Below are 57,671 nucleotides of genomic sequence, written 5' to 3'. Positions count from 1 at the left end.
TGGCGCGCGGCCGGCGGCAATGCGTCGACGATGGGCACCTTCTCCGATGTAGGCCAGCCGCGCCAGGGCTATAAATATCTGTCTACCACGCCCAGCGGCGGCGGCACCCCACCGCCTAGCACCGACGCCACGGCGCCCACCACCAGCATTGCCGCCGCCAATGGCAGCAGCACGCAGTCGGCGGACTTTGCCGTGAATTTCACGGACGCCGACAATGTGGGCGTGGCGGAGCGGTTCTACCAGGCGTTGGAATACAACGCCACGCCCGGCGAGTGGCGCGGCAACCGCGGCAATGGCTTCTACAACGACAATTTCGGCGTTGGCGCCCTGCATTCGGATTACACCACCGGCACCGGCGACTGGCAGGGCGCGTGGTCGGTGACGACCGACGGACGCCTCAAACAGAGCGACCTGACGCCCAGCAACACGGCCCTCACCACCTTCCTGTCGCAGACGGCGGGCAATGCCTACCTCTACAACTTCGCGGCCCGTATTGTGGGCGATGACCTGACGCGCACCGGCCGCTTCGGCCTGCACATCATGGCCAGCGACGCGACGACGCGGGAACGAGGCAACTCCTACCTGATCTGGTTTTCCAACGACGACCAGAAAGTACGCATTATCGAAACCATCGACAACGTACTGACGGAGCGCGCCAGCGGTGACGCGGTGGTATCGGCGGGAGATTTTGCCGACTATAAAATCAGCTACAGCACCAACAGCGGCCTCATTCGGGTGTACCAAAACGGGCGGCTGGTAGTAAGCTGGACCGACAGCACACCCTTGACCGGCGGCACGTACATGTCGTTGCGCACCAACCAGGCGCAAGTGGAAATCGATGATTTAAAGGTGTACAAGTCGCGCGGCGCTACGCAAACCGTAACGGTGGGCACGGCTAACAGCAAAGACCTGCGCCGGGCTTCGCCGAACAGCACCACGCCCGCCGGTAAAATCAAGAGCCTGGTGCGCGACGCGGCCAATAACTGGTCGACGCCCGGCAACCTGGACTTGATTATCAACCTGCCCGCCGCCCGCCTGGTGGCTACCGACGCTGCTTCGAGCGCCGTGTATCCCAACCCAATCAGCCAGAAAAGCGAATTGGCGTACGAACTGCCCAAGGCTAGCCAGGTCACGGTGACGGTACTCGACGGCCAGGGCCAAAAATTGCTAACACTGCTTAACTCCGCGCAGAAAGCTGGCGCACAGGTGGTGTCACTGGCCCCACTCGATAAGCTCCGCCCCGGCACCTACTTCGTGCGGGTGCAAACGGAGAAAACCTCCACCCTCAACCGGGTGGTGAAGAACTAGGCTACATGAATTGTGGCGTGGACTGTAGTCCGCCGCCCCGGCGTATGAGCAAGAGCACTGCCGGGGCAGCGGACTACAGTCCACGCCACAACATAGCCTGCTGTAGTGCTGAAAACCAGCATAAGCCCCAACCATTTACTATCTCCTTTCCGCGCGGCCGCTGGGCGCGTCGATGGTCCCGCATTGCCTTTCCACTTTCCTTTCCTTCATCCACCAACCAAACCGTAATGAGAAAAATCAGATTACTCCTTGTGTTGCTGCTGAGCTCTGCTTTCGGGCAGGGTTACGCGCAGAACGCCGCCCAGCAACGGGCCGCATTGCCGGGCGAAGGCCAGGCGCGCGTGAGCTTGACTCTGGGCTCAGAAAAAACGTATGCCAAGCAGGAAAACCTGCAACTGGGCACCGCTGGGGCCCGGCTGCAAACCGGCCAGATCAAAGGCCAGTTCACGTCGCAGCCCATTGCTATTTCGCTCACCGACCCGCGGCCTTTCATTTCGGTAGCCTCCATCTGGCACGGCCAGAACATCCATCCTGGCAACCTGACGTTCGAAGTGCGGCACTCCGCCGACGGGCAAAAATGGAGCGAGTGGCAGAAGTCGAAGTTTGATGGCCACGCCGACGACGATGCCTCGCGCCGCGTGGGTAAGGCCGTGGAACTTGATAAGTCGGCGCGGTTCGTGCAGTTTCGGGCGGTGCTGGGCGCTACCAACCCCGCGCCAGTAGTGAGCCGTCTGGAAGTGCTGTTCTACAGCCCCGGCGTGACGCCGGCCACCATGCCAAGCGGCGCTATCGAGCAGCATGACCATGACCACGCGCTGGATGCCAGCCGCGCCGCCGCCACGTGCCCCAAGCCCGCCGTGACCTCCCGCGCCGGCTGGGGTGCCCGCGCCCCCGTTGGCTCGCGCACCTACACCACCGTAACGCACTTAATCGTGCACCACGAAGCCGGTTCCAACTCGTCGACCGACTGGGCGGCGCGGGTGCGGGCCGTGGAAAGATTGCACATCGACGTCAATGGCTGGGCTGATGTGGGCTACAACTACTTGGTTGACCCCAACGGGGTAATCTACGAAGGCCGCTCCGGCGGCGACAACGTGGTAGGTGCCCACTTCTGCGCTGGCAATACCAACACTATGGCCGTGTGCATGTTGGGCGATTATACGAGCATCGCGCCCACTGCTGCCGCCCGGGAAAGCCTGCGGAAAATTCTGGCCTGGAAAGCCTCGAAAGAGGGCATCAACCCACTGGGCAGCTCCACGCACTACGCCGCCGGCTATATCCCGAACGTGTGCGGCCACCGCGACAACAAAGGCTGCACCGACTGCCCCGGCAACACGCTCTACGCCCAGCTCGGCTCCTTGCGTACCGACATCCAGAGCTACATCAACGGCAACTGCGGCGACACTCCGCCGCCCAGCACCGACACGACGGTACCCACTACCAGCATCAGCGCCCCAGCATCGACTGTGAGTGATGATTTCACGGCCACCTTTACCGACGCCGATAACGTGGGCGTAGTGGAACGCTACTACCAGGTGCTGGAAAGCGCCAACGGCACCGAGTGGCGCGCCAACCGCGGCAACGGCTACTTCAACGACAATTTCGGCACCACCGCTCTGAGCACGGAATGGACCGCCCAGACCGGCTCCTGGACCCAGACCACCGATGGCCGCCTAAAGCAGTCCAACACCACGCTCACCAACACCAACCTGTCGACGGTGCTTACGCAGGGTTCGGGCCAGTCGTATCTGTACCAGTTTGCCGCTAAGCTGAACAGCACCACCGGCTCCCGTCGTTTCGGTCTGCACTTGTTCTCCGACAACGTAGCCGCCACGGAGCGCAATAACTCCTACCTGGTGTGGTTCACGGCCGACGACCAGAAGGTGCGCATCATCGAAACCACCAACAACGTGCTGGCCGAGCGGGCCGTCGGCGACGCCACCATCACGGCAGGTTCCTGGGCCGATTATAAAGCCAGCTACAACTCTTCGACTGGCGTGCTGAACGTGTACGTCAACAACAGCCTGAAACTAACCTGGACCGATGCCACGCCGCTGACTGCGGGCTCGGGCTTCTCGCTCCGCACCAACGAGGCCGAAGTGGAGTGGGACGATGTGAAAGTGTACAAGAGCCGCAGCACAACCAAGCTGGTGACGGTAGGTGTGGAATCGTCGCAGGACGCGCGCAAGCCTAGCGTGAACAGCACCACACCGGCGTGCAAAGTGAAGAGCATCGTGCGGGATGCGGCTCACAACTGGTCGGCCGTTGGCAACCTGGACCTCGTCGTGACGCTACCGGCTGCTCGCGCCGCGCTGGCCGATGGCTTCGGTACGCGCGTGTACCCCAACCCCGTGCTCGACCAAACCACCCGCATCGATTACTTCCTGGAGCAAGGCCAGCGCGTAAAAGTGACAGTCTGCGACCTGCGCGGCAAGCCGTTGTTGCTCCTGCAAGATAAGGTGCAGGAAGCCGGCCGCCAAGAACTTACGCTGGGCAGCCACAAACTGGAATCCGGCGTGTATTTGCTCCGTATTGAGGGCGCCGAGGGCATGTCCGAAGTGACGCGCATTCTGAAGCAATAAGCTCGTGCCCTGGTCCGGCGGGCACCACCTGCCGGACCAGTTGACGCGGCTTACCTGCCGCGTAAAGTTTGCCTTCGGTTTTTGGAAGCAGCTAAGAGCTGCTGAAATCTGCCTCCGAATAGCAAGCTGTTTTGAGGGCCGATTGACGCCCTCGTCTCCAATTCATTCTTGAAAAATAGTGCCCCAAACGGCCGCCCTTCCCGCGCAAGGTGGGGTGGCCGCTTTGGCGGGCGTCGCTATGTCTTTCTGCTGTTCATCCTGAGCGTTTTTTCCCCCATTCAGTTTACTATGCATACCCTTGTTTTCCGGCCACGCTATGTGCTAGCCACTTTATTATTAGCTGCCGCTTGCGCGAGCCCCCAAGAAGAAACGGCTGTCCCGCAGGGCACTAGCAGCACCAAAGACGCGCTGGCTGGCCTGAGCTGGACCAGCGGCACGTTGTCGGCGGGCGCGCTGGTGCCTTCCACGCAGCTGCGCGAATTGCCCGGCGTGAACGATGCCACCGGCGGAGGCGGGCTGGTGGGCGCGCCGTTTTGGAAAAGCAACAACCCCGAAGCCGTAACGGGCGAAGGCTGGCTGATGACCAACGGCGGCAATGCGCCCCAACGCGGCGGCACGGCCACGCCGTTGTCGGGCCCGGTGTCGCTGTATTTGTCGCACCTCAATTTCATGGGGTCTGCCAACAGCCAAAACCAGCCCACCCAGAACCGCGACCTGTACATTCACATCATTGCCAGCAACCCTAGTTCCGGCCCCATTACCATCACGGGCAAGGGCAAGCTGGCCGTCAGCAATCTGTGGCGCTTCCGCCAAACCGACCCGTCGTTGAAAAGCGCCTGGTACTTGTGCTCGGAAGCCTGGACCAACAACGTACTCGACAACGTGAGCCAAACAGTGGAGTCGTTTAAAGCCGTGGAAATTGCGAGAGTGCGCCTGCCCGCCAAGCCAAGCGGCCAGGATAACTACACCACCGAAGGCCGCTACGAGCTGAACGTGGCCGGCGGCGGCGCCTACTTTTCGGCCGTGGCCACCTTCGACGGCAGCCTGACCCGCGCCGTGGCGTTTGCCACCGGCACCACCGCGCAGCAGGCAACCGGCAACCTCGGCAGTCCGCTCATCACCGTCGATGAGTCGGGGGAGGCGTACGGGCGGGAGGCTGGCGTTGCTACCAACTCGGCCTACTTCACCGGCGACGTGAACGTGACGCTGCCCGCCACCCCGGCCTATATGGGCCTGTGCTACAACACCAACGCGCGCAAGCTGGTGGCGCCGGGCTCCTCCGTCTACTACCAGGAGCAAAGTGCGCGCTACACCATGCGCCTGCAATCCTCGACGCGCACCTGGGCCGGCTACGGGCACAAGTACAACGCTAAACTAGTGTTGACCAACCCCACCGCCACGCAGAAAAACGTGCGTATCTCATTGGGTGCCAACCCCATCAATGCCCAGATATCGGCGGATGGCAACGGCAACAACGTGATATTTGACGCGCCGGTGCAAACCCTGGTCAACAACACGTCGGCGCAAACGCACCAGGTTATTCTCTTCAACAACCAATACGGCGCCAACGCCCGTGGGCCGCAGCGCGCTACGCTTCGCACGGTGCCGGTGCCGGGCAATGGCACGGTTACCGTCAATGTCATCTGCTTCGTGCCGGGCCTGGGCTTCGGGGCCGGGTTGCAGCTGGACTTAGAATCAGGTATTTAAGAAGGTAGTAGGATTAGGGTAGTAGGATTAGGGATTAGGGTAATAGATAGTTGGACAAGAAGGTATTGCTTAACAAGTCCCAACGGTCCGGCTACTTACTGCCTTAATCCTTCATCCTACTACCCTAATCCTTTATCCCTCAAGCAGTGTAATTCCTTCCGCTCTTTTTTCCACAACTCCATGAAACCAACCCGACACCTCTCTCAAACCCTCTTACTAGGCGGCGCCTTGGTGCTGACCAGCCTGAGCGCCCAGGCGCAGAAAGGCAATATCGAACTTCGCATAACCGACCAGCAAACCGGCTTCGCCATCCGCAACGCCAAGGTCCAAGTGCTAGGCGCAGCGGGAAAAAAAGCCGACCTGGCCGCCTTGGCCACTGGCCGGCTGGCGCTCAACGGGGTAGAAGGCGCGTACACCTTCCAGATTTCGGCGCCGGGCTACGCGCCCCTGGAAACCCACTTCAAGGCGGGCTCAGTGGCCCAGATCAACGCCGAGATTCAACTCGACCGATTGGCGCCGGTGGCCGCCCAGCTTGGGGCTCGGCAGGCGCCGCTGGCCGCCAACCAAACCGCGGTGGAAGGCTACGTGAGCGACCGGGAAAGCGGCTTGCCGCTGGCCGGCGTCACGGTTCGGGTGGGGGCGGCCTCGGCGGTTTCCGACCGGACCGGCTACTACAAGTTGGTGCTCAGCAGCGCCGGGCCGCAGGCCGAGGAGTTTGTGAAGCAGGTGGCGGACATCACGTTTGCCAAGGCGGGCTACGTGAGCCACGAGCTGAAGCGCTACCGCCTGATCGGGGATGCGTACACGTTCAAAACGTCCCTAGCGCCCGCCGCCGAAACCCAAGCCCGGTTGGGTGGCGCGACGGCCGTGGAGACGGAGGCGAGCTACCACGGTTTCTTCGACAAAACCGGCCAGGAGCCAGGCTTGCTGTCAGCTCAGCAAGACCACCAGGATATCGTGCCCTTGCCGGAAACCAGCTCCCGCACCGCCGCCGTGACGCTGCCTTCCAGCATCCGGGTGGGTACGAGCTGCTCCTGCAACAGCTGCTCCAACGTGACGGTCGTGTCCCTGGATTCGTACGTGCGGACCGGCCTCGACAACGAGTGGATTTCCAGCTGGGGCGCTAGTTCCCTGCGGGCCGGGGCCATTGCCTACCGCAGCTACGGCGCCTACCACGTGAGCAACCCCGTAGCCAGCAGCTACGACATCAGCAACACCACTTGCCGCCAGGTGTGGGACGGCACCGAAGTAGCCTCCACCCGCGACGCCGCCAACCTCACGGCCGGCCAGGTACTCGTGAAAAACGGCGCTATTGCCTTCACCGAATATTCCTCCGAAAACAACAACGCCGGCTGCGGCAATGGGTACGCGGGCAACAATACGGCGGCTTCGCCTTGCATTTCCGATGCGCTGTGCTCGGGCCGGGCCAAGTTCGGCCACGGCCGGGGCATGTGCCAGTACGGGTCGAGCTTCTGGGCCAATGATGGCAAAACGTACCAGTGGATCATCGACCATTATTACACGCCCACCGGCATCAGCCTCCAAACGCCCGCCAGTGCCGATACGCAGGCCCCGACCACTTCTATTTCGGGACCCGCCAGCGCCACCACCAACTTCACGGCCACCTTCACCGATGCCGATAACGTGGGCGTGACCAACCGGTTCTACCAGCCGCTGGAGTGGCGCACCGATGAGTGGCGCGGCAACCGGGGCAACGGTTTCTACAACGACAATTTCGGCAACAACGCCCTGCACCCCGACTACGTGCCTGGCCTGGCCGATTGGCAAGGTACCTGGGCCGAAACCAGCACCGGTACGCTCCGCCAGAGCAACGTGACGCCTACCAACACGGCGCTGTCAACATTCCTGTCGCAAACGGCGGGCAATACCTACCTCTACAACTTCGCGGGGCGGGTGAACAACACGACCGGGGCGCGGCGCTTCGGCATCCATATCATGGCCAGCGACGTGACGGTGCGCGAGCGGGGCAACTCCTACCTGATCTGGGTGGCCCTGGACCAGCAGAAAGTGTCCATTATCGAAACCATCGACAACGTGCTCACCTCGCGTGCTTCCGCCGACATTACCTTGGCCAGCGGCACCTGGAACGACTATAAAGTGCTCTACAACACCGGCACCGGCGACATCAGCGTGTTCATCAACAACAAGCTCGCAACGAGCTGGCAAGATGCTACGCCCCTGACTTCCGGCGCCAACATTTCCTTGCGCACCAGCGAAGCCGACGTAGAATACGATGACTTGAAGGTGTTTAAGGGCCGCAGCACCAGCAGCACCATCACGGTGGGTAGCGCCAACTCTAACGACATCCGCACCACGGCTTCGCCGGGCGCCAAAATCAAATCGTTGGTGAAGGACGCCGCTAATAACTGGTCGGCATTGGGCAACTTAGATGTCAACATTGCCATTCCCACTGCCCGCACCAGCGAACCGGCCAGCCTACTCGCTGCGCTGTATCCTAACCCTGTGGGCAGCGAAAACCTAACCATCCAGTACGCTCTCGAAACGGCTGCCCCCGTAACAGTTGAAATCTACGATGGGTACGGCGTGCGACTCAAGCAACTCGCTCGCAACGAAACTGCTGGCGTCCACAAGCTGGTGGTGCCGTCGGCGTTGCTGAAGCGGCGGGGTTTCTACTTCGTGCGGCTCTCTGCCGGCAACCAGCACCAGACCATTCGGGTGGTAAAAGAATAGAAACCGCACTTGACCATACGTACTAACTACTAACGCAAAAGCCCCAACCGGTTGGTTGGGGCTTTCTTGTTGGTTGTGGAACGGCCCTGGAATAGGACCGGGAAGGGGAAGCGGAGCAGGGTATTATGGTGGAATGCGTGGGTCTCACCGGGGAGTGAGGTGTTGGGGAGTTGTCAGGTTTGAGTTTAAGACCAAACAGATAATGGAACTGGTTGACGTAGTTGGTCTAGTTGTAGGCAGTCTTCAAAGGGTAGATCAGGTTAGTAGCAAGCTCTCACGAGACGCAGCCATGTGGTGGCTTGGCCGGACTGTGACCGGCAGCCTGACAAGACCCTACAAAAGCAGGGTGGCCAGGGGCAGAGTGCGGAAAAACGTTTTCATAGAACTCAGAAAGACCAGAAAGATGAACGAAGCTAGGCGCTTATCTTGCAAGGCTCAAGTCCAATTTACTTCGATTTGTGACATCAGATTTGATATATATTATCTAGATACTCTCACATCTGTGCAAATGAACCCTTGGTATTGTGAAACCGCCGTTTTATAGTCGTGCAGCCACTAAGGCATTTGTTTGGTAGTGCAGCTACAGCACTGACGGTACGGACTGTTGAAGAAGGACACTGCCAGCATCTTACCAGCTTCAACGGGTCCGTGCCTTAGTTAAGCTTGCTTACGCCGTGCTTCGTCTCAAACTGTCAAATAATCAACCGGTCTAGATTGATATTTGAGGCTCGGTCTACTTTTGAGTGGCCTTGTATTTGCTTTCCGCAACATATTTCACGCCTTCTCGCCTAGCTTTCTATGATGAAGCTTTTTACTTCACTCTTCACGGTAAGTTTATTTGTCGCAGTGATGGCCTTCCCGGCAACAGCCCAGCAACTCAATAACGACGGGTTTCAACGTCGCAACGGGCAAATGCACATTCTCCGCAACGGGCAAGTCCGGCCCATGCTGCGCGATGCCCGCCTGCCCACCGGAGCCGTGGTGACCAAAGACGGATTTCTGGTGAAGGCCGATTGCAAACGTACGGAGCTGCGCGAAGGCCAAGGGTGCGACTTAAAAGGCAACGTAGTGTCCGTTGTATCTGCTGGCAATGGCCTAGCGCTGAATACGCCTACGGCTACCAAGCGCCGCTCCTCGTCTGCCGCTCCTGCCGCCGAAGAAGTACGCGCCGTTTTGGCGGAGCTACTGGACCACGGGCGTGCCGAGGAAGAACGTGACGACCGGGACAGAGATGAAGAGAAAGACGACAAATACGAGGAGAAGGCCCGTGAGCGACGTAAAAAGGAGGAAGAATGGCAGCGGGAGGAGCGCAAACGCCGTGAAGAGTACAGCCGCAAGCGAGAAAAGGAGTGGAAGAAGAGAGAGAAAAAAGGCAAGAAATGGGATGATTAACGTGCTGCCCAACCCAACAGCGCCCGACCACTCCTTGAGAGCCGCCGGGCGCTGTTGGGTTGGGCAGCTAGCGTTGAAGCTAGCGGCGCGGGAACAGGATATCCAGAATATCACGGGCCACGGAACCCGGCTGCTGACGCTCTGCTTCCCGCCAATCGTAAGCCGTGTCATAGGCTTGGTCGCCGTGCAGAATGAAGGCTCCCGGTTCCAAGCGGGCACCAATCAGGCTCTGGCAATCGGTGGGCGGGGGCTGGTGGCCTGGCGGACGGTTGGGGTACCAGATGCGGCATTGGCCGGGCGGCGGATAATGACCACGTGGCACTCCAGCTAGCTGGCGAGGACCAGACGAGCCCGCACTTGGTAGAATAACCCGCCCTATAATGTCGCCTAATTTTCCGTTGGAGACCTGGTTGTTACTTTCTTGCCGATTGTCATCGTCTTTGTAACGGCCCTTGCCATCCTTGTCTTTGTACTTGTACTTCCTATCCTTTTTGTCCTTTTCGTATTTGTATTCTTTCTTGTCTTTGTCTTTCCCATTGCCGCGTCCTTGGGCCAAGGCAATCTGACCAGACGCCCGCCACAAGCTGACGACCAGTAAAAGCGAAATGCGGTTCATATTCATGTAAAAAGTGAGAAGTACGGTGCTTACGCCCTCTTCTAAACAAAGTTCGGCCCAACGCTTGCTCTACAGTAGCTGGGGCAGAACTCTGCGGTTCATAACCGCGCTGCTGCCTTGCAGCTGAGCGGTAACTTATTTCTTTATGTTGCACCATTTTCAGTATGCTCCTTTTTCCGACTCTCTGCATCAGCAGCAGTACGAACAGGTGCGGGCCGTCTTAAAATCCGACCCCAATGGTCCGGTTTCGCTGCTGTTGAGCAACTTCGCCGTACCAGGCGAAAACGATTCTGTGGAGGCCCTTGTGGTGCGTCCGCACAGCATTACAATTTTGATGTTGGTGCCGCGCGGAGGATATCTGCGTATTCCTTCCCTGAGCAGCGGAGCGTGGCAGCTGGACAACCAACCCTTGCAAGGAGCTATTGAAAATGCTACCAATCCGTTCGAGCAGTTTCGCCGGCAGAAAGAGGCTCTAATCCAATGGCTCACTCCACAGCTCGGCCCGGAGCAAGCCAATTTGCAGTTTATCACGGGCGTAGTAGTATTTGCCGCGCCGGTTACCTTTGGGCCGGAAGTGGAAGCGCAGTTGAGCAGCCAGCCAGATGGCAGCTTCCATTTACTCGCCAGCGTGGCGCAATTACCTCGTCGGCTCAAACAGCTGGCCCGCCCCGAAATAGACCTCAGCGACGACGACCTGACGCAGTGGGCCCATAGTTTAGCGCAGGACACGGAGGAACCCGCAACTCCCGTCGAAGCCGCTCCTGCTTTCAACGCAGCACCCACCCCCCAAGCTCCTAAAGGAGTGTTCGGCCGGTTGTGGGGTTGGTTGGGGGCCGAAGATGTATTGGAAGACACTCCTTATGGCCATTCGTCTGAGCAAGTAGCCGCCAGTCAGGCCGAAAAGCAACGGCTGGAGCACCTGCAGGTAGAATCCCAGCGGGAATTGCGGCAGCAGCTCCAGGCTCTCGAAGCGCGGGAAGCCCAACGCGAGCAGAACATGGCCGCCTTACAGGCCCAGTTAGCGCAAGCTCCACCCATAACCACCGAAGCCCAGGCCTTACGTGAACGGCTGGCAATAGAAAGCCAGGAGAAAGCCGCGCTAGAAGAAGCCATCCGAACCTCGCGCGCCGAGTCAGAGGCGCGCAACCAGGACCTCGACGCCAAGATCCAACGGCTTGGCGGACTCATCGAGCAGCTACATGCCCGCACGGCAGCCGCGGAAACTGTACCCGCAGCAGCGGCTCCTGCGCCGGTGCCACACGCCCCCACTACGGCTGTTCGTCCGCTTTCGAAATACCGGAGCCTGCGAATATGGCGCCGACGGTTGCCCCGCGTTGCTGCCGTGTTGGGTGGTGTATTCTTGCTTGGGCTTGGAATATGGGGCGTAAGTCACCTTGGCGCTGGTGCGCCCGCTCCCTATCAGGAAAACGGCAAATGGGGCTTCGCCGATAAGAATGGCAAGCCTTTGATACCAGCGAAGTACTCGTCAGTGGGGGCGTTTCAGCAGCACCGAGCAGTAGTGGAAGAAAACGGGGCGTACGGAATGATAGATGCCGCCGGCAAAGAGGTAGTACCAGTGGCCTACGACGCGCTGAATTCATACGCGGAAGGATACGCTCGGGTGCGGGTCGGCGATACGTACACGTTCATTGATGAGCAGGGCGAAGAATTCGATTCCTACTATTTCAACGCGCTGGATTTCTCCGAGGGCTATGCCGCGGTTCTCAACCACCAGGGCTGGCACTACATCAACGGCCCAACTACGCCGAGCAAGCCCCCCGTTATGTTCCGCGAGGCGTACTCGTTTCGGGATGGACTGGCGCGGGTTCGAATGGCAGACGGCTACACGTTCATCACCAAAGACTACCTCACCGACCCTACCACCGGCACCAAGCCATTTGCCCGCTACGACTCCGCAACCGACTTCGAGCAAGGCAAAGCCCAGGTGACGCAGAACGGCCGCCGCTTCACCATTGACACTGAGTGCGAGCCTGTGGAATAGGTGCTGGATATCAGCACACCATCAGAATAAGGCCGCTGCACTAGTCTAGCCGCATACAGCAACTAGCCAGCCGCGCAGCATCTGCTGAGGGGCTGACTGTAAAGGTTTACAAGCCGATGCGTGCCTGAGAATAGCTGTGGCTATCTAAGCAGGCGCCAAGGCCCGGCGGATTCTTTCTTGCACGGCCGGTGTGCTTTGCTGCTCGCTCTCGCAGTTCAGCCCGTGTTGGGCTGTAGCTATCAGAAATGCCGCCACCGCCGGCGACGTTTCCAACTGCGTGAAATAGTAGGGCGACAACATGCCAGCCCGGTTGAGAGCCGCCAAAATATCGGATACCGGCTGACGAAAAAGCTCCGCTAAATGCTCTGGCGTTACGGGTTCCGACGAGTGCAGCAGCAGCAAATTACAGCCAGCTTCGCGCAACTGTTCGGCGTACTCTGTAAAGGGGTTTGATGCAGGAGAAACAATAATCACATGTAAACAGAAAAGAGACGTACCTAATCTTCACTTAATTCTTTCCCGAGCTAGGCAGGCCAAACACTTGGCCCACCATAACGGCATCTACTCTTATCTGTAAGGATCTGAAAAACAAACGGCTTTCTCACTGCTCAGGTCCCATAACTTTATTGCCTGACTAAGCAGCTTGGATGGCGCGCCACGCTGGGTCCGGCGCTAGGCCAGCCTGCAAGTGCAGCAGCAAATCGGTAGCGGCTTCTGGGCTTAGTAACTGGCGGCTAGGGCTTTCGAAACAGATAATGCCGGCTCCTTTTTGCTCAGCGTGGGCAAAATGCACGGTATAGTACGCCTCATAATAAGTGCCATTCACATGCCGCGTAAGAAGAGCGAGGGCAGTAGGATCGATGCAGAACTGTTCACAGATTGTGGCCGCCAGCGTCGGAACCGACAACACCAGATTTTTAGTGTCGGGCAGTTCCGTGGCTACGGCCCATCCTTGCAAGGGGTGAACCAGCAATTGGCACCTCATAAGCTGCCGATTATGGTCACGAAACGTGAAGGCGGCAACGTCCTGAATGTCGTAGAGGTCGGCGGTGAGTGGAAACATAGGCGCAACACACAATAGCTAGAGGGATTTTGCCAAACTCAAACCCGGCAATATTTGGTGGAACAGCCACTCAGATTTAAGCCCACGGGCTCCCGAAGATCCTTGCGCGGAAATGTCCCTGCTTCCTCGAACACGTGCCACACCAAGTCGGTACCAACTGCCACGACGCAGCCCCAGAAGTCTGCCGCGGTGCGTTGCTTTTCCAGTGCCACGTCCTGTATCGAGGCGTATTCCTGAGGGTGGTTTGTGCGCGTTGGGTTGCCGGGAAGGCGAAAGGGACCGGGATGCTCTTCTAAAGTGCAGTAGCGCACGTTATCAACGGTTAGCAACAGCAGCAAGCGAGGCTCGGCTTCGGCTGGCACTTCCAGGTATATGGGCTGTTGCGTGTGCCCCAACGCCCGCCAATTTCGCGGGTCCTGACGTTGGTGCGCATCGGAAGCATCAGAACCAATAAACTCCTCAACATCTTCAACGGTACGATAAGCCGCTAACTCCCCGCGTACCGTAATTAGGCGCTCCGTAAATCGGCGGCAGAAGTAGTGCGCCGGAGCCTGCGTGGAAACGAAAGAAAGAGAAGAAAACGGCAGCTGCATCATTTGAAGCACGGTTGAGGTTGTGCCGTCCGCGCATCTTTTCAACTCGTAGAACAGAAGCGCGTTCGACAGTGAAAACTACGTGCGCTGCTCGAAGTCCGCCAGCAAAATTTGGCGAACGGTGTCTAGCAAGCAGACGAGTTACACTACAACTCCGTGAATGGCATTGCCCAGTGTACAGCTTCCAGCACAACCACTAGGCAGTTTTCTCTTTCTCAGATTTTCAGAGAAACTCGTTTCAGGAAGCGCCGAGCTGTTGTGCTCTACTAGCCCAGCAGGTGCAGACGCTTCTTCAATTCTTCTTTGTAAGAGCGGCTAACGGGCACATAGGCCTTCCCCAGCAGCACGCAGCCTTCCTCATAGGCCGAAACATGGTCGAGGTTGACGATGTGCGAGCGGTGCGTTTTGAGGAAGGAGAGAGGAAGCTTTTGCTCCAACTCTTTTAAGGTAGAATACACCACGAATTGCCCCGTAGCCGAGTGCAGACGAACATAATTATCGAATGCCTCCAAATAATGAATGTCTGCGGCTTGCAGCTTGACGTACGTTGAGCCTTTCTTGACGAAAAAGAAATTGACTCGAACATCGTCGGGCGCCGTAGCTTCCGGATCTGGCTCAGGCTTGATGAGCTGCGGAGAAGCTTGATAGGCAGCATACAAAGCCAGCTCCAGCTGGGTGCGCAGCATATCATCAGTGAAAGGCTTGAGAATATAGCCGTAAGGCTGCGCGAGTTTGGCCCGGTTAAGCGCTGCCGCATCCGAACGAGCCGTCAGAAAAACCACCGGTACCGCAAACCGCCGCCGTACCAGCAACGCCGTCGCAATGCCGTCGGTGTCGCCTTCGATATTGATGTCCATTAGCACCAGTTCGACGGGATGGCGCGCAAGGGCGGCTAATGCGTCGTCGCTGTTATCAACGGGTTCGAGAGGGGTGTGACCAAGCCGGTGCAGGGCCCGCTCAATCTCCGCCGCAATCAACAGTTCGTCTTCAACAATGAGGATGGTTGCCACGGGAAGAAATCTAGTAGGTAGATCATGCAGAAGCCCCTTGTAAATACAAGATTTACAAGGGGCTTCTGCAGTGGTAGCGCTCCCTCCTGGGCTCGAACCAGGGACCCTCTGATTAACAGTCAGATGCTCTAACCGGCTGAGCTAAGGAAGCGGTTATGGCAACGTTTATGTGTCGTTGCGGGTGCAATATTAGGCCAAATCGCGAGGCGGTGCAAGTATTGCATGCAAAAATATTTTCAATAAGCCCCTAGTTCGTGATTGTCAAGAGGTTTCCGGACAGAGAAGTGCTGTACTGGCGAAGGGGCCGGTTGGCGGGACCTTGCTGCACCTGCCCTTGCAGATTGAATTGGGAGCCGCAGCAGGCATCTTTTAGGAACAGCAAAGAAGGATCGATGCTGACGCGGGCGCACGTATCGTTGACGCGGTACGTGCAATTTCGCTCGAAGGCGTAATAGGTGTTGGCATTTTGGCGCACCACAATAAGGCCCCGCACTCCCCCCGCGACGTAGGCAGCGCCGTTATTGAAACGCAGGTTAGCATACTGCTGATTAGTAAGGTTGATGCTCTGGTTGAAGCTAGCAAGCGGAATCTGCGGATCGACATTGTTGGAGTCCGAGCCACAACTTGACAAAGCTAATTGACTGCACAAAGCCACTAGAGCACCCGCGGCCCGCCAAAAGCTCAGACTAGCATTACGTTGTATTTCTTGCATTTCTTGCACCGTGAAGCGTAGATAAACGAACCAGAAAGCCTGTAGTCGGGCTGTACGCTGGCGCTGTACTAACGCTTGCGTACAGCCAGGCAGTATACCAGTACTACCGCGCTACTGTACGCTTTCGAACTGTCGCAGGAAGCGCATGTCGTTTTCTGTGAACAAACGCAGGTCCTTGATTTGGTATTTGAGCATCGCAATCCGCTCAATGCCCATGCCCCAGGCGTAGCCAGAATACCGTTCGGGGTCGATGCCGCACTGTTCCAGCACGGCCGGATCAACCATACCGCAGCCACCTATTTCCACCCACCCCGTGCCTTTGCAGATGTTGCAGCCTTTGCCTTTGCAAATGAGACAAGTGATATCGATTTCGGCGCTGGGTTCGGTGAAAGGGAAGAACGAAGGGCGGAAACGCACTTGCACATCATCACCAAACAACTCCTGAACGAAGTAGTAAACGGTTTGCTTGAGGTCGGCGAAGCTCACGTTTTCATCCACGAACAAGGCTTCCACCTGATGGAACATCATGTGGGCACGGGCCGAAATGGCTTCGTTGCGGTATACTCGGCCCGGCATGATGCTGCGAATGGGGGGCTTTTGCGTCTGCATCACGCGCACTTGCACTGGACTGGTGTGCGTGCGCAACACCCATTCCGGCTCGCCAGGTGTGCGGTGCACGAAAAACGTGTCTTGCATGTCGCGGGCCGGGTGGTTTTCGGGGAAGTTCAGCGCCGTGAAGTTGTGCCAGTCATCTTCTATTTCGGGGCCTTCCGCTATATTAAAACCGATTCGAGCCAACACTCGCACGATTTCCTCGCGCACCAGACTCAACGGGTGCCGAGTGCCAAGCGCGTTGGGAATGGTTGGCAGCGTGTAGTCGAAGGTAGGATCGGCGGGGGCGTTGGTGGCGGCGGCTTCAAGCTCTTGCTGGCGGCTTTCGAAGCGGGTTAGGGCTAGCTGCTTCAACTGGTTCAGCTCTTGCCCTACGGCCCGGCGCTGCTCCTGCGGTACCGTCTTCAATTGATCGAATAGGTCGGCCAACTGGCCTTTGCGGCCGGTATAGGCAATACGGAACTGGTCGAGCTGGTCGGGGGTGCTCAGATCGTAAGCATCAATTTCGGCGCGTAGCCGGGCAATATTCTCTTGCATAGTAATACAAAGGTAGCCAGTAGTGAGATGAGTAGAAAAAAGGGGCTGTGAACCGCGTGAAGAGCAACGCTAATTGAGATGAAAAGAAATTTTTGAGTTTATAAAAACTGCCTTCCTAGCCTATGTACGGCATTTTTAAGCACCCATAGGAATGGCTCGTCACTGGGGAGATGGAAAGTTGGTACGGTTGCTGCAAAAGCACTCATACCAACGGCAGCAGCCGGAACGCGGGGCGCCACCCGTTCTGCCGCCACCGCTACTTCTTCTATCTCAGTCTTCCACTTCGCCTTTCTTTTCTCGCCATGAAAACGCTACTCTTCTCTGCCTTCCTCTTCGTTGCTTCGTTCAGCACTTCTTTCGCTCAAAGCCAGCCGCAAGCAGCGGCCGACTCCTGGGGTGATGAGCCAGTTGCTACGGCCGCCGCTGCCACCGACGAAGCGCCTCGCTACAACACGGGTTGGAACACGGCTCCCGGCCAAAGCCTGAGCCTGCACGACCGGCCAAGCACCGACTATTGGGGCCGTCCGCTGAAGAAAAAAGCCTCTAACCGGACCACTGCCCCCGCCAAGGAAGTTGCCTATCAGGAAGAAGAGAGCACCGACCCCATGATGCGTTCTTCTGGGGTGATGGTTGCGCCGGGCATGAATTCGGCGCCGTACCGGGGCGTGAGCACCGACTACTGGGGCCGCCCAATCAAGCGTAAATCGAAGGGGGCTTCAACGCTGGCTAAAAAAGTAGAAAAAGCCTCTCCAGTAGCCGCTAACACGGCTGGCAGCTGGTAAGTTAGCCGAAACGGCAAGGATTGCGTAGGAGGGAAACCTGTCGTGCTTAACCTTTTTCCGCCATGCGTATAGTTTCTCTTTTTGTTGTTGGGCTGGCTGTAGTTGGCTCTCTGCTCACCACTGCTGAAACCCAAGCTCAGCAAACGACCCGCCCCAAAGGCCCCAAAAAAGCTGCGAACGGCTACCACCGTACCAGCAACACCAGAGCAAAAGCTCGGTCCGGAGCCTATGCCCGCTATGACCGCTCGAATCGGCGCGACGAAGAGAACCTGAAGCTGGCCCCGGGCTTGCGCCTCAACATGCCAAGCCCACCGACCACCGATTATATGGGCCGCCCGCTGAAGAAAAAAGCCAAGCCTGCACCTGTAGCGGGCGGTGCTTCTTCTATCTCATCAGAGAAAGCCGCTCCCGCCGCCAAAACCACTCGCAAAAAGCAGTAGCTGGTGGCAAGCTTGTCATAGCAGTTCCCGCAAAGCCTGGTCCAACAAACCGGGCTTTTTGCTGCTCACTCCTTTCCTAAATCTGCTATCGAGGGTGAGGAAGACGAGTCTATAGTGCAAAAAGAGCCGCCTGGTTGTTTGAGCGTAAGTATGCTGGCAGCCGTTTTCTAGTATTATGTCGGAAGGGAGGAGTTCTTATTTCTAAAGGATGGAGCAGGGCGTTATAGCACCAGCAAACAGTAAAATAAACCAACCTATATTTTGTATTCCTTATGAAAGAATCTTGGTAAGATCGTATAAAGAGGAGAATAGCATAGGATTTAATTATTATCTTCACTAGGAACTTCTACCGATGTATTGCGTTCGGAGGAAAGTGTGAAAAGAGTTTCTTGCCAGAGCAAGGAGCCGTATCTTGCAGCGTTTTAACCCTAATTTATGATGACTCGTTTCGCGTTTTTGTTGCTGCTAGCCGGCACATTTTTGGTAGCTCTTCCTTCGCAGGCGCAGTCCAAGAAGGGTTCCTCTGATGGGTGGGGCTCGTCGGCCGGTTGGGGCGGTGCTGCTCCGGCCACTAAGAAAGCGGCTCCTGCTCCGGCCGCGAAAAAGGCTGCTCCCGCTGCTGCAGTAGCGGAAGAACCCGCGCCAGCCACAACTCCCGCCGCTGAGCCGGCTCCCGCTGCCGATGCTGTTTCCAGCCGAGCTGGTTTTGGCGGTGCTGCTGCTAGTGCTGCTCCAGAAGCCCAGCCAGGTGGCTCGGTGGTAGCGCCGGGTTTCACGGCCGCTCCTTCGCACCGCGTAACTACTGACTACCGGGGCCGTCCACTGGCGCCCTACGTTAAGCGCAATACGCGCCGGCCAGATCCAGTAGCTCCTGTTGCTATGCCAGAACCAGAGCCTGCTCCAGAACCGGTAGCGGCTGCGCCGGAACCAGCGCCTGCTCCCGCACCCGCTGCTGCCTCAGCTAGTGCTACTAAGGCATCGGACGGCGCTACGGCCACCAAGAAAACTGCTGCTCCAGCCCCTGCTCCTAAGAAAGCTGCTCCAGCCAAAAAGAAAGATGATGGCTGGGGTTCGGGTGGCAGCGGTTGGTAAGCTGCTCGTCCTGATAGCTTAGTCCAGTTAGGTATCAACACAAAGAAGCCCGGCCAACGAGATAGTTGGCCGGGCTTCTTTGTGGCTGCAATCGGCTAGACTACTGCAAATCGTCGGCGGCTACTGCTTCTAACACCGTTACTTCTTCGCGGGGTTGGGCTCGGTAATACAACGTACTACAATTGTCGGGGCGGAGCACATCTTGGGCAGCTGCCCGGACATCGGGGGGAGTTACTGCTTGCAGGCGCGCGCTTTCCTGGTTGATGAGGTTGGCATCGCCCATGAGTTTGCAGTAAGCAAGGTTCATCGCGCGATTCAGCAACTCTATCTCCCCGAATACGATGCTAGCTTCTGCCTGATTCTTCACCTTTTCCAACTCCTCTGCCGGTATTTCCTCGTCTCGAAGCGCCGCAACCACCGCCTCCACGGCAGCATCGGCGGCTTCGAGCGTTACGCCGGCGTTCAGCTTGCCACTCACAACGAGCAGGCCAGGCTCCAACGAGCCCATCACCGAAGCCGAAATAGAGTTGAAAAGGGGCTGCTCTTTCACCAATTGCTGGTAAAGACGGCTCGACTTGCCCCGGCCTAGGACGTCGCTCAATAAGTCGACGGCGTAGTACTCAGCGGCACTGCGGGCGGGCATGTGGTACACTTTGTACAAGGCACTAAGTGGCACATCGGCCGCTACTTCCAGGAAGCGGGGCGCAGTTTGGCGCGGCTCGGCGGGCAGTTGGCGCTCATAAGCCGGCCCACCCGGAATCGGCTCGAACCACTTTTCGGCCAAGCGGCGAGCTTCCGCCACCGTAACGGCGCCGGCCACCACTAGAATAGCATTTTGCGGCGCGTAGTGTTTCTTGAAAAACGCCCGTACATCGTCCATCACGGCATTTTCGATGTGGCTGACTTCCTTGCCAATGGTGGCCCACTGGTAAGGATGCCGCTCGTAGGCAAGAGGACGAAGCTTCAGCCATACGTCGCCGTAGGGCTGGTTGAGGTAGTTCTGCTTGAATTCCTCCACTACCACCTTACGCTGCACCTCTAGGCCGTTTTCGGAGAAGGCCAAATTGAGCATTCGGTCCGATTCGAGCCAGAAGCCGGTTTCGATGTTAGCGGCCGGTACGGTTAGGTAGTAGTTGGTGATGTCGGGCGAGGTGAAGGCGTTGTTTTCGCCCCCTACGCGTTGCAGTGGCTCATCGTAGCTCGGAATATTGACCGAGCCGGAGAACATAAGGTGTTCAAACAAGTGCGCAAAACCCGTGTGCGCGGCGTCCTCATCGCGCGAGCCCACGTTGTAGAGCACGTTGAGTACCGCCATGGGCGTCGTGTGGTCTTCGTGGACGATGCAGCGCAGGCCGTTGGCGAGCGTGAATTCTTCGAAATGAATCATACAGCAATATGGAAAGGGAGTACGCAACAAACCACGAGCAAAGGCATTGGGTTCTATAACGCACAGTTGCTACTATTGTGCATCGATGAACGTGGTAATTAGAGCACGACATTCAGCAATAATGCACAAATTTAAAGTGCCTCCTTACAGACCCGCAACGACGGAGGGAGTAGTAGAAAATACTGTTTCAGCACTTACCAGCCTTCGTGGTAATAGAGTTTCTTGCCGTTGGTTACGCCCCAGTAGTTGAGCAACTGCGCGTTGGTTTCGGAATACTCGGGGGCGTTTATCATCCACCACGACATAATCTTGCATTCCGCACTCACTCTCACTACGGATTCCGTGGACTGCGCAATTCGTTCCAGGCCGCGCCGCTCACAGGCGTTGTTGTCTTTCTCTTTGAGCCATAACCGATCGGCGTTGATGAAGATAGCCGAAAACAAGACCAGCCCCACTATATACCAACGGCGCGGATGGGCCGGAAGATGGTGCAACACGAAGTAGGTTGACAAACCGTAGAAAAACATCAACCCGATAATAAGGGGCATGATGGAGTCGCGGCGGATGATAAGGGGCCGGTACTCACGGTAGCCGCCGAGCGGCAGCAGCAGCACGTACACCACCGAGAAGAGCCCCAGCCACAGCAGGACACGAAGGATGCGTTGGCTGCCCGGAACGGCTGCCAGCTGGCGGCGAATCAGCCAGGTATTGCCTAGCGCCGCCAGAATGAGCAGCGGCAAACCTAGTTTATGCATTTGCCAGAAGATGCCCGAAGGAATCCGCAGGTACCGCTCCAGCAAAGGCAAAATGTGGCCGGTACTTTCCTTCTCGTTTCGGCCAATGTAGAGCGAGTACAAACACAATAGCGTGAACAGTCCTAGCAAGGCTACATTGAGTCGCGGCACCTGCTGAAGTCGGCCAAGCCACTGGGCTAGGTTGAAGCGTAGCCCTGCTTGCCATTGTTGCACAATCCAATGCAGCGCAATTCCGAAAAATAATACTGCTACCACGCCCGTGATGATGGCGCCATTGAAAGCCAGCACCACCATGAGCCCAATCAACGCTAGCCGGCTCGGCCAGCTTATGCGGAGCGGCTGCCCAGCCGAAGCCGCCAGATAAAAAGGCAGCAGCAACAACAGCAGCAGCGTTATTGGGAAGGCGTAGAAAAACGTGTACGTAATAGCCCGGTCGATAATACCCATCTGGTCGTTGTAGCCAGCCACCTGAAACAAGGGCACCAGCAGCGCCATCGCCAGCCACGGCCCCCGCCGACTAAGCCGGTACGTGCCACTGATGTAAACCCCCAGCACGTACAGCAGCAGCGCCTGCACGCCCACCGCAAACAGCGCGCAGGCAGCATATATACTGCTGATAGGGTCCGTGATACGCTGCAACCCGAACGGCACCGTTTTGAAATACGACACCATAGCGGCATGCGCGAAAAACCGGTTTGGCGCTACGTATACCTCGTTGCGCGTCAGCACAGCCCAGCCAAAAGGGTCGTGCAGCACTTGTCGGCAATCAGCATCAGGCAGGACAATACTGGGCAGGTCGCCATCGAGGGGCAGCTGGTAGGCCTGGAAAAAAGTGTAGCCCAGGTCCAGCAGCACAAACAAGACCAGCAGGCCAAACAGGTAGGATTTCTTCATGAGCGGTATCGGCGGAATACAAAGTTGGCCCTTCCGCCGGGTTATTCAATCACGAAATGCCAAACTCTAGCGGAGTGCCGCGTGAAGTGGGGCGAGCTGCGCAACAGTGTACCCGCAATTCCTAGAACTCCCCTCGCACGCCCAACTGCCATACGCGGGCTACCGGGTACACGCTGGCATCCTGGCCGGCTCGCAGCGGAGACGCCCCACCGCTACTCACGTTAGGATCGTAACCCCGGTAGGACCCTGTCACGAACAAATTCTGGCCGCCCACCCATACGCTGGCTTTCTGGGTGCCGCTATTGAGTACTTCGTAGTTCAGGATGAGCTGTGAGAGACGCACGTGGCTACCGCTTTCCAGATTTCTATTGCTATAACTGTAGGGCGAACTGCTGCCAGGTTGGGGTACCGAGGTGTTCTGGCGAGTCGTGGTCCAGTAGTCAATAGCACGGGCAGAACTATTAGTATAGCCCGTAGGCGTATCCAATATGGCAAGGGTGGTGTTCAGAATCTGATAGCCAAACAACCCATCAAGCTGGGCTTCTAGCCGAAACTTTTTCAGCTGCAACTGCTGATAGATGTTGAGCGTGTAGCGCGGTAGGCCGCTGCCCTGGTAGGTCCGGTCGGAGGGGTCAATCTGGCCGTCGTTGTTGAGGTCACGGTAGCGTGTCTGGCCGGCATCAGGCGAACTAGCTGGGTAGGTGCCGTTTTGCTCATATACAAAGAAGCGGCCTACCGACTGGTCTTTTTTCAACCCCAAAAACGACGTGCTATTGGGAAAGAATGATGAGTTAAGGGCTTCTATCTGATTGCGATTAGCAGCAGCGGCCAATTGTGAATAACTGACTAGAGAACCAAGCTGCCAGGTGCTGGCTAACGTTAGCTCCAAGCCACGGTTGCGTAGCGTTATATCCGGAACGTACACTCTAGTGCTCGATCCGCTGGAACCAGCAAGTGACACTGGTAGCATAGTTTGAGCATGTTGCGTACGACGTTGGTAGGCATTAGCTTCCAGCGTAAGTCTTCCATCCAAGATGCCCACGCGTAAGCCAGCGTCGTGGTGAGTGGTACGGTCGGAGGAAAAGTAAGAGCTAGTTTTCCCCGACCCAACCCACACGGTTAAGTCATTCAACCCTGAAGCTCCCGCCAGAAAGCCTTCTTTGTTGAGGTGCCACCCCACCTGAGCCCCCGGAAACCAGTAGGCTTTGGTTGGAATTCCAACGTCTGTGGCGGCCACATCGGTTCGTAATGAAGCCTGTACCTCATAGCGTCCGCCATACGTGTAAGTAAAGGCCACCGAAGGGTTATGTATTCCAGTGAATTTCGTTCGATAATAAGAGCTCTCTCGAGTAATGGCGGTGTAAGTCAGTAATTCTTGTTCCCGCTCGTATTGCTGGCGCAGGTAAGTGAGTGTAGCTACCAGGCTGTGCCGCTCTCCAAACGTGTGCTGATAACGCAGTACGGCATCGGCTACCCAGTTGTAGCTATTGGTCGTGGCGGTGCTTGTTTCCACTACGCGCAGAGTAGGGGCCTGGAAGTTTTCGGGCGAGTAGCCTAACCGGCGGGCTTCGACTTGCTCCCGGCTGCCGCGCACATTCAGGCTCAGCGCATCGTTGAACTGATAGGAGGCGCTGAGTTGGGTAAGCAGGCGTCGCGTACGGGGGGTGGCGTAGAAGAAATCCAGTTCGCTACGAATAAAAGGACTTGTGGAAATAGTGCGTGCTGGCACGGCGGGTATACTGAGCAAGGCTTCCCGTAACAAAGGCCGCGCGTCGGGCTCGGTGCCGGCGTAGCGCTGGTCTGCCTGGCTTCCGCTGGCTTTTAGTCCCACGCTTAGCTTGCTGGTCAACTGCTGGTCAAGATTGAGGCGCAGGTGGTAGCGGCTCAGGCTCGATCGTTTCACCACTCCCGCTTGGCGCAGGTAGTCGGCGGCCACGTAGTAGCGGGTGTGATGCGGTGTGAGGCCGTCCACGCTCACATTATGGTTCTGCATACCGGCCGTCCGGAGTACCTGATCTTGCCAATCTACCTCAGCTAGGTTACTGAGGTCGGTGGCAGAATAAGAAGCTTGGCCGCCTTGATCAACAACGGTAGCGTTTATCATGTTAGCGTACTGCCGGGCGTTCAGCAGTGCGTAGTGCTGGCGTACTTGCTGCAATCCGCCCCAGCCGGCGTACCGCACCCGTAGCGGCTGGGCAGTGGCCAGGCCATCGGCACCGCGCCGCGTGCTGATAAGGATAACGCCGTTGGTACCCTGCATCCCGTAACGCGCCGTGGCGGCGGCACCCTTCAATACCTCAATCATCGCCACATCTTCCACGGGCATGTCCAGCAGTGGGTTGGCATTAGGTGTCTGGGGCGTGGGCAGATCGGGGGTGAATAAATTTTGTGGGCCGGTCCACTGTTCCGGCGTCACGTCGGTATTGTAGGCCGGCACTCCATCCACCACGTACAGCGGCTGACTGTTGCCCGTCACGTTGGCAATACCCCGAATACGCACCGTAGCCCAGGCCCCTGGTGCCCCAGAATAGGGCGTATACTGCACCCCCGCCACGTGGCTAAGCGCTGGTTGAATCGTGGTGAATGGTGAGAAGTTATACGTCGTGGTTATTATCACTCCTCTAAATCCGCAGGAAAATGTTCCAATGAGTAGCTTCTGACGCAGTTTAGAAGCAAGGCTATCTACTAGATGTGATTCAACGGAAACTCGGCGCGGCGTCAGCTGTTCTAATAATTGAGCATTAGCGGCAATAGCGGCCAAAAAAAGAAAACCAGCGGGTAAAATTCGACGCATAGAAAAAGGAAAAAGAATGGAGGTTACGAAGATAGATGCCGCCGCCTCGCGCTTTCCATAATTTCATCGATATATAAAGGCCCGGCCTTATCTCCAGTAGTCCAAGCGCACCGCCCATCTTCCCGCCAACGTGCAAAACGTCTATTTTCGCCTAGTCCGAGCAAAGTCCGAGACTACTCTATGACTACCCCGTACCTTGCCCGACCGGTAACAGGAGTCACTGCCCGGAAAAGTACTACTCACTACCACCTTCAGCCCCGTAGCCATTAAGCCACGGGGCTTTTTTGTACGTGCCCGTTTCATCTCCTCCTGATGTTCTTGTCCTTCCGCCCAAAGCCGTACTTTTAAGCCCATATTTCTCCCCCCGCGTCTCCCCATGAACTTCGACCGCAAAGACTACTCCAACGAAACTCTCCTGCACCTCTACCAGCACCTGCTCCGGCCGCGCATGATCGAGGAGAAAATGCTGATTCTGTTGCGTCAGGGCAAAGTGAGCAAGTGGTTTTCGGGGATAGGGCAGGAAGCCATTTCGGTGGGCAGCACGCTGGCGCTGGAAGAAGATGAGTACATCCTGCCCTTACACCGCAACCTAGGCGTATTCACGGGCCGCAACATTCCTTTGGACCGCCTCTTCGCGCAGTGGCAGGGCAAAACCACCGGCTACTCCAAAGGCCGCGACCGAAGCTTCCACTTCGGCACCAACGAGCACCACATCGTGGGCATGATTTCCCACCTCGGCCCGCAGCTAGCCGTGGCTGGCGGCATTGCCCTGGCCGACGTGCTGGAGCAGCGCCCCAAAGTAACCGTGACGTACAGCGGCGACGGCGGTGCCTCGGAGGGTGACTTTCATGAAGCCTTGAACGTGGCCGCTGTATGGCAGCTGCCGGTCATCTTCATCATCGAAAACAACGGCTATGGCTTGAGCACACCGAGCCGGGAGCAGTTCCGCTTCAATTACTTCATCGACAAAGGCCCCGCCTACGGCATGGAAGCCGTGCAGGTCGATGGCAACAACGTGCTGGAAGTGTACGACACCGTGCGCCGCCTCGCCGAAGACCTGCGCCGCAACCCGCGCCCCGTGCTGCTAGAGGCCCTCACGTTCCGGATGCGCGGCCACGAAGAAGCCAGTGGCACCAAGTACGTGCCGCAGGAGCTGTTTGAAGAGTGGGCCCAGAAAGACCCAGTAGAAAACTACGAGAAGTGGCTGGTAGAGCAGGGCGTTCTGAGTGAAACCGGCCGCCACCAAGTGCGTGAGAAAATCAAGCACGAAATAGAAGCCGGCCTACAAGCCGCTGATGCCGTGCCCATGCCTACGGCCAGTCTGCAAGAGGAAGTAGGCGACATGTACCGTCCTTTTGTGCCTAGTGCTGAGTTCTTAGTGCTTAGCCCGAACGACCTAAGCACTAAGGACCAAGCACCAAGCACTACCGAAAAGCGCTACGTTGATGCCATTTCCGATGGCCTCCGCCAAAGCATGGAACGCTACCCCGAGCTGGTGCTCATGGGCCAGGACATTGCCGACTACGGCGGCGTGTTCAAGATTACGGACGGCTTCGTGGCGCAATTCGGCAAGGAACGGGTGCGCAATACACCCCTGTGCGAGTCGGCCATCGTGGGGGCCGGACTGGGGCTGAGCATTAAGGGCAAGAAGGCGATGGTAGAAATGCAGTTTGCCGATTTCGTGACTTGCGGATTCAACCAGATAGTGAACAACCTCGCCAAAAGCCATTACCGCTGGGGCCAGAACGCCGACGTGGTGGTGCGTATGCCCACCGGCGCCGGCACCGCCGCGGGCCCTTTCCATTCCCAGAGCAATGAAGCTTGGTTTACGCACACGCCGGGCCTGAAAGTGGTGTATCCCAGCAACCCCGTCGATGCCAAAGGCCTGCTTTGCGCTGCCATCGAAGATCCCAACCCAGTGATGTACTTCGAGCATAAATTGCTCTACCGGAGCATCTCGGCCCCCGTGCCCGATGTATACTACACCACGCCCATCGGCAAGGCGGCGCTAGTGCGGGAGGGCGAAACGCTGAGCATCATCACCTACGGCGCGGGCGTGCACTGGGCCTTGGCGCTGGCCGAGGAATTGAATCTTGACGCCGACATCCTCGATCTGCGCACCCTGCTACCGTGGGACGAAGAAGCCGTGCGCCGCACCGTGGCCAAAAACGGCCGCGTACTGCTGCTGCACGAAGACACCCTCACTGGTGGCCTGGGCGGCGAGCTAGGAGCCTGGATTGCGGAGCACTGCTTCCAGTACCTCGATGCACCCCTCATGCGCGTAGCCTCCCTCGATACCGCCGTTCCTTTTTCGCCGCCTCTCGAAAAGCAGTTTTTGCCCCAGCAGCGTCTGCGCGAAGCAGTGGAAAAGCTGCTCAGCTACTAAGTCAAGTAATGAGGAGTGAGGAATTAATAATGAAGAAGTACCAACGTATGCAGACCGCTACGCGCAGCCGAAGACCAATTTTATGGGGCGTGGGCCGGCTTTTGGGGCTCTGCTTGCTGTTGGTTGCGTTGCTGGCGGGTTCGGGTTGCCACCGCTACGCGCTGCCCAGCCCAAAAGGCCCTCCGCAGCCCAAGGTGAAAAAAGCCAAGAAAGGCTCCGCCGATGCCAACGCCGATGGTAGCGTTGCTACCACCGACCCCACCGAAGTAAAGATTGAGAAAAACAGCTACGACAAGAAAGGCCTACTGAAAAAACCCAAGTATGAGCGTCGTAAGCGCGTAAAGAAAGTAGGGCAGCGCAAGTTTATGGGTATCGTGCTCCCATTTTGAATAGTAGGTTCTAAGTATCAGGGTATTGAACAATCACTAAAGCAGAACAGGGTAATATCTTGTTGTCTTAATACCGACTACTTGCTACCAATTACCTGCTCAGCTTCTGCTCCCGACTCACGGAGTGATTTTTTCTGCCGAGTTTCGTTCTTTGGTTCTGTCTTTCAACCCGTTCCTCCCGCCCCATGCGCTGCTTCTTGTTTGTTCTTGGCCTGTGGTGCTGGTCCACCGTCGAGGCTCCAGCCCAGATTATAGAGTCCAACCAACGGGCCCAGAACCGCCGTGCTCTGCGCGACGCCCGCAAGCATCCGGCTCCTTACAAAGACTCACACTTAGCTGTCGACAAGAAATCGTTGAAGCGGGGTGAAGGAAGCCGCCCGAGTGAGGCTGGTAAAGAACGAGACAGTTATAAGTTCGACAATACGGGGGCCGCCCGCGTAAGTGAACCAAGCACCGTGTCTTTACGTCTTCGCAAGAAGAAGAAGCCTACTCCTCAGTAAACTCTCATTAGTACCCATGTCCACGCCCTGGCAACCACTCACCCAATCGGAACAGCTACTCGACATCGTGCGCGAGTCGCAGGAGCAGCCGGTTCTCATTTTCAAGCACAGCACCACCTGCTCCATCAGCGCCGCCGCCAAGGGCAAGCTGGAACGCCAGTGGGCCGATGCGGGCCTCAGCGACGCAAAGCTCTACTACCTGGACTTGCTCCGCTACCGCCCCATTTCCACCGAAATAGCTCAGAAGTTTGGCGTGCAGCACGAGTCGCCGCAACTGCTCCTGATTCAGGATGGCGAATGCCGCTACGATGCTTCCCACATGGGTATCCGCCTGAGCGACGTTAGAAGCGCAGTAAATGGTTGAATTGTTAAATGGCTGCATGGTTAAATGGTTGGTCGTTCAACGAGTTGTTAGAACGACCAACCATTTAACCATGCAGCCATTTAGCCATTATATTCAAACTGAACCTCCTGCCGGATTTCCGGGTTGAGGCTAAGGGCCACGGGACACGTACGAGCCGCGTTTTCTAGCAGACTGCGTTCCTTATCTGCTAGCGCGGCGGGCAAACGAAATAGCACGTCAATCTGTTGGATACGGCGCGGTTCGGCAGCCATATGCTTCGTGATTTCGTATGTAACCCCCGTAAGGTCAAGGTTGTGGCGGTCGGCCACAATGCCCATAATAGTCATCATGCACGCGCCGAGGGAAGCACATACGAGGTCGGTGGGGGAGAATGCCTCACCCCGGCCGTGGTTGTCGACGGGAGCATCGGTCAGGATGGTGTTGCCGGAGGCCGTGTGGGTGGCTTCGGTACGCAGGTGGCCGGCGTAGCGGGCGGTGGCAGTGCTCATAAAATCGAGGTTGAGGAAGCTAAGCAGAAAAACAAAATGATGCTCACAAATTTACGTACTTTCGATAGGGTAGCCGCCGGGCAGCCCGGTCGGTTTGTTTTTCCTTCTTCCTCAGCTTCCCTGCGTCCCTTGCGACACGTATTCTCTCTTGTCGGCGTGCTGGCCCTAGCTAGCCCGGCCGCCGTTTGGGCCCAGACGACGGCGCCTGCTCCCAACGATGATCCTTCTTACCGGAAGGAATTCGTGTATGGCATCAACTTCAATACCCGAGGCGGCCTTATTGGGGGCGTTTCGGTGCGTTCTACGAAAGTGCTCAACGAAAACTGGTCACGCTACTGGAGCATTGAAGGCGTGGAGGTGAAGCATCCCAAAGAACAGCGGGTAGCCAGCTACAACGGCAGTTCTTACATAGACTATAAAAGCAACTACCTGTTTGTGTTGCGCCCCACAATAGGTGCGCAACGAGTTATTTTCCGTAAGGCGCCGGAATCCGGCGTGCAAGTAAACGGGTTGTTCGGCGCGGGCCCATCCATCGGGCTGCAACTACCTTACTACATCTACTACGATTACACTGCCCGCGACAGCCGCGGCAATCCTATTGGTCCGGAGGATGTGCGGGCTGAGCAGTTCGACCCGCAAAAGCACGGGGATAGAAGGTTTCTCTTGGACCGGGCACCTTTGTTCTCGGGTATCGGTGAGGTGAAGCCTTACATTGGGGCACACCTGCGCGCGGCGCTCAGCTTCGAATATGGCCGCTACCGTGATGCCGTGGCAGGTATCGAGACGGGATTTTTGTTGGAAGCATACGCCAAGCGGCCCACTATTTTGAGTCCGCCCGCACAATTGCAAGGCGAAACGGTTATCAATGACCGGTTCTTCCCTTCTGTATACCTCACGGTTTACTTAGGGTCAAGAAACTAACTTCTATTGTAGCAGCGAAGTGCTAACGGTAAGTAAGCAAACTTGCTCCCGGGTTTATACCTAGGGTGAAGTTCTGTTTACTGTCGCGCATGTTTTCTGGCTACGTTACCTTTGCCGCATGAATGATTTGCTGCTGACCCTGCCCATTATCCAACCCGAAGCCTTAGCGCCAGCGAAGCCGCGCAAACCCGACTGGCTGCGCGTGAAGCTACCCGTGGGGCCCGAATATGCCGCTGTGCGCCGGCTGGTAGATGAGCACAAACTCCACACCATTTGCGAGAGCGGCAACTGCCCCAATATGGGCGAGTGCTGGGGTGCCGGTACGGCCACCTTCATGATTCTGGGCAACGTATGCACCCGCTCCTGCTCGTTCTGCGCCGTGGCCACGGGCCGCCCCAACGAATATGACACCGATGAGCCCCGCCGCGTAGCCGAAGCCATTCAACTCATGGGCGTCAAGCACGCCGTTATCACGTCCGTCAACCGGGATGAACTAAAGGACAGAGGGGCTAGCATCTGGCTTGAAACGGTGGTGCGCGTGAAAGAACTCTCGCCTGAAACCACCATCGAAACCTTGATTCCGGATGTGAAAGCTAACTGGGAAGCACTGGAAACCATGATTGCCGGCGGCCAGGAAGTGGTGTCGCACAACATGGAAACGGTGGGCAGCCTCTACCGCCTAGTGCGCCCACAAGCTAAATACGACCGTAGCCTGGAGCAGATCCGCCGAACCAAAGAGGCGGGCAAGCGCACCAAATCGGGTATTATGCTGGGCTTGGGTGAAACCAAGGATGAAATGTACAAGGCGATGGATGACCTCGTAGCCAACGGCCTCGACATCCTGACATTAGGCCAATACTTGCAACCCACTAAGCGCCACCTGGAAGTAGCCGAATTTATCCATCCCGATTTGTTCGCCCACTACAAGGAAGAAGGCTTGGCTCGCGGCTTGAAATACGTAGAAAGCGGCCCGCTCGTACGTAGCTCCTACCACGCCGAGCGCCACGTGAACGTGCCAATTTAACGGCACTCTACGTTAATAAAAGGCCACCTGCACGCAGGTGGCCTTTTATTTGAGAGATTTTTCTACTTCGATAGAGTGACAATTCCTGCAAGTTTTGCTGCGGCCGATTAAAGGATAACTTTCCGTACTAACAAAAAGCCTCGGATCAGCTTGATCCGGGGCTTTTTGTTGATGTGCAAAAGCTATTTCAGCACCGATAGTGGTTGTTGCCGGCCATCGGGTAGAAGGAGGCGCAAGGAGTACACGCCAGCGAGCAAGGCATCGAGGCTGTTGAGGGTAGCGGGTTGAGTGCCTAGTGTTACGTGCTGCTCACGTACAGTACGGCCCAGCGTCGGTCAGGCGGAGTTCCGCTGCGCCTTGGAAGCTAGCCGGTACCTGCACCCGGAGCGCCGCCTCGAATAGTACGGGCCAAACTTGCAGACCTAGGTTTACGGACCGCGGGTTGCCAGTGCTCCGCCCGCCAAACTCATAAGCGCCTAGATCAGGCGTGGTAACACTACGCAGGGCGCCAGTTAGGTCATCGCACGGCGGCTACGGCGCTGCCTTGGTTGTCGAGGGCGGAGTTGGTGGGGCGTATAACTGCTCAGGCCATATAAATAGGCCAGAAACTAAGAGCGTTTCATACTTGGAATAGTCGTGCAACTGAGCGTTTAGGCTCGTAGCTCCAGGCTCAGTTGGGTTGCATCTTGAGTCAAGATGAGGCTGCTTACTTTCCTAAAAATGGAAATTACAATGCCCTGCTAGTTGCCAGCTTGATGTATAAGGAAAACAATATCGATTTTCCCTTCAACTAGCATTTTGTTCGTCGTCAATTACCTACGCTTCGTCGGCGTTAGATACCTTCTTATCTAAATTTTATAATGTATTTTCAGTGCTCAGAATATAGTTATAATATTTAATTAAATATTAATAATTAAGATTTTAAGCAAGCAGATATATAAACTAAATTTGCTACTGCTATTGGTGCGTTCTGACCTCAAAGCCAACCAATATGCTCACGTCCTTTTAGTCCTCACGCGCTGCACACACGTCCCTACAAACCCGAAATTTCCCAATATGATTCGACTTATACTCGCTGTAATAACTGTATGCACTCTGGTTACGCTCTTCGCTTGGGGAGAGCCTTTTCAACTTCCTGCTCTATTCAGAGGAGCTTGGCCAGCGGAGGTTGCTAAAGGCGCGGAAACCTTAAGCGTTTCTAACAGCCCTAAGAGAACCAAAGCAAGCCGCCGAGCTTCGGCGCAGGCTGCTTCTACACTAGCCGTAGTGCAGCTGAGCGGAACAGTTTTCGAGGACCCCAACTATGGTGGGGGAGCAGGACGGCCACTGGCTACCACGGGTACCGCTGGCATCGCCGGCGCTACGGTTGAGCTGTACGACAACACTGGACTCTACGTTGAAAACACAGTCACCAACGTCAACGGTGAATACACGTTTAGTGGTAATTCGGGCGAGACGTACACGATACGAGTAGTCAACTCGTCGGTGCGCAGCACGCGGCCGGGGTACGTACCCGGCTTGTTGGGCGTGCAAACCTTCAACGGAACCGTGGACCATGTAGGCGGTGAGGCGCCCGAAAAAGTGGACGCACCAGCCGGGGGGAGTGGCACCACCTTGTTAGTATTGAATACGACCACAACCATTGCCCAAAGCCAGGCGGTGGTGACAGTAAGTGCAGGAGGCGCGTCGGGAATAGATTTCGGCTTCAACTTCGATGTGGTAGTGAATACCAACGATGTCGGCCAAGGCTCGCTACGCCAATTTATTGCCAATAGTAACGCGCTAGGTGATGAGGCCAGCCTTGCCCAGGACGGCCGTTACGCCAACCAAATCGATTTGGCGGTGGGCGGCACGGCTCCTGCAGTGGCTTTGCCCACCGGACGCGAGACAAGCATCTTCATGATTTCGGATGGACAAGCGCATCCTGGCTTGCGTGCCGGGTTAGTCAACCAACTCTCGCTGCAAGGTGTAGCCGTGGTGGTGGCGCAAAGCTATTTGGGCAATATCGTGGGGGCAAACGTGGTCATCAACGGCCTGACGCAAACTTACAATGTGGGCAATACCAACGACGTGCTGCTAGGTACGGGCGGCAAGGTGGGCGTCGATGGCGTGGCATTGAGCAGGTTGAACGGACCAGAAGTACGGCTGGAGGGTTCTTCTGCCATCGATGGTGGGCTGCGTTTCTTTGCCGTGGCCAATGCCAACGTGATGGGCCTGAACATCTACGGCTTCGGGGGCGGCAACAACAACGGCGGGGCCAACGGCCTCATCTCATTCAGAGATTGCACCAACCCAGAGGTGCGGCAAAACGTGCTGGCCCCCAGTGCCACCAGCTTCGGCACCGACCCCGGCCCTGGCAACCGCGGATTTTCCGACAACATGGGGTTAATCAACTCACCAGGGTTGATGATGAGCAACAACCTGGTTGGGTTTGGCGAAGGCCACGGGATATATGTGATTGGCGGTAGCACGGGGGCCACCATCACCAACAACGAATTTCTAAACAATGGCTTGTATACGGGCTTTCCCCTGCAAAACAATATTGCCGTGCGAGCCGAAGGTATTACCATCACCGGCAACCGCCTTGCCGATGGTGGGGGTAACGGCATCAACAACTACGATGGCTCGGGCGGCAGCTGTGTAGTCACCAACAACACCATCGAGGGCAACGGGCAGCTCGGCGTGGCTCGGGCGGGCATCAACCTGCGCGCCACCAGCGACTGGTTTATTTCGCGAAATATTATCCGCAGCAACATCGGCGCCGGAATCCGGCTGACAAATTCAAGCGGCGGCATCGTTCTGAGCCAGAATAGTGTTTCCGGCAACGGCCAAGTAATGGGCCGGGAAACCGGTGAAATCGGCATCGACTTGCAGACTAGCAGCGACAACGATGAACTGGGGGGCAACGCGCCCTACGTGACGTTCAACGATGATGGTGACGCCGACACGGGCGGCAATGACGCGCTCAATATGCCGGTCCTGGAGTCGGCAACTGTGGCGAGTGGTACGCTCACGCTCACAGGGTTCGCTAGCTCTGGTACTAAGGTCGAGTTCTTCGTGCCCCAGCCCAACAACCTAATCTCGGGTAGCACGACGGGCAACAACTTTGGCCAGGGCAAGACTTTCCTTTTTAGCCGTAATGAGGGCACTGGGCAAGATTTGGATGCCACTGTCGGCTCCTACGGGCTGGGTGGAGCGGCGGTCAATGGGTTTGCTCAAGGCTCTGAAATCAACCAAAACCGCTTCCGCTTTCAGCTACCATTGAGCGACCTAACGGCCGCTCAGCAGGCTGAGCTGGCCGCTAGCGGCCAGCTAACGGCCACCGGAACGCTGGGCGGGCGCACGAGTGAATTTTCGGGCCGCGTAACGCTAGGCGTTCCGCTCACGGGCACCGTATTCGAGGACGTCAACTATGGCGGTGGAGCTGGTCGGCTTCGGACCACTTCCGGTGCGCGGCCCGTGGGCACCGTCGGCGACCCCACCACGGCCGCTAGAGTTGAGCTCTATGATGTGGCGGGTAATTTCGTAACAGGCACTCAAACGTCCACTGCGGCGGCTACTGTGGGACAGTACGAGTTTGGCGTGCCTGCCGGAACCTACACGGTGCGTGTGGTAAGCAGCACGGTACGTTCTACCCGGCCGGGGTCGGTGGCGGGCTTGCTGCCGGTGCAAACCTTTAACGGCACCGGAGGCGCTACCCGCGTAGGCGGCGAAGCTCCTGAAAAAGTCGACGCCGAGGCCAATATGGGCGGACAGCCTCTGTTCAGTTTGACCACTCCATCTACCACAGCGCAAAATATAACCAGCGTAACAACAGGCGCGAACGGAGTCAGCGATATAGATTTTGGCTTCAACTTCTCCACCATCGTCAACACCAACAATGCGGGTCAAGGCTCGTTACGCCAGTTTATTCTCAACAGCAACGCCCTGACGAACGCGGGCCTGGCGCAAGTAGGCGTTTATTCGTTGGCCGGCGTGACGACGCCGTTGCCCGCGGGCCAGGAAACCAGCATTTTCATGATTTCAAACGGGCAGCCCCATCTAGGGCTGCGAACCGGCCTGGTCAATCAACTATCAGCCGATGGCGTGGCTCTTATTACAGTTACCACGCAGTTGCCTGACATTGCGGACGATAACACGACCATCAGCGGCGAAACGCAGACCTTCAACGTAGGCAACACCAATGCCGTGGTGCTCGGTACGGGTGGTACGGTGGGTACCAACAACCTGCCGCTGAGCCGGGTGCAAGGCCCGGAAGTACAGCTGCGCGCGGCGTCTCCGTTTACGGTTAGCCGGGGACTAGTGCTGAATGGCAACGACTGCACGGTGAATGGCCTGGCCCTTTATGGCTTCGGCGCCAGCGCCAACGACTCGTTTTCGGCTGACCTCATTGCCAATGGCAATGGCCTAGTGGTCAGCCGCAACGTGATTGGTACGCCCGCCACGGCTTTCGTTGACCCCGGCCCCGGCAACCGCACCAATGGGCTGCACATTTTCGGGCAGTTTGGCAACGTTACGCTCACCGTGACCAACAACCTAATCGGCTACGGCGAAGACGGCGCGGTGACTGTGTGGAACGGCCGCAACATCACCCTCATTCAAAACAACGAGCTGCGTGGCAATGGCCAGGCCAACGGCTACCTTTCCAGCACCGGGGCACGGTCGGTGGGGTTTAAGCTAGTAGGCAACCTAATTGCCGACAACGTAGGTGGCGCTTTCGATAATTACGCCGGTAATGGGGGCATCAGCATCCGCGACAACACCATTCGCGGTAATAGCCGGGGCTCGGCGGCTCGCTCGGCCTTGGCCGGAGCCAACCGGGCCATTTTGCTCATAGGCCCTGGCAACGAGGTGGTGCATAACGTTATCGTCGATAACTATGGGCCGGGCGTGCAAGCCTCCAGCACCGTCGAGGCGTTGATTTCCGAGAACTTTATGGCTGGCAACGGCGGTGTGGCTGGCATTAGCGGGGGAGGCCCCGTGGGTACAGCGGGTATCGACTTGCAAAACTCCAACGATGACTACAGCAACGGCACGCCGCCCTACGTGACGTTCAACGACGACGGCGACGCGGATACGGGCGGCAATGGCCTGCTCAACTACCCGGTGCTCATGACAGCCACTATTGTGGGTGGCAACCTGACGCTAACGGGCCTTGCCACGGCCGGTGCGCGACTCGAAGTGTTTGTCGCCACGCCAAACACGCTAACCACGGGCAACACCACCGCCAACAACTTCGGCCAGGGCAGCCTGCTGCTATTCACGCGCACCGAAGGCGATGCCAATGATACCGATAATACCACTGGCTCGTACGGTCAGGGAGGCGCTTTGATCAACGGCTTCTTCCAAGGAACAGAGACCAACCAGCACCGTTTCCGTTACGTGGTGCCTGTTAGCTCGCTCAGCGCAGCACAGCAAGCAGCACTAACGACGGGCGCCGTAAAGCTCACGGCCACGGCTACGCTGGCCAACAACACGTCCGAGTTTTCGGGCAACGTGCTGGTGGGCGTGCCGCTGACGGGCATCGTGTTTGAAGACGTGAACTATGGCGGCGGCGCCGGCCGCAGTCTGGCCGCCAGCAGTGGCGTGCCGCGCGCCGATGCTACGGTGGAGCTTTATGACAACGCCGGCATACTCATCAACACCACGACCACCGATGCGGCGGGACGCTACGAGTTCAGCGCGCCGGCCGGGTCGTACACGGTGCGCGTGGTGAGCAGTACGGTCACTTCGTCTCGCCCTGGTTACGTGGCGGGTCTGCTACCCGTGCAAACCTTCGTGAATGGCGACGGGAACCGCGTGGGCGGTGAAGCACCGCAACTGGTGGACGCGCCGGCTAACACCGGCAGCCAGACCTTGGCCGGGCTAACCACCGCTACCACCATAGCCCAGAGCATAGCCCAAGTAGCGCTTAGCGTGAGTGGGGCCAGTGAGGTGAATTTCGGCTTCAATTTCGATGTCATTACCAATACCAACTACGATGGGCAAGGCTCATTGGCGCAGTTTGCAGCCAATGCCAATGCTCTTTCCAACGCGGGCCTAGCCCAGCAAGGCCAGCCGACCGGCCAGGAGACGACCCTGTTTATAATTCCCGACGGGCAGGCCCACGCGGGTCTGCGCGCGGGCCTCGTCAACCAACTCTCGGCGCAGGGCGTGGCGGTTATCAGCCGCGCGGGAGACGGTTATTTTGTTAGTGGCCCCAACACCGTATTCGATGCCGCCACCCAGACGCGCAACGTTGGCGATACGAACCCGCTGGTGCTGGGCACGGGCGGCACCGTGGGCGTGGCCGATTCTGTACTGACTCGCGTGAACGGGCCGGAAGTGGAGCTGCACGGCACGCGTAGCGGCTCGGGATTCCGGGTATTTGCCAATGACGTAACGGTACGGGGTTTCAGCATTTACGGCTTCAACAATAATATTTTCCTGGCTACCAACTACACCGGGGCTCTGTTGGAGCGCAACGTGCTCGGTGCCACGGCCACGAGCTTCACCGATCCGGCGGTGCGTACGCAAGGCAGCAGCATCTACGTGGATGGCGCCAAGAATGGCATCTACCGCCACAACCTCATTGGCTTCAACGGGGGCACGGGCGTGTGGCTGTTTAGCTCGGGCTCCAATGATAATATCATCCGCCAAAACGAAATCAGGAGCAACGCGCTGGAATACGCGGGGCTTGATGGGCTGGAATTTCTGGGCAACAGTAGTGGCAACATCTGCCAGGCCAACCTTATCATTGAAAACCAGAACACCGGCATTGACGCCCGCCACAGCAACGGCAGCAACATAGTGCGAGATAATACTCTGACGCGCAACGGCCGCAACGCAACGGCCAACAACGACGGGGAAGGTATTCAGATTTCGGGGGGGTCCAACACGCAAGTGCTGCGCAACACCATCACGGACAACGACGCGGCTGGGGTGTCCGTGTTTGGCAGCGCCCAGAACAACGTCATCAGTCAAAACGCTTTTGGCGGAAATACGGGCATCGGCATTGACCTTCGCGGCAGCACCGGGGTAGACGTAAACGACGCTGGAGATGCGGACACAGGCGGCAACAGCCTGCTCAACTTTCCGGTGCTGGAGTCGGCCACCATTTCGGGTGGCAACCTGCTGGTACAGGGGTTTGTAGGCTCCGGCGCCACGGTAGAGCTATACCTGGCCGTGGCCGACCCCACCGGCTTCGGCGAAGGGCAAACCTACTTGGCCACGCGCACCGAAGGCGGCCCCGACGACACGAACGCGGGCACGGGCAGCTACGGTCCGGGGGCCATCAACGGCCTAGTGCAAGGCCAGGACAACACCAACAAGTTCACCTTCGGTATTCCGCTCAGCAGCCTGAGCGCAAGCCAGCTAGCTGCTCTCTCGGGTAGCGCCAAACTGACGGCGACGGCGACACTGGCCAACAACACCTCCGAATTTAGCGGCAACGTGGTAGTGGGCGTGCCGCTGGCGGGCGTGGTGTTCGAAGATGTGAACTACGGCGGCGGGGCCGGGCGCAGCCTGGCGGCCAGCGGCGGCGTGCCCCGGCCGGGTGCCACGGTGGAGCTGTACAACAGCACGGGGGCTTTCGTCACTAGCACCACGACCGACGCGGCGGGGCGCTACGCGTTCAGTGCGCCCGCCGGGACGTACACGGTGCGGGTAGTGAGCGGCACGGTGAGCAGTTCGCGGCCGGGCTCGGTGGCGGGGCTGCTGCCGGTGCAAACCTACAACGGCACCACCGACCGCGTGGGCGGCGAAGCGCCGCAGAAGGTGGACGCGCCAGCCAACACCGGCAGCCAGACCTTGGCGGATCTGACGACGGCCACGACCGTGCCGCAGAATGTGGCGCCGGTGACGCCCGGTACCGGTGGGGCCACTGGCGTAGACTTCGGCTTCAACTTCTCCACTGTTGTCAATGCCAACCTTGAAGGACAAGGCTCGCTGCGTCAGTTCGTTCTCAACGCTAATGCCCTTGGCAACCGGAGCAGTCTGGCGCAAAGCGGAAACCGACTGAGCAACACCGGGGCGTTGCAGACCTTGCCAGCCGGTCGGGAAACCAGCATTTTTATGGTGCCTAACGGCGGCACAACTGCCGCAGGTAATGTGCGCCCCGGCTTCCGGCCCTTCGATGGTACGGCGCAAGGCGGGCCAGCTAGTGGCCTCGACTCGGACGGCGTAGCTAGTATCACGGTGGCCGGTGGGTACGTTGGCGTTGTCAGCCCCAACATCAGCCTAGATGGCACCACCCAAACCGCCAACGTGGGCAACACCAACAACGTGACCCTGGGCACGGGTGGCACGGTAGGCGTGCAGGATTCAGTGCTGGTGCAGCTCAACGGCCCGGAAGTACAGGTGCGCGGAAACCGTAGCGGGGTCGGCTTCTACCTTAGCGGCGGGGCTACTCGTACCGCGCTGCGTGGCCTGAGTGTCTATGGCTTCGATACCAACGTGCTGGCTGATCCCGTGAACGAAGGGGTGCTCATAGAAAGAAACGTGCTCGGAACCAGCGCTACGTCGTTCACCGATCCTGGCGCGGGAGCACGCACAGTGGAGAGTAATGTGCTGCTCAAGCAGGCAGTAAACGCGGTAGTGCGCCAGAACCTGATCGGGTTTGCTGGTGCGGCGGGTATCTCCATCGCCGAAAATGGGAGCGGCCACGTAGTGCGCAACAACGAAATCCGGGGCAACGGCCTGGAAAGCACCAACAACGGGGACGCCATTGAGATAAACGACCGATCCGGCAACGTGACCGTGGTAGGTAACCTGTTGACGGGCAACAGCTGTGAAGGCGTTGACACGTACAACTACGGCGACTTGAGCCGTGGGGGCAGCAATACGGTCCGTAATAACACCATCAGTAATAACGGCTTTGGCGGCGCCGAAGGCCAGGGCATCCACTTCTGGAGTAATAACAACAAGGCTACGCTAAACCGCATCACGAACAACCGTCTCAACGGAATCGTGGTTAGCACGGGCGCTACCGGCAACGTGTTGTCGCAAAACAGCTTCAGCGCCAACACGGGCCTGGGCCTCGATCTTTCGCCGGCCGGCATTGACGCAGGCGACGGCGTGACGCTCAATGACGCGGGTGATACCGATACGGGTACCAACGGCTTGCTCAACTTCCCGGTGCTCACGTCGGCTACCGTGCTGGGGGGCAACCTGGTAGTGCAGGGCTTTGCCCGCCCTGGCGCACTACTCGAACTCTACACCGCCGCCCCCGACCCAAGCGGCTTCGGCGAAGGCCAGCTTTACTTACTCAGCGCCACCGAAGGCAGCAGTGCCGACACGGACGCCGGCACGGGCAGCTACGGTCCGGGCGCCATCAACGGCTTGGCCCAAGGCCAGGACAACACCAATAAATTCACTTTCCGCGTAGCCCTGAGCAGCCTCTCGGCCGCGCAACAGGCCGCCTTGGGCATGGCGGGCGTGCAGCTGACGGCGACGGCGACACTGGCCAACAACACCTCCGAATTTAGCGGCAACGTGGTAGTGGGCGTGCCGCTGGCGGGCGTGGTGTTCGAAGATGTGAACTACGGCGGCGGGGCCGGGCGCAGCCTGGCGGCCAGCGGCGGCGTGCCCCGGCCGGGTGCCACGGTGGAGCTGTACAACAGCACGGGGGCTTTCGTCACTAGCACCACGACCGACGCGGCGGGGCGCTACGCGTTCAGTGCGCCCGCCGGGACGTACACGGTGCGGGTAGTGAGCGGCACGGTGAGCAGTTCGCGGCCGGGCTCGGTGGCGGGGCTGCTGCCGGTGCAAACCTACAACGGCACCACCGACCGCGTGGGCGGCGAAGCGCCGCAGAAGGTGGACGCGCCAGCCAACACCGGCAGCCAGACCTTGGCGGATCTGACGACGGCCACGACCGTGCCGCAGAATGTGGCACTCGTAACTGCCGGCCTGGCCAGCGCAGATTTTGGTTTCAGCTTCGACGTGGTAGTGAATACCAACGATACCGGCCAGGGCTCTTTGCGCCAATTCATTCTGAACAGCAACGCCTTGGGTGGCGAAGCCAGCCTGGCCCAGAGTGGCAGCAGTGCGGCCGGTGCTCTGCCGGTGGGGCGCGAGACGAGCATCCTCATGATTCCTGATGGGCAAGCTCACCCCGGCCAGCGGGTGGGGTTAGTGAGCCAACTCACCGCCGGGGTGGCCGTTATCAACGTGCCTAATCTGGCCTCGGTAAATGCCCTGCCTGCTATCACTGGCGCTTTCACCCGTCTCGATGGCGGTACGCAGTCGTTCAATATTGGCCAGACCAACGGCGGCAGCGACGTGAAGTACAGCGGCGGCAGCACGGCAGCAGTGGGCGTAGGACCCGATGGCGTGGCCGCTACGGGCGACGAATTCCGCCTGACCGGAGTGGCCGCGCCGGAGGTGCAGTTGCAAGGCCCCGGCCTGAATGGCACCAACGTGCCGGTGGGCCTGACGGTGGAAGCCGACGACGTAACGCTGCGCGGCCTGGCGCTGGTGGGGTTCAGTAGCCGCGAAGTAATGACCACGCAAACCGGCGGCGCAACTACCAACCGCTTACTTATTGAAGGCAATGTGTTTGGTTCGGCGGCGGTGGGCCTGGCTGATCCCACCGGCAACGCCCGCGGCAACCGTGGTATTTCGCTGATGGGCCTGAGCACGAGCGCGGCCATCCGCAACAACGTGTTTGCCTTCATGCGCGAGAAAACCATTGAAACGGACGCCGCTAATGCCAGCAACCACCAACAGCTGACCATTGAGAACAACGAGTTCCGCAACTGCGGGCTGGCCGTCACGGGACCCCAGAACAACGAAAACCTGTACCTGCGCGATAAATTCACCGATCTGGTGGTGCGTCATAATCTGTTCGATAAGTCGGCGGTGACGGGCGCAGTGCTGGACAACTACGTGGAAATACGCCTGCTGGATGCGGGCACTGCGCTAAGCGGACTGCTCATCGACGACAACTCGCTGCTAGGGGCGCTAGGCAACGGCATTCTGCTCTGGCAGTCGGGCAACGTGGGGGGGCCTAGAGTGGGCACAGTGGTTCACAACGTTATCCGCGACGGGCGGGAAGGCGATGGCATCATGCAGCAGTCCACGGAACTGAGCATCATCATCAGCCAGAATTCCATCAGCAACAACGGCTCGGCCACGGTCAGCGACAAGCACCTCGGTATCGATTTGCTTCGGGCGGCGAACAATAGTACAATTGCTGCTACCAACGGCGTCACCGTGAATGACGAGGGTGACACGGACATTGGCACCAATGGCCTACTCAACTTCCCGGTGCTGGAAACGGCGACGGTCAGCAATGCTAACCTGTTTATTTCGGGCTTTGCGCGGCCTAGCTCCACGGTAGAGCTGTTTCTGGCCGCCGCCGACCCCTCGGGCTTTGGCGAGGGCCAAACATACATAGGTACTTTTGCGGAAGGCAGCGCCGCCGACACAGACACGGGCACGGGCAGCTACGGGCCGGGCCTGATCAATGGCTTGAGCCAGGGCCAAGACAACACCAACCGCTTCACCTTCACTGTGCCGCTGAGCAGCTTGCCGGCCGCCCAACAAGCGGCACTAGGCGCGGCCGGCGCGCGCCTGACGGCCACGGCCACGCTAGCGGGCAACACGAGTGAATTTTCGGGCAATGTGCCGGTAGTGGCTACGGCTGAGCTGGCCGGGTTTGTGTTCGAGGACGTGAACTACGGGGGCGGGGCCGGCCGCAGCTTGACTGCCAGCGGCGGCGTGCCCCGGCCCGGGGCCACGGTTGAACTCTACACCGAGGCTGGTGACTTCGTTAGCAGCACTACAACCAACGCCGCCGGCCGCTATGCATTCGAACCCGGCGTAGGCGTCTACAGGGTGCGGGTGGTGAGTGGCACGGTCAGCTCCTCGCGGCCGGGCTATGTGGCCGGGCTGCTGCCGGTGCCGACCTACAACGGCACGACGGACCGGGTGGGGGGCGAGGCACCGGAGAAAGCCGATGCGCCGGCCAACGCCGGCAGCCAGACCCTGGCCAGCCTGACTACGGCTACTACCACGGTACAAGCCTTGGCAGCGGCAACGATAAGCACGGCGGGCGCCGTGGTAACCGGCCCGGACTTCGGCTTCAACTTTGACTTGATTGTCAACACCAACGACGCCGGCCAGGGCTCTTTGCGCCAGTTTATTATCAACAGCAATGCCCTCACCAACGTGGGCCTGGCTCAGCAAGGCAAACCTGCGGGCAAGGAAGTGAGTTTGTTCATGATTCCGGACGGGATGGCCCACCCTGGCTTGCGCGCCGGCTTGGTATCGGGCCTTACCACCGGAGTCGCCGTTATCACACCGGCCACTCCGCTGCCCAGCATCACCGACGTTAATACGAGTTTGGATGGCACCACGCAGAGCAGCAACGTTGACGACACCAACACTGGCCTGCTCGGCGCGGGCGGCAACGTGGGCACCGGCGCCAATGGCGTGGACGAAATCACCGGCCCGACCGACGACCTGGCTTTAAGCCAAGTCAACCGACCCGAAGTGCAAATACAGGACGGTGCCGCCAACCTGTCTATTGGCGTGGACGTGCAAGCGGCCAGCACCTCGATACGCGGGCTCTCCGTGCTAGGCTTCGGTAACATTGGCAACCGCGGCACCGATGCCAACGTGCGCATCGGCAACGTAAATAACTTTCTTGTCGAAGCTAATTTCTTGGGCCTGTCCGCCACCAAAGCCGATTTCAGCACCAGTACTATGACTACCGGAGCAGGCAACAACCTCTGCCTCCTCACTAGCAAAGGCAACGGTACTCTCACCGGCCCGACGGCCAGCATTGTGCAAAACAATCTGATCGGCTACGTCGGCGGCAAAGGCGTGGCGGTGGAAGACGGTTCGACCGGTACCGTGATTCGCAACAACGAGATTCGCAGCAACGGCACCGGCAGCCTCAATCTCGATGGCATCGACATTGAGTTCAGCTCAAACACCATTGTAACGGGCAACCTAGTTATTGACAACGCCGCGGCCGGCATTGATTCCTACAGAACGGCGGGTCAGAACATTATCACCGGCAACACTATTCTCGGCAACGGCCGGGCCAACGGGGACATTGCCGGGATTCGGCTCTACGGGGCCACGAATACGGTGAGTGAGAACGTCCTTCGCGACAACTACGGCGCGGGGATTTTGGCGGAGGCCAGCAGCTCGGAAAACACTATCTCGCGCAATTCCATTCTTGGCAACGGCTCGGTAACCAGCCTGTCGGGCGCGGCCGCTAGCAACCAGGTCGGCATCGACTTGCTGGTCAGCACTGACGACGAGAATAAGGGAACTGCGCCTTACTTGAGCAAGAACGACACCGGAGACCCCGACGCCGGCGCCAACGGCCTGGTAAATTTCCCCGTGCTAACTACGGCGTCGATCAACGACGGCAACCTGGTCGTGGAAGGCTTTGCCCGGCCCGGCGCGCTGGTTGAGTTCTTCGTCGCTGCCGCCGATCCGTCGGGCTTTGGCGAAGGCGAAACTTACGTTGTGAGCCGCACCGAAGGCAGTGCCGAGGACGCTGACGGCAGCACCGGCGCGTATTCGGGCTTAGTCAACGACTTGGACCAAGGTAGTGACAACACCAATCGCTTCCGCTTCAGCATTCCGCTGGCCGGCTTGGCCTCCGTTCAACAACTGGGCCTCAACGCCTGCGGCGCTAAGCTCACGGCCACGGCTACGGTGGGCGGCAACACTTCAGAATTCTCGGGCAACGTAACCATTAGCCCCGCCCCGGTTACCATCCGAGTTACCGGCGACACGCCGCTGTGCGCCGGCGCTACCGTGCGCCTGCGCACAGGCCCGCGCACAGGCTTCCTCTATACCTGGTTCAATGGCACTACGGTAGTAAACGGCAGCGGCGCGGGCGCGGTACTTAACGACAGCGTATTCGTGGCTAGCACAGCGGGCACCTACACGGTACAGCTCACCCCAGTGGGTTGCACGGCGGCCAGCACCACCTCCCCGCCAGTCTCTATTACCGTATTGCCCGCCGTAACAGCGGGCACCATCGGCACGGACCAGACGCTGTGCGCGGGCGAGCAACCGACTCCTTTCACCAGCCAAACGGCGGCCAGCGGTGGTACAGGTATGTATCTGTATCAGTGGGAGACATCGATAGATAATACGAACTGGACTGCCGTAACGGGTGCTACCAGCGCCACCTACGCGCCGGGCCCGGTACCTGCTACCACTTACTTCCGGCGCCGGGCTGTATCCGGTACTTGCGAGCCGGTGTACACAACTGTCGTTATCCTTAATGTGTCGCAGGCGCTGACTGCGGGTGTCGTTAGTGCCGACCAGACGGTATGCGCCGGGGCCACGCCCGCTGCTTTGACTAGTATGCCGGCCACCGGTGGCACCGGCACCTACACCTACCAGTGGGAAAGCTCCACCGATAACATGACCTGGACGGTTATAACGGGGGCTACTGCCGCCGATTACACCCCCGCCTCGGTTTCGGCCACTACGTACTTCCGCCGTCAAGTGACGTCGGGTACGGGTACGTGCGCCACAGTGGCCTCCAACGTAGTGACGCTGACCGTGCTGCCCGCCCTAGCGGCGGGCACCATTAGCGCCGACCAAACGATCTGCGCAGGCAGTGCGCCCGCTGCTTTGACTGGTACTGCTAGCAGCGGCGGCACGGGTACGTACACGTATCAGTGGGAAAGCTCCCCCAATAACATGACGTGGACGGCCATTACGGGCGCCACAAATGCCACTTATGCACCGGGTACAGTAACGGTTTCCACCTACTTCCGTCGCCAGACAACGTCGGGTACGGGTACGTGCGCCACCGTTGCCTCTAACGTAGTTGCGGTGACCGTACTACCGGCCGTTGTAGCGGGTAGCATCGGTACCAACCAAACGCTGTGTGCTGGTGTAACGCCGGCTGCTCTAACCAATGAGATGCCAGCCAGTGGCGGTACGGGCACTTATACCTACCAGTGGGAATCGTCAGTGAACTCCACCACTTGGTCAGCTATTACGGGCTCTACCAGCGCCACGTATACGCCCAGCTCGGTGTCGGCTACCACCTACTTCCGCCGCCAGGTTACCTCGGGTACGGGCACCTGCGCTACTTCATCTTCCAACGTGGTAACGCTAACTGTACTGCCAACTCTGACTGCGGGCAGCATCGGTGCCGACCAGAGCCTCTGCGCGGGTGCCACGCCGGCTGCGCTCAGCGGCAGCTCAGCGGGTGGTGGCACCGGCACGTACACGTATCAGTGGGAGTCGTCGGTAAACTCGACCACTTGGGCCGCTATTACCGGCGCTACGAGCAGTACCTACACGCCCGGCCCAATAACAGCTACCACCTACTTCCGCCGTCAAGTGACGTCGGGGACCGGCACGTGCGCTACAGTTGCCTCCAATACAGTGACGCTTACTGTGCTGCCTGCCCTAACCGCGGGTACTATCAGTGCCGACCAGACAGTCTGCTCGGGTGCTACGCCCGCCGTGCTCGATGGCACGCCAGTTAGCGGTGGCACGGGCACCTACACGTACCAGTGGGAAAGCTCCCCCAATAACACAACCTGGGCGGCCATCACCGGCGCAACCAGCCCCACCTACGCCCCAGGTTCCGTGACAGCCACCACGTACTTCCGTCGTCAAGTGACGTCGGGTACGGGTACGTGCGCTACAGTTGCCTCCAACGTGGTGACGGTAACTGTACTGCCGGCTGTAGCGGCTGGTAGCATCGGTACCAACCAAACGCTATGCGCAGGTGCCACGCCGTCCGCCTTCACCAACGAGATGCCAGCCAGCGGCGGTACGGGCACTTACACGTACCAGTGGGAGTCCTCGGTGAACAGCGCCACTTGGGCACCCATCGTGGGGGCCACGGGAGCCACCTATACGCCTGGCCCAGTATCAGTAACGACGTATTTCCGTCGGCAAGCCACTTCGGGTACGGGCACCTGCGCTACGTCAACCTCAAACGTGGTAGCTCTGACTATAGCCCCGACTCTAACGGCCGGTGTTATCAGCGCCGACCAAACGGTTTGCTCAGGTGCTACACCCATTACACTTAGCGGCAGCTCGGCGGGTGGGGGCACTGGTACCTACAGCTACCAGTGGGAATCATCGGTCAACAACACGACCTGGGTGGCCGTGTCAGGTGCTACAGGCGCCTCATATACTCCCGGTGCAGTTTCGGCCACCACGTACTTCCGTCGTCAGGTAACGTCGGGTACGGGCACCTGCGCTAGGGCTACTTCTAATGCCGTAGCCGTCACCGTATTGCCCGCCTTAACAGCCGGTGTTATCAGTGCCGACCAAACCATCTGCGCGGGCAGCACCCCTGCGGTACTCAACGGCAGCGTAGCAAGCGGTGGCACGGGTACTTACGCGTACCAGTGGGAGTCGTCGAGCAATAACGTGACGTGGGCGGCCATAGCCGGCGCTACTAGCGCCACTTATGCGCCCGGCTCGGTTTCGACTACCACCTACTTCCGTCGCCAAGTGACATCAGGTACCGGTACGTGCGCCACCTCAACGTCGAATGCTGTGGCTATCAACGTACTGCCCGCTGTGGCAGCCGGCCGCATTGGTGTCGACCAAACCCTCTGCGCTAGCAGTACGCCAGCCGCACTCACCAACGAGATGGCCGCTAGTGGTGGCACAGGCACTTACACGTACCAATGGGAGTCGTCAGTAAATAACACTACCTGGGCCGCTATTACTGGCGCTACCAGCGCTACGTACACACCTGGCCCCGTGTCAGTCACTACCTACTTCCGTCGTCAGGCTACTTCGGGCACCGGTGCCTGCGCTACCTCATCTTCCAACGTGGTGACGCTGACCGTGACACCCACGCAAACGGCAAGCGTAGCCTTGGCTGCGCCGGCTACGCAGTGCACGGGCTCGACCCTCACGTTCACGCCCACGCCGACCAACGGCGGCACGGCTCCCACGTATCGGTGGTTCGTCAACAGTATACTGGCAGCCACCAGCGCTACTTTCACTAGCTCTACCTTGGCCAACAACGACCAAGTGCGCGTGGAAATGACGCCCACCCCGGGTTCTTGCGCCACGGGTACCCCTACTGCCACCGTTATCGTTACGCTCACACCAGTCGTAGTGCCCACTCTGTCCGTGCGGGCAACTGCGACCGGGCCGGCTTGCGAAGGCACGGTGCTCAGCTTCAACATCGACAACGTGATAGGGGCTGGTTCGGCACCGCAGTACCAGTGGCTGCTCAACGGGACGGCAGTCCCCGGCAGCACGGGCGCCACGTTCTCGTCGGCCACCTTGCGCAATGGCGACCGGCTACGTTTGCAGCTGCGTTCCAGCGAGGCTTGCGCGAATCCGGCCGTGGTGTTGTCAAATGAGTTGACGCTCAACATCCGGCCCAACGTGACGCCGGAAGTCACCATCGCAAGTTCGGGTGCTACTTGTATCGGCCAACCCGTGCGGTTTGCTGTTGCCAGCAGCGGCGACTTGGGCACCGGCGCGGTCTACCAGTGGCAGGTGGATGGTGCCAACGTTGCGGGAGCTCAGAATACCACCTTCACCAGCAACACGCTGCGCGACGGACAGGTTGTGACGCTGAGCGTGCGTACGGCTACCACGTGCGGGCAGCCCGCTGTGGTCGTGTCCAACCAAGTACGGGCCATCATTACGCCGCCGGTCCAAGTGAATGCCGGGCCCGACAGAGAAATCTTGGAGGGTGAATCCGTGGTATTGGAAGGAACCGCCAACGGCATGTTCCCCGTGGAATGGACGCCGGCCCAGTCGCTGAGCTTCGCTAGCGGTGATCCTCTGCGGCCAGTAGCTTCGCCCAGAACCACTACGGTGTACACGATCAAAGCCAACGTAAACGGCTGCGAGTCCGAGGATAGGGTGACGGTAAAGGTGGGCCCGCCCATCCGCATTCCGAACGCCTTCAGCCCCAACGGCGACGGTACCAACGACACCTGGAAAATTGACCGGATCGACACGTTCGCCGGCAACAACATCACGGTCTTCAACCGCTGGGGCAACAAGGTGTACTCCGCTGCCGGCTACGGACCTACCACTGAGTGGCGTGGCGTCATCAACGGCGAGCCGGCTCCGGTAGGCACTTACTACTACGTCATCAAGCTAGGCGACGGCCGGACCTACACTGGGCCTCTCACCATCGTGTACTAGCCAGCCATTGTGCATTCACCTTTCACCTCTGTGTTGCATCTCCTCATGAAGCAATTTCTACGATTCTTTCTCGTGCTGGTCCTGCTTGCGGGGCTGGCACGGCCAGGGCAGGCGCAGCAACAGGCGCTCTACAGCCAGTACATGAACAACAACTTCCTCCTCAATCCGGCCGTGGCAGGCACCGAAGACAATATCGATGTCAAGTTCAGCCACCGCTCTCAGTGGGTAGGGTTGGAAGGAGCGCCCACAACCTTCTACGCTAGCATCCACTCCTCGCTGGGCAAACCCACCCGGCGCACGATGCGGCAGCGGCGGCGGCGTTTTCATGCCATGGGCGGCGTGGTGTATAACGACGTTACGGGGCCTACTCGCCGCTCGGGCTTGTACGCTTCCTACGCCTACAACATCGCCCTGACGCGCAAGCTGCGGATGGCACTAGGCATTTCCGGTGGTTTGCAGCAGTTTGCCGTGGCCGGTAATGAGCTCCGCTTCCACGACCAGGAAGTGGTGCAAGGTGGCCAAGCTTCCATGGTACCCGATGCCAACGTGGGCTTGTGGCTGTACAGTCCCAACTATTATCTGGGAGCCTCTGCCGCGCAAATTTTGGGCACCCCGCTAGGCTTCGAATACTACCGGAATGGCACCGAGAGCCAGCGCAACGTCTTGCAGCGCCACTATTACTTCACGGGTGGCCTGCGCGTGCCGCTCAACCGGGAGTGGACTATGGTTCCTTCGCTGCTGCTGCGTTATACCACCACCTCTACGCCCACCCTCGACGTGAGTGCCAAGTTCCGGTACAAGCGCCTGCTGTGGGTTGGGGCTTCGGTTCGACCGTTACAGTCGGCAACCGCGCTTTTTGGCATCAATTTGACCGATAACCTCTCGCTGAACTACACGTATGATCTGGGCGTTTCCAGCTTGGCTCAATACAACGCGGGTAGCCACGAAGTAGTGGTGGGCTTGCGACTCAAGAAGAGAAGTCGGGTGCGCGAAGCTCGGTTTTGGTAAACAAAACACCCCCAAATAAAGCCTATATTAAATTTATAAATCATCTAATAAATATTGAGTCCGTTGAATAGAAATTGGTCAATATTAACTTACTTGCACTACATTACCCGCGCCTCCGATAACCCCTCATGAAACACGCCTACATACTACTCTTAACTACCGTCTGCCTCTTAGGCAGAAACGGCTTCTGCTCGGAACGGCCAGGCCCTCCCGACCCCAAAACCAGCAAGGCAACTCAGTCAGTTGCCACTGCATCTACCGAGGAAACGGTGCGCATTAAAGGCTTGGTAAAAGGCCCGCGAGGTCCATTGCCCGGAGCCGTAGTGCAGCTCAACGGCAGCTCAACGCTCGTAGTGACGGCAGAGGGCGGCAAGTTTGAGTTGGATGTCCCAGCCTCCTTGCCCAATGTAGAAGTAACGTGCAGCTACGCCGGCCTCCAAGACGCCGTGATGAAGCTGCCAACCAATTCGCCGGCAACAGTGATTCAGTTGAAGCCTGCCGTGCGCCCTAAGGTAGAACCTACCATTGAGGCGGGCTGGTGGTGAGTTGAAACAGCTCATAGCTGACTTAAACCGTAAGCTGCTTCATTTGCATATAAAAAGCCCCTCCAGAATTTCTGGAAGGGCTTTCTTATTGACACTTATCGGTAGTTAGCGGCGAGCTTGGTTGTCGGTGGGCGGATAGTTGCCTAGCACGCTACCCACAATGCGGACCACTTCGGGCTCCGAAATTGTTTGCTGATCCACCTGGGCCTGTCCGAACCCGCGCCACGCCAATTGCTTGCGGCGGGCATCGATGATGTCGATGATGACAGTGCCGGCTTTGTAGTCGACCACTGGTTGGTTGAAGCCGCGGCCATAGTAGCCACCGTACCAGTACGGATAGCCGTAGGGGCCGTAAGCACCAGCGTTGCTGCGTTGCTTGTCCTCAACCTTGGCGCTGTACGCCACATACACGTCGGGAGCTTTGTCGGCCTTCGTGAAGCCCTTGGCAGTCATTTCACGCTCGACTGCCGTCCGAATGCGCTTATCCAGGAAAGACTCGTAGCCTTGCGCCGGGCCACCTTCGGTATCGGTGGGTTGCTCCGGATACCAGGCCCACGTTTTAAAGGACCGGAAGTTAACAGAGTGGTCGAAGTCAGAAGTGACGCCAACGCGGGAAGAGGTGGCGCAACCGGACATGCCAAAAAGTAGCGCCACGCCCGTGGCCAGCAGTAAAGCCGGACGAGCAAAAAAGCGGGTGAGACTATTCATGTTGGAATCTGATGAAGTAGAAGGGTCAGCGTCTAAAACCAGTCTGCACGTAGCGTAAGCCGGCTTTTTGCTGTCTGTTACCCCAACATTTTCCTCTCGCCCAACGTTCCCGATTGCGCCAAGGAGCGACTATCCAATTAAAATTATTCCAGGAAAATGCTCTTTCGCTGGGGAATCTATTTATCTTCCCCGACCCTAATTCCTTGCTATGACCCGAATCGTACTTTTTCTTCTGAGCTTGTTGAGTTTGGCGGCCTGCACGGCCGCCAAAGAAGACGGGCGGAGTGCCCGCACCGGCATCACACCCCAAGCGCACAACACCATCGTCGAATGCATTCTGTACGATGGCATGACCAAGCAATCGGCCAAGCTCACTAGCCTCGGGGCCGAAACGGAAGTGCAGGTGATGGATACGGTCGACGCGTATTTCGTGAAGGCCCGCGTCACCAAAGACGGCCAAGTGCTCAACGGCTACATGTACCGGAGCTGCTTCGGCCAGCAATAGGATTTGATGTGTTGATTGATTGATGTGCTCATGTGCTGATTGGCAATGCACGGCTGAGCTGGTTCACTTGAGCAAACGGATACTTCTTCCAAAGGCACCGAGAAACAAAAAAGGCTTGCGCAATCTGCGCAAGCCTTTTTTGTTTCTCGGTGTGCCAGCACCTGAAAATCAGCACATCAGCACATCAAACAATCAGCACATCAATAAGAAGGGCCTTTGTCGGTGGAGACTAGCTGCTCCTCGGCGTCCACGTACTGCTCGATGGGGGTGCAGGAGCAGATGAGGTTCCGGTCGCCGTAAGCGGAGTCGATGCGCGACACGGAAGGCCAGAACTTGTGGGCGCGGGCGTACTCGGTGGGGTACACGGCCTGCTCGCGGGAGTAAGGGCGCGTCCATTCGTGGGCGAGTACGGTAGCGGCCGTGTGCGGAGCGTGCTTGAGCACGTTGTCCTTGGCATCGGCGCGGCCGGCTTCTACCTCGGCTATTTCCTTGCGGATGCCAATCATGGCCTCGATAAAGCGGTCCAGCTCCTCCTTGCTCTCCGACTCCGTGGGCTCCACCATCAACGTACCCGCTACCGGGAAGCTCACAGTGGGCGCGTGGAAACCATAGTCCATCAGGCGCTTGGCAATGTCCTCCACCTCAATACCGGCTTTCTTGAACTGGCGGCAGTCCAAAATCATCTCGTGGGCGCAACGGCCGTTGGCGCCCGTATACAGCACCGGGTAGTGCTCCTCCAGGCGGGCCTTGATGTAGTTGGCGTTGAGAATGGCAATGCGCGTGGCCTGCGTCAGCCCTTCGCCGCCCATCATGTTGATGTAGGCGTAGGAGATGGGCAGAATGCTGGCCGAGCCCCAGGGCGCCGCCGATACCGCGCCCGCCGTGCGGCCGTCGGCATCTACCAGCACGTGGCCCGACAGATAGGGCGCCAGATCGGCCACTACGCCGATGGGGCCCACGCCGGGCCCGCCGCCGCCGTGCGGGATGCAGAAGGTTTTGTGCAGGTTGAGGTGGCACACGTCGGCCCCGATGGTGGCGGGCGAGGTGAGGCCGACCTGGGCGTTCATGTTGGCGCCGTCCATGTACACGCGGCCGCCGTGTCGGTGAATGGTCTCGCAGATGTCGATAATGGTTTCCTCGTACACACCGTGCGTGCTCGGGTAGGTTACCATGAGGCAGCTCAGCTTGTCGGCGTACTGGGCGGCTTTGGCCTTGAGGTCTTCCACGTCGATGTTGCCTTCCTCAGTGCTTTTCACCACGACCACCTGCATCCCAGCCATAACGGCCGAAGCGGGGTTGGTGCCGTGGGCCGAAGCCGGAATCAGGGCCACGTTGCGGTGCTGGTCGCCGCGGGCATCGTGGTAGCCTTTGATGGCCAGCAGGCCGGCGTACTCGCCCTGGGCGCCCGAGTTGGGTTGCAGGCTCACGGCCGCGAAGCCAGTCACCTCGCACAGCCACGCTTCCAGGTCCTGGAAGATCTGAGTGTATCCCTGCACCTGCTCACGCGGCGCGAAGGGGTGCAGGCCACCAATTTCCGGCCACGTCACTGGAATCATTTCGGCGGTGGCGTTGAGCTTCATAGTACACGAACCCAGCGGAATCATGGAGTGTGCCAGGCTCAGGTCCTTGTTTTCGAGCTGCTTCATGTAGCGCAGCATCTCGTGCTCGGAGTGGTGCGAGTTGAAGATGGGGTGGGTTAGGTACTCGCTGGTCCGAATCAGGCTCTCCGGCCAGTTCACCGACACCTCAACGGGCAGCGCCACCAACTTCGTCTCCTTGCCCAGCACCTTGGCAAACACGGCTACGATGTCGGCTACGTCTTCGATTTCGGTGTTCTGGTGCAGGGAGATGCCTACGCGCGGCGTGCCGTGCTCTTCGAAGTAGCGAAAGTTGATGCCCGCTGCTTCGGCTTCCTGCCGGATGGCGGTTTGCAGCTCGGCGCTTTCCAGTTTGATGTCCAGCGTATCGAAATAGAACTCGTTGCGCTGGTCGAGGCCGAGGTCCGTGAGTGCGCCGGCTAGCGTCTGGGTCAGGGAGTGCACGTTGGCAGCTACCTGCCGAATGCCCTGCGGCCCGTGGTACACAGCGTACATGCCGGCCAGCACTGACAGCAGCACCTGCGCCGTGCAGATGTTGCTCGTGGCTTTTTCGCGGCGGATGTGCTGCTCGCGGGTTTGCAGCGCCATGCGGTAGGCTTTGTTGCCGGCCGCGTCGATGCTCTGGCCGATGATACGGCCGGGAATTACGCGCTTGAAGGCGTCTTTGGTGGCTAGAAAACCAGCGTGCGGGCCGCCGTAGCCCATCGGCACGCCGAAACGCTGCGAGTTGCCCACCACGGCATCGGCGCCCATTTCGCCGGGCGGCGTGAGTAGCGTCAGGGACAGCAAATCGGCGGCTACGCTCACGAACAGGCCGTTGGTGTGGGCTTGCGCGATGAAGTCGGTGTAGTCGTGCACGGCGCCATCGGCGGCGGGGTATTGCAGCATGGCGCCGAACAGGGCCTCGTCGGTGAGGTCAGTGGTGCGGTGGTCGCCCACTACCAGCTCAATGCCGAGCGGCGTGGCGCGGGTGCGCAGTACGTCGATGGTCTGGGGCAGCACCTGCTCCGATACAAAGAAGCGGGTAGCGTTTTTCTTCTTGCTCTGGGAGTGGAACATGTGCAGCACCTCAGCGGCCGCCGTGCCTTCATCGAGCAACGAAGCATTGGCGATTTCGAGGCCGGTCAGTTCCATCACCATCGTCTGATAATTGATGAGGGCTTCGAGGCGGCCCTGGGCAATTTCGGCCTGGTAGGGCGTGTAGGCGGTGTACCAGCCGGGATTTTCGAGGATGTTGCGCTGAATAACGGCGGGCAGCTGGGTGTCGTGATAGCCCAGGCCGATGTAGTTTTTGAACAGGCGGTTCTTGGCGGCAATCTTCTTGAACTTCGCCAGAAAAGCCCGCTCCGTGAGGGCAGCGGGCAGATTCAGCGGCTTTTTCAAGCGGATGGCAGCCGGCACGGTTTCGTCGATGAGCTGGTCCAGCGACTCCACGCCAATCGTGCGGAGCATGTCGGCCACGGCGGCGGAATCGGGACCGTTATGACGGTCCACGAACACGTCGGCGGGCTTGGGAGTAAGCAACATAAGGAGATGGGTAGGAGTGGCGAGAAGAACCGGCCGCCGAAGCGACCAAACCTGTAACAAAGGTAAGGCGAAAACCTCTCCCGCATTGCCAGCAGAAGTGTAGTTTTGCCACCGTCCTCTCCAGCTTCCTACCCTCTCGTATCCGTATGCGCTCCGTTTCCATCGGCCTTATCTGCGAAGGCAAAACCCCGCCCGATAAGCGCGTGCCCCTCACCCCCAAAAAATGCGCCGAAGCGCAGGCCCAATACCCCGGCCTGCGGATAGTGGTGCAAGAAAGTCCCATCCGCTGCTTCACCGACCAAGAGTACCGCGACTTAGGCATAGAAGTGCGCTCCGACGTAGCTGACTGCGACATCCTCCTGGGCGTGAAGGAAGTGCCCATCAGCCAGCTCATTCCCAACAAAACCTACCTCTTCTTCTCCCACACCGTGAAAAAGCAGCCCGCCAACCGGGAGTTGCTGCGGCAGGTGCTGGCCAACAATATCACGCTCATCGACTACGAAATGCTCACCAACCGCGAAGGCGGGGAGCGAATTGTGGCGTTTGGGCGCTGGGCTGGTATCGTGGGAGCTTACAATGGGCTGCTGACCTACGGCCGCAAACACGGACTCTACGACCTGAAGCCGGCCTACCAGTGCGTGGACATGGAAGACATGCAGGAAGAGTTTTTCAAGGTGAAGAAGCTGCCGCCCATCAAGATGGCCGTCACGGGTTCCGGCCGGGTGGCGCAGGGGGCCGTGGAGGTGCTCGACTTGATGGGCATCCGCCGGGTAAGCGTCTACGACTACCTCTACCTCGACTTCAATGAGCCAGTGTATACCCAGCTGCGCAGCTCCGACTACAACCGCCGCCGCGACGGCCGGGTGTGGGACACGCCGGACTTCCACCGCAACCCGCACGAGTACGAGTCCACGTTTCACAACTTTCTGCCCGTTACCAACCTGCTGATTGCCTGCGCCTACTGGCACCCCGCCGCGCCTAAGCTGTTCGAGGAAGCCGACACGCAGCGCCCCGACTTCCGCATCGACACCATTGCGGACGTGACTTGCGATGTGGACGGCTCCATCCCGACCACCAAGCGCAGCAGCAGCATCCTGGAACCCGCCTTCGACTACAACTGCCAAACCGGAGAGCTGGAGCCGGCGTACTCGCGGCCTTCCAACATTACCATCATGGCCGTCGATAACCTGCCCTGCGAGCTGCCCCGCAACGCCAGCCGGGACTTCGGCCGCCAGCTTCTCGACAACGTGTTTCCCCACCTGCTCGGCGATGAAACGCACGACGATGTAGCCGAGCGTGCCACCATTGCTCGCGGCGGCCAACTTACGGAGCGCTACACGTATCTGGCCGATTACATAGCCGACTACGTCACGAGCTGAGGCAATTCATCGCAGACTGAGGTTATAATTTCCGAACTGCGAAGCAAAAAACGAACGACGTTTAGGCTAACCCCGCTATGGTGAGTGACTCTTGCATTTGCTAGGTGTAGAGATGGTTGCCGAGGGTGCAAGGCAGCCTCGGCAATACGAGCGCGCTGCTCGGGGCGGGCAAGCCAGCGCGTGATGCGCTCTGGCAACTCCTCAGTGCTACAACTTCTAAAGCGACCCAAATCAAATTTTCAGCACTGGGTAGCGAGCCTGTACCAGCATGTAGAGGCCATAAGCCATCAGCCCCAGCGCCACTATGCCTAATATCGCCGGCCCCATCGTCGCCAGTAGGTCAAAAGCTGCATCGGTAGTGCCCACTGCGGAGGCGCGTGACTGAAGGCCGGCTTGCACAAAGAAGTAGCCGATAAGGCCCATCACCAAGCCCCGCGCGGTGTAACCTACTTGGCCCGTCCGGTATACCACTTGCTGCTGGTTGGCGGGCAGGTCGCTGGCACTAATGTGCTTGTGAAACTTGCCGGAGTACGCTTGGTAAATCTGGTAGATGCCACTGCCGATGATGGCCAAGCCTACACCGATGATAATCCAGTTGCCGCCGGGCCAGCTTAGCACTTTGGCCGTAAGGGTTTGCTGGCTGTTGGAGCCGCCACTAGCAGAACCGCTGAAAGCTAATTGTGCGGCGTACCACGCTACGCTGGCGTAGAGCAGGCCGCTGCCGGCATAGGCCAAGCGTCGGCCAACGCCTTTCGCGTCGGAACCCTTGCTTTCAGTGTCCATCAGGGCTTGCGTGAAGCGCCAAATAATATAGCCTAACAGCCCGAAGGCTATCAGCCCCAGCAGTACTGAACCGCCGGGCAGCTCCTGCAAGGTTTGCACGGCTTGTTTCTTGTCGGCAGTTTGCCCGCCTTGCTGCCCGGTCGCGGCTAACAGGGCCAATACGCCCATCAACACGTAAACGGTGCCTTTGGCCGCAAATCCGAAACGAGCCAAAGTTTTGATACCGGAAGAAGGAGAGGAGGGAAGAGCGGAGAGAAGTTGATTGGTAGCTGACATAGCGTAAGGCGTGGTAGAGGTGAATAAGAGACGTGTACGCGGGAAGCCGCCACATAGTCGAGTACCTGCACGTAGCGTCGAGCTTTCAAGGCTACTCGCCTTTCGGTTCTTATTAAATAACCCAAGTTGCGAGGTAGTAGGCCTAGGTCAAAAAAGTCTGTTCCGCATGTAA

34 protein-coding genes and 1 tRNA gene (1 of these 35 running past the window's edge) are annotated in these 57,671 nt (G+C 58.6%); 20 read left to right on the top strand and 15 right to left on the bottom strand.

Features of this window, described 5'->3' with window-relative positions:
- The 5 genes from ACYSMN_RS17935 to ACYSMN_RS17915 form a co-directional block, all read left to right on the top strand.
- On the top strand, positions 1 to 1,308 hold the 3' portion of the coding sequence (locus tag ACYSMN_RS17935; RefSeq protein ID WP_488925294.1) for a peptidoglycan DD-metalloendopeptidase family protein. The gene continues 1,194 nt to the left of window position 1, outside the view; the window shows 1,308 of its 2,502 coding nt (coding positions 1,195–2,502); the start codon falls outside the window, past its left edge; its stop codon occupies positions 1,306 to 1,308.
- 227 nt (positions 1,309 to 1,535) lie between these two features.
- Positions 1,536 to 3,890, top strand: coding sequence for an N-acetylmuramoyl-L-alanine amidase (locus tag ACYSMN_RS17930; RefSeq protein WP_488925293.1), 2,355 nt, complete (start codon positions 1,536 to 1,538; stop codon positions 3,888 to 3,890).
- A 288-nt stretch (positions 3,891 to 4,178) separates the two neighbouring features.
- Entirely contained in the window at positions 4,179 to 5,597 is a 1,419-nt protein-coding gene (locus ACYSMN_RS17925; RefSeq protein ID WP_488925292.1) for a hypothetical protein, read from the top strand.
- 180 nt (positions 5,598 to 5,777) lie between these two features.
- Positions 5,778 to 8,309 (top strand): T9SS type A sorting domain-containing protein, encoded by a 2,532-nt coding sequence (locus tag ACYSMN_RS17920; RefSeq protein WP_488925291.1) that lies wholly within the window; start codon positions 5,778 to 5,780, stop codon positions 8,307 to 8,309.
- A 798-nt stretch (positions 8,310 to 9,107) separates the two neighbouring features.
- Positions 9,108 to 9,701, top strand: coding sequence for a DUF6799 domain-containing protein (locus ACYSMN_RS17915; protein ID WP_488925290.1), 594 nt, complete (start codon positions 9,108 to 9,110; stop codon positions 9,699 to 9,701).
- A 79-nt stretch (positions 9,702 to 9,780) separates the two neighbouring features.
- On the opposite strand, the gene ACYSMN_RS17910 is transcribed toward ACYSMN_RS17915, so the two are convergent.
- A complete protein-coding gene (locus ACYSMN_RS17910; RefSeq protein WP_488925289.1) occupies positions 9,781 to 10,317 on the bottom strand; it encodes a hypothetical protein in 537 nt (178 codons plus the stop codon).
- A 145-nt stretch (positions 10,318 to 10,462) separates the two neighbouring features.
- Between ACYSMN_RS17910 and ACYSMN_RS17905 the strand changes: the two genes are divergently transcribed.
- Positions 10,463 to 12,319, top strand: a complete 1,857-nt coding sequence (locus ACYSMN_RS17905) for a WG repeat-containing protein (protein ID WP_488925288.1) — start codon at positions 10,463 to 10,465, stop codon at positions 12,317 to 12,319.
- Between the two features lie 144 nt (positions 12,320 to 12,463).
- Here the strand turns inward: ACYSMN_RS17905 and ACYSMN_RS17900 are convergent, their stop codons facing one another.
- The 7 genes from ACYSMN_RS17900 to pheS form a co-directional block, all read right to left on the bottom strand.
- Positions 12,464 to 12,793: a hypothetical protein gene (locus ACYSMN_RS17900; RefSeq protein ID WP_488925287.1), complete on the bottom strand. Its 330-nt coding sequence runs from the start codon at positions 12,791 to 12,793 to the stop codon at positions 12,464 to 12,466.
- Positions 12,794 to 12,953: 160 nt separating this feature from the next.
- Positions 12,954 to 13,382 carry a hypothetical protein gene (locus tag ACYSMN_RS17895; protein WP_488925286.1) on the bottom strand — a complete coding sequence of 143 codons (429 nt, stop codon included), beginning with the start codon at positions 13,380 to 13,382 and terminating at the stop codon, positions 12,954 to 12,956.
- A gap of 38 nt (positions 13,383 to 13,420) precedes the next feature.
- Positions 13,421 to 13,978 (bottom strand): hypothetical protein, encoded by a 558-nt coding sequence (locus ACYSMN_RS17890; RefSeq protein ID WP_488925285.1) that lies wholly within the window; start codon positions 13,976 to 13,978, stop codon positions 13,421 to 13,423.
- A 263-nt stretch (positions 13,979 to 14,241) separates the two neighbouring features.
- Complete coding sequence (locus tag ACYSMN_RS17885; protein WP_488925284.1) at positions 14,242 to 14,985, bottom strand: LytR/AlgR family response regulator transcription factor; 744 nt, start codon at positions 14,983 to 14,985, stop codon at positions 14,242 to 14,244.
- A 77-nt stretch (positions 14,986 to 15,062) separates the two neighbouring features.
- A tRNA-Asn gene (locus ACYSMN_RS17880) sits at positions 15,063 to 15,136 on the bottom strand.
- Between the two features lie 96 nt (positions 15,137 to 15,232).
- Positions 15,233 to 15,697, bottom strand: a complete 465-nt coding sequence (locus ACYSMN_RS17875; RefSeq protein WP_488925283.1) for a Rieske (2Fe-2S) protein — start codon at positions 15,695 to 15,697, stop codon at positions 15,233 to 15,235.
- A 111-nt stretch (positions 15,698 to 15,808) separates the two neighbouring features.
- Entirely contained in the window at positions 15,809 to 16,846 is a 1,038-nt protein-coding gene (pheS, locus tag ACYSMN_RS17870) for a phenylalanine--tRNA ligase subunit alpha (RefSeq protein WP_488925282.1), read from the bottom strand.
- A 302-nt stretch (positions 16,847 to 17,148) separates the two neighbouring features.
- On the opposite strand from pheS, the gene ACYSMN_RS17865 reads away from it, so the two are divergent.
- The 3 genes from ACYSMN_RS17865 (at position 17,149) to ACYSMN_RS17855 (ending at position 19,160) form a co-directional block, all read left to right on the top strand.
- Complete coding sequence (locus ACYSMN_RS17865) at positions 17,149 to 17,628, top strand: hypothetical protein (protein WP_488925281.1); 480 nt, start codon at positions 17,149 to 17,151, stop codon at positions 17,626 to 17,628.
- 62 nt (positions 17,629 to 17,690) lie between these two features.
- A complete protein-coding gene (locus ACYSMN_RS17860; RefSeq protein ID WP_488925280.1) occupies positions 17,691 to 18,068 on the top strand; it encodes a hypothetical protein in 378 nt (125 codons plus the stop codon).
- Between the two features lie 435 nt (positions 18,069 to 18,503).
- Positions 18,504 to 19,160, top strand: a complete 657-nt coding sequence (locus tag ACYSMN_RS17855) for a hypothetical protein (protein WP_488925279.1) — start codon at positions 18,504 to 18,506, stop codon at positions 19,158 to 19,160.
- 100 nt (positions 19,161 to 19,260) lie between these two features.
- Here the strand turns inward: ACYSMN_RS17855 and ACYSMN_RS17850 are convergent, their stop codons facing one another.
- From ACYSMN_RS17850 to ACYSMN_RS17840, 3 genes are all read right to left on the bottom strand, one after another.
- Complete coding sequence (locus ACYSMN_RS17850; protein WP_488925278.1) at positions 19,261 to 20,547, bottom strand: M16 family metallopeptidase; 1,287 nt, start codon at positions 20,545 to 20,547, stop codon at positions 19,261 to 19,263.
- A 194-nt stretch (positions 20,548 to 20,741) separates the two neighbouring features.
- Positions 20,742 to 22,196, bottom strand: a complete 1,455-nt coding sequence (locus ACYSMN_RS17845) for a hypothetical protein (protein ID WP_488925277.1) — start codon at positions 22,194 to 22,196, stop codon at positions 20,742 to 20,744.
- Positions 22,197 to 22,317: 121 nt separating this feature from the next.
- Positions 22,318 to 24,813 carry a TonB-dependent receptor plug domain-containing protein gene (locus ACYSMN_RS17840; RefSeq protein WP_488925276.1) on the bottom strand — a complete coding sequence of 832 codons (2,496 nt, stop codon included), beginning with the start codon at positions 24,811 to 24,813 and terminating at the stop codon, positions 22,318 to 22,320.
- 553 nt (positions 24,814 to 25,366) lie between these two features.
- Between ACYSMN_RS17840 and ACYSMN_RS17835 the strand changes: the two genes are divergently transcribed.
- The 4 genes from ACYSMN_RS17835 (at position 25,367) to ytxJ (ending at position 28,629) form a co-directional block, all read left to right on the top strand.
- Entirely contained in the window at positions 25,367 to 27,376 is a 2,010-nt protein-coding gene (locus tag ACYSMN_RS17835; RefSeq protein WP_488925275.1) for an alpha-ketoacid dehydrogenase subunit alpha/beta, read from the top strand.
- A gap of 89 nt (positions 27,377 to 27,465) precedes the next feature.
- Positions 27,466 to 27,765, top strand: a complete 300-nt coding sequence (locus ACYSMN_RS17830) for a hypothetical protein (protein ID WP_488925274.1) — start codon at positions 27,466 to 27,468, stop codon at positions 27,763 to 27,765.
- Positions 27,766 to 27,950: 185 nt separating this feature from the next.
- Positions 27,951 to 28,265, top strand: a complete 315-nt coding sequence (locus ACYSMN_RS17825) for a hypothetical protein (protein ID WP_488925273.1) — start codon at positions 27,951 to 27,953, stop codon at positions 28,263 to 28,265.
- A gap of 16 nt (positions 28,266 to 28,281) precedes the next feature.
- Complete coding sequence (ytxJ, locus tag ACYSMN_RS17820) at positions 28,282 to 28,629, top strand: bacillithiol system redox-active protein YtxJ (protein ID WP_488925272.1); 348 nt, start codon at positions 28,282 to 28,284, stop codon at positions 28,627 to 28,629.
- Positions 28,630 to 28,709: 80 nt separating this feature from the next.
- Here the strand turns inward: ytxJ and ACYSMN_RS17815 are convergent, their stop codons facing one another.
- The gene (locus tag ACYSMN_RS17815; protein ID WP_488925271.1) at positions 28,710 to 29,117 is read right to left on the bottom strand and encodes an OsmC family protein; all 408 of its coding nucleotides are present in this window, start codon (positions 29,115 to 29,117) and stop codon (positions 28,710 to 28,712) included.
- Between the two features lie 129 nt (positions 29,118 to 29,246).
- Between ACYSMN_RS17815 and ACYSMN_RS17810 the strand changes: the two genes are divergently transcribed.
- The 5 genes from ACYSMN_RS17810 to ACYSMN_RS17790 all read left to right on the top strand — a co-directional run bounded on the left by ACYSMN_RS17810 (position 29,247) and on the right by ACYSMN_RS17790 (position 50,723).
- Complete coding sequence (locus tag ACYSMN_RS17810; protein WP_488925270.1) at positions 29,247 to 30,038, top strand: hypothetical protein; 792 nt, start codon at positions 29,247 to 29,249, stop codon at positions 30,036 to 30,038.
- A gap of 130 nt (positions 30,039 to 30,168) precedes the next feature.
- Positions 30,169 to 31,062 carry a lipoyl synthase gene (gene lipA / locus ACYSMN_RS17805; protein WP_488925341.1) on the top strand — a complete coding sequence of 298 codons (894 nt, stop codon included), beginning with the start codon at positions 30,169 to 30,171 and terminating at the stop codon, positions 31,060 to 31,062.
- A 1,266-nt stretch (positions 31,063 to 32,328) separates the two neighbouring features.
- Positions 32,329 to 49,170, top strand: coding sequence for a DUF8696 domain-containing protein (locus ACYSMN_RS17800; protein WP_488925269.1), 16,842 nt, complete (start codon positions 32,329 to 32,331; stop codon positions 49,168 to 49,170).
- 45 nt (positions 49,171 to 49,215) lie between these two features.
- Complete coding sequence (locus tag ACYSMN_RS17795; RefSeq protein ID WP_488925268.1) at positions 49,216 to 50,178, top strand: PorP/SprF family type IX secretion system membrane protein; 963 nt, start codon at positions 49,216 to 49,218, stop codon at positions 50,176 to 50,178.
- Positions 50,179 to 50,306: 128 nt separating this feature from the next.
- Complete coding sequence (locus ACYSMN_RS17790; protein WP_488925267.1) at positions 50,307 to 50,723, top strand: hypothetical protein; 417 nt, start codon at positions 50,307 to 50,309, stop codon at positions 50,721 to 50,723.
- A 105-nt stretch (positions 50,724 to 50,828) separates the two neighbouring features.
- Here ACYSMN_RS17790 and ACYSMN_RS17785 read toward each other — a convergent pair whose 3' ends face one another.
- Positions 50,829 to 51,431 (bottom strand): DUF4136 domain-containing protein, encoded by a 603-nt coding sequence (locus ACYSMN_RS17785; protein WP_488925266.1) that lies wholly within the window; start codon positions 51,429 to 51,431, stop codon positions 50,829 to 50,831.
- Between the two features lie 208 nt (positions 51,432 to 51,639).
- Here ACYSMN_RS17785 and ACYSMN_RS17780 point away from each other — a divergent pair, with 208 nt between their 5' ends.
- Positions 51,640 to 51,936: a hypothetical protein gene (locus ACYSMN_RS17780; RefSeq protein WP_488925265.1), complete on the top strand. Its 297-nt coding sequence runs from the start codon at positions 51,640 to 51,642 to the stop codon at positions 51,934 to 51,936.
- A 200-nt stretch (positions 51,937 to 52,136) separates the two neighbouring features.
- On the opposite strand, the gene gcvP is transcribed toward ACYSMN_RS17780, so the two are convergent.
- Positions 52,137 to 55,061 carry an aminomethyl-transferring glycine dehydrogenase gene (gene gcvP / locus ACYSMN_RS17775; protein WP_488925264.1) on the bottom strand — a complete coding sequence of 975 codons (2,925 nt, stop codon included), beginning with the start codon at positions 55,059 to 55,061 and terminating at the stop codon, positions 52,137 to 52,139.
- 146 nt (positions 55,062 to 55,207) lie between these two features.
- On the opposite strand from gcvP, the gene ACYSMN_RS17770 reads away from it, so the two are divergent.
- The gene (locus ACYSMN_RS17770; RefSeq protein ID WP_488925263.1) at positions 55,208 to 56,440 is read left to right on the top strand and encodes an NAD(P)-dependent oxidoreductase; all 1,233 of its coding nucleotides are present in this window, start codon (positions 55,208 to 55,210) and stop codon (positions 56,438 to 56,440) included.
- Between the two features lie 231 nt (positions 56,441 to 56,671).
- On the opposite strand, the gene ACYSMN_RS17765 is transcribed toward ACYSMN_RS17770, so the two are convergent.
- Positions 56,672 to 57,499 (bottom strand): DUF1206 domain-containing protein, encoded by an 828-nt coding sequence (locus ACYSMN_RS17765; RefSeq protein ID WP_488925262.1) that lies wholly within the window; start codon positions 57,497 to 57,499, stop codon positions 56,672 to 56,674.
- Positions 57,500 to 57,671 lie beyond the last annotated feature (172 nt).

This window comes from Hymenobacter sp. M1-2 (assembly GCF_057808495.1).
Note: the sequence above shows the minus strand (reverse complement) of the source record. Positions and strands in the feature narration are given on the sequence as shown.

Excerpts from the sequence above, each read along its gene's own strand:
- ACYSMN_RS17930 (WP_488925293.1), top strand. The coding sequence starts at position 1,536 with ATGAGAAAAATCAGATTACTCCTTGTGTTGCTGCTGAGCTCTGCTTTC.
- ACYSMN_RS17925 (WP_488925292.1), top strand. The coding sequence starts at position 4,179 with ATGCATACCCTTGTTTTCCGGCCACGCTATGTGCTAGCCACTTTATTA.
- ACYSMN_RS17920 (WP_488925291.1), top strand. The coding sequence starts at position 5,778 with ATGAAACCAACCCGACACCTCTCTCAAACCCTCTTACTAGGCGGCGCC.
- ACYSMN_RS17915 (WP_488925290.1), top strand. The coding sequence starts at position 9,108 with ATGATGAAGCTTTTTACTTCACTCTTCACGGTAAGTTTATTTGTCGCA.
- ACYSMN_RS17910 (WP_488925289.1), bottom strand. The coding sequence starts at position 10,317 with ATGAACCGCATTTCGCTTTTACTGGTCGTCAGCTTGTGGCGGGCGTCT.
- ACYSMN_RS17905 (WP_488925288.1), top strand. The coding sequence starts at position 10,463 with ATGTTGCACCATTTTCAGTATGCTCCTTTTTCCGACTCTCTGCATCAG.
- ACYSMN_RS17895 (WP_488925286.1), bottom strand. The coding sequence starts at position 13,382 with ATGTTTCCACTCACCGCCGACCTCTACGACATTCAGGACGTTGCCGCC.
- ACYSMN_RS17890 (WP_488925285.1), bottom strand. The coding sequence starts at position 13,978 with ATGATGCAGCTGCCGTTTTCTTCTCTTTCTTTCGTTTCCACGCAGGCT.
- ACYSMN_RS17875 (WP_488925283.1), bottom strand. The coding sequence starts at position 15,697 with ATGCAAGAAATACAACGTAATGCTAGTCTGAGCTTTTGGCGGGCCGCG.
- pheS (WP_488925282.1), bottom strand. The coding sequence starts at position 16,846 with ATGCAAGAGAATATTGCCCGGCTACGCGCCGAAATTGATGCTTACGAT.
- ACYSMN_RS17865 (WP_488925281.1), top strand. The coding sequence starts at position 17,149 with ATGAAAACGCTACTCTTCTCTGCCTTCCTCTTCGTTGCTTCGTTCAGC.
- ACYSMN_RS17860 (WP_488925280.1), top strand. The coding sequence starts at position 17,691 with ATGCGTATAGTTTCTCTTTTTGTTGTTGGGCTGGCTGTAGTTGGCTCT.
- ACYSMN_RS17855 (WP_488925279.1), top strand. The coding sequence starts at position 18,504 with ATGATGACTCGTTTCGCGTTTTTGTTGCTGCTAGCCGGCACATTTTTG.
- ACYSMN_RS17850 (WP_488925278.1), bottom strand. The coding sequence starts at position 20,547 with ATGATTCATTTCGAAGAATTCACGCTCGCCAACGGCCTGCGCTGCATC.
- ACYSMN_RS17845 (WP_488925277.1), bottom strand. The coding sequence starts at position 22,196 with ATGAAGAAATCCTACCTGTTTGGCCTGCTGGTCTTGTTTGTGCTGCTG.
- ACYSMN_RS17835 (WP_488925275.1), top strand. The coding sequence starts at position 25,367 with ATGAACTTCGACCGCAAAGACTACTCCAACGAAACTCTCCTGCACCTC.
- ACYSMN_RS17825 (WP_488925273.1), top strand. The coding sequence starts at position 27,951 with ATGCGCTGCTTCTTGTTTGTTCTTGGCCTGTGGTGCTGGTCCACCGTC.
- ytxJ (WP_488925272.1), top strand. The coding sequence starts at position 28,282 with ATGTCCACGCCCTGGCAACCACTCACCCAATCGGAACAGCTACTCGAC.
- ACYSMN_RS17815 (WP_488925271.1), bottom strand. The coding sequence starts at position 29,117 with ATGAGCACTGCCACCGCCCGCTACGCCGGCCACCTGCGTACCGAAGCC.
- ACYSMN_RS17795 (WP_488925268.1), top strand. The coding sequence starts at position 49,216 with ATGAAGCAATTTCTACGATTCTTTCTCGTGCTGGTCCTGCTTGCGGGG.
- ACYSMN_RS17790 (WP_488925267.1), top strand. The coding sequence starts at position 50,307 with ATGAAACACGCCTACATACTACTCTTAACTACCGTCTGCCTCTTAGGC.
- ACYSMN_RS17785 (WP_488925266.1), bottom strand. The coding sequence starts at position 51,431 with ATGAATAGTCTCACCCGCTTTTTTGCTCGTCCGGCTTTACTGCTGGCC.
- ACYSMN_RS17780 (WP_488925265.1), top strand. The coding sequence starts at position 51,640 with ATGACCCGAATCGTACTTTTTCTTCTGAGCTTGTTGAGTTTGGCGGCC.
- gcvP (WP_488925264.1), bottom strand. The coding sequence starts at position 55,061 with ATGTTGCTTACTCCCAAGCCCGCCGACGTGTTCGTGGACCGTCATAAC.
- ACYSMN_RS17770 (WP_488925263.1), top strand. The coding sequence starts at position 55,208 with ATGCGCTCCGTTTCCATCGGCCTTATCTGCGAAGGCAAAACCCCGCCC.
- ACYSMN_RS17765 (WP_488925262.1), bottom strand. The coding sequence starts at position 57,499 with ATGTCAGCTACCAATCAACTTCTCTCCGCTCTTCCCTCCTCTCCTTCT.